Source organism: Nostoc sp., from assembly GCF_036917415.1.
Classification (GTDB): Bacteria; Cyanobacteriota; Cyanobacteriia; order Cyanobacteriales; family Nostocaceae; genus Nostoc.
In genome coordinates, this window is the sequence record NZ_JBALDJ010000105.1 from 1 (window position 1) to 57,671 (window position 57,671).

The following is a 57,671-nucleotide window of genomic DNA, read 5'->3' on the forward strand; positions in this document are numbered from 1 at the left end:
TTTATTTGCTTGACGCAATCCACTTGCTGTATAATCGCTTTCAAACTATAATATTTTCAAGGTTCGGTGTCTTTCAAGCGTCGCTTTTTCGCGCTCCGCTTCCAGCACTTATTCAATATAGCGAACCTAATTCATTGTGTCAACTATTTTTCCCAAAATTATTTTGGTTTGTTTTTCTGTCTGCTGAAACTGCCCACAGTGCCGGGTTATAGGCAACAATGGTTTATGCACTGTGTTGACTAAGGATGGAACAAGCGTGAATTTTCAGTCGGTAATAAGTTTATTGCATCATTTCTGGGGCGATCGCGGTTGTCTTATTGCCCAACCCTACGATATTGAAAAGGGAGCTGGTACTAAGAATCCCCAGACTTTTTTAAGAGCATTGGGGCCGGAACCTTGGGCTGTTGCTTACGTTGAGCCTTGTCGTCGTCCTACTGATGGACGCTACGGCGAAAATCCCAACCGCTTCCAACACTATTATCAGTACCAAGTTCTGATTAAGCCATCACCAGATAATATTCAGGAGATTTATCTTGATTCGTTAAGAGCTTTAGGTATTCGTCCTCAAGACCACGATATTCGATTTGTAGAGGATAACTGGGAAGATGCAACTGTGGGAGCTTGGGGTACTGGGTGGGAAGTATGGTTAGATGGGATGGAAGTTACTCAATTTACTTACTTCCAACAGTGTGGAGGAATTGATTGCCGTCCTGTGTCGATTGAGATTACTTATGGATTAGAGCGGCTGACAATGTATCTTCAGCAAGTAGAAGCATTTACTAAGATCCATTGGACAGACAATATTACTTATGGCGATGTTTTCCTGCAAAGTGAGATTGAGCAGTGCACATACAACTTTGAAGCGTCAAATCCTGAGTTGCTACTGACATTATTTAATTTATATGAGCAGGAAGCTACCCAATTGACGGAGCGAGGATTGGTATTGCCTAGCTTAGATTATGTAATGAAGTGTTCGCACACATTCAATCTGCTGGATGCTAGAGGTGTTATTTCGGTGACGGAGAGAACTCGCTATATTGCCAGGATTCGCCATTTGGCTAGGAAGGTAGCTCATTTATATGTTGAGCAAAGGGAGAAGTTGGGTTTTCCGTTACTCAAAAATACTGTGAGTTCAACAGGAAGCCCAATATCCTAAAGGATGCGGCTAGATCCGAACTAAGCACAGCTTTGTGTAAAATAATACTTTTTAAAGCCAGAGGAACGCAAAGTAAAGGCAAAGGTACCAGAGTCGTGGCAAATTTAATTCACTACGATTTTGTGTTCTGTTTATCCTTGTGGCGCTGAGGTTTAAGCTAGGTATATTTTTTTTGATGTGGCTTCTGCTAAAGAACAGAAATACGGTTAAATATTGAATCTAGAACATTAAAGCTACAAGGATAAGGCCCGCCTGTGCGGGCTTTGTTTATATAAACTTGATGGACTATACTCACCACAAGCATAAAAACTTTTCGCTGTTGCTGATTTTAAAAGATAAAAAGCTCACGCAGAAGTGCTTCAAGCACAGATAATAAGAGTTTGGAATATTTTGTTTTTGATTTCATAACTAAATTCAGCAACGCCGATTTTTCTTTATTGCTGCCCTATCTATATTTAAACCATCTGCAAATTTTGATTTCCAGGTGCTTTTACAAAAATCTTATGATTCAAACCAGTGGTGTAATTATTTGTCTTGGCTACATTTTTGGGTTGCTGTTTACAGCAGTTCCTTGGGGTGGTGTGGGGATTTTGGTTCTGGGGATAGTGGGAGCAATTCTTTTTAAAAGACGCACCATACTACAGCAATTTGCTCAGAAACCAGAAAATGCTGGAAGCAAAAAAAAGGCAGTGCCTAATACTTGGCAAACTCCCCATCCTCGAATATGGCTAGCTGCTGGTTTGGTGGGATTATTGGCAACTTTATATTTTCAATGGCGAATACCACAACCGGGTGCAAAAGATATTAGTCAGTTTGTCCCACCTGGAAATAGCAGCAATCAAGAACAACTTGTGATTGTACGTGGCGAAGTGGCGAGTAATCCCCGCTTAACTCGCAGTCAGCGAGGACAATTTTGGCTGCAAACGACTCAGTTAGATGAAGTTAAAAATGATAAAGGTTCAGCAGGTGTCCCACAAGGGGTTACAGGCAAATTGTATGTGACAGTCCCTATACTTCAGGCTACTGGGTTATACCCTAGTCAACAAATTGCTGTGACTGGGATTTTGTACAAACCAAAGGCGGCTTCTAATCCTGGTGGTTTCGATTTTCAGAAGTTTCTCAAGCAGGAAGGAACCTTTGCTGGTTTGATTGGGCGACAAATAAATGTTTTGGATCGGGAACGTAAATGGGGATGGTGGCAAATTCGGGAGCGGATTGTGCGATCGCAAGTTCGTTGGTTAGGTATTCCTGAAGGTCCTCTTGTCAGTGCAATGGTTTTAGGCAGCAAAGCTGTTGATTTACCCTACGATATCCGCGACTTATTTGTACAAGCTGGATTAGCTCATGCTTTAGCTGCTTCCGGGTTCCAAACTTCTTTGATTTTGAGCGTGATTTTACAGTTAACGAAGCGGGCAAGAAAAGGAACCCAATTTACCCTTGGGTTTTTGGCTTTAATCATTTTTCTGAGTTTAACAGGGTTTCAACCTGCGGTTCTCAGAGCCGTAATTATGGGTTTTGCAGCATTAGTTGGTCTGCTATTAAAAAGGAAGGTAAAACAGTTCGGATCGTTACTATTAGCAGCAACTCTGCTATTAGTGTTTAATCCTCTATGGATTTGGGATTTAGGTTTTCAATTGAGTTTTTTAGCAACATTAGGATTAGTTGTAACAGTACCTGCATTAGTCAATCGCCTAGCATGGCTACCACCTGCGATCGCTGCTTTGATTGCTGTTCCCCTAGCTGCAACTATTTGGACTTTACCTGTGCAACTCTTTGTCTTTGGAGTTGTACCATCTTACAGTCTGTTGCTGAATGTAGTTAGTACTCCATTAATTTCGATCATTAGTATAGGTGGAATCATCAGTGCGTTAGTAGGTTTAGTTTGGACTGACGCAGGAAGCTTCCTAGCCGGCGTGTTACATTATCCTACTGATTGGTTAATTAAACTAGTAGATTTTTTTAGCAATTTACCTGGAAATTCTGTTGCGGTGGGCAGCATATCTACTTGGCAGCTTTTGGCTATTTATATACTAATTATATTGGTCTGGCTAGTGCGTTGGTGGCAAAGGCGGTGGTGGTTTGCTAATATGATTGCGATTTGTTTAGTATTTATCCCACTTTGGCATTCTAAAAATACATTGTTTAGGATAACAGTCTTAGAATCTGGGACAGAACCAATTGTAGTCGTTCAAGATCGAGGTACTGTAACTGTCATTAACAGTGGTGATGAAGGTACAGGACGTTTTACAATTATACCGTTTTTACAACAGCAGGGTGTAAATCAAGTAAATTGGGCGATCGCAACTGATTTTCAAGGTAATGAAAGTAATGCTTGGTTTGAATTAATGCAACGTTTACCAATCAATAATTTTTATGAATATTCACCCCAAATAGATAATTCCATTACAACTCAGGCTATTCAACAGGAACTACAAAAACATCAAGGAATTTATCAACCTTTGGCAGTTGGTCAATCTGTGAAAGCTGGTTCGATAGTAGCGCAATTAATCAACGACCAATTACCAATTTTACAATTGCAAATTTTAGATCAAAATTGGTTATTAGTAGGTAATGTTAAATCTAAAGAGGTACAGCAACTAGTTAAAAATGGAAGTTTGCCTCGACCGCAAGTGCTTTGGTGTGCGCCTGAGTCATTAAAAGATTTAGTTATTGCTCTGCAACCACAAGTAGCGATCGCTTCTTCTGCTAACTTTGATCCAAAAACTTTATCTGAACTGAATCAAAGCCAAACTAAACTGTTCTTTACAGGACGAGATGGGGCTATTCAATGGACTCCTAATGGTCAGTTTGAGGCGTTTATTGAATCAACAGAAAATAAGTCATCTGTTTTATAAAAAACTCACAATTTTAGTAAATTCAAAAAAGTTGTATCAAATTCTATGACAATTTATTTTTACAGTACTCGTGAAGAATATGGTTGTTTCTCTAACTTTTCGTGTGGTAAACCAGAGTGATGAAAGATGCATCCTGGTTTTGGGAACACTAGATTTAGCACCAGACTTCCCAGGAAGGAGTTGATGTCTAAAGGCGAATGGAATAACAGATCGAAAAATACAGTTACCCTGGAATTACCCATAACATACCTAAAACCAGTGAAGCGTAATACAATTACCCATGAATTTGACTCTGGTTCACAAGCAGAAATAATACCTCCACAAGAAAGTGATGACCATTTGTCAGAAGCGTCCAAGCTACTAAGGCAAGGAATTCAACAGCAGCAAGGTGGCGAATTAATAACGGCTATGAAGTCTTTACAACAATCCTTGGGGCTGTTTCAAACAGTTGGCGATTTAGAAAAACAGGCACAGGTACTTTCTTTTTTAGGATTGGTAACTTACAGCACTGGAGACTACAAAGGTGCTATATCTTACTCCCAAGAGTGTCTGTCTTTGCTCAATAACACCTCAGATTTAGGATTGCAAATGCAAGCACTTTCCCATTTAGGCAATGCATACCGTCATCTGAATGACCATAAAAAGGCTATTGAGTTTCTAGAAAAATGTTTGAAAATAACGCAGCAACTGCAAGACAAACGAAGTCAAGTTGCGGCACTCAATAATTTGGGATTAGTGTATAAAGCTTTAGGCAACTTTACACAGGCTATTGAGTATCAGCAGCAAAGTCTAGAGATTGTGCGGGAACTCAAAGATAATTGGGGCGAAGAACAGGTACTCAAGAATTTGGGTAATGCTTGGTATGCTTTGAACAATTACCCAAAAGCGATCGCCTATTATGAGCAATGTGTAGTCCTATCACGCTCCTTAAAAAATGTTCGCAGTGCTTCTCAGGTGCTAAAGAATCTGGGCAATGCTTGTTATGCTTTAGGTGATTATACCAAAGCGATTAAGTATTATGAAGATCGGTTGCAATTAGCTAAAGAAATTCAAGACAAGCGTAGTGAAGAACAGTCTTTAAGTAGTTTAGGAGTTGCTTGTGAAGCTTTGGGTGACTATAACAAAGCAATTACATATTATGAAGAACGTTTGCTGTTAGCTAGAAATCTCACAGATCGTCGTAGTGAAGAACAAGCTCTTGCCAGTCTGAAAGTCGCTTGCTACGCCCTGGGTGATTATGCCAAAGCTATGCAATATCAGCAGGGAACATCTTCAAATAGTTAAAAAGTAAGATTGGAAAACAATTCAAAATTACTCGCACAGATCAATTCCCCTGATTGTCTTTTGTAGTTGGAGATATACGAGAGCTTGTAATGTATCTACTTGAGGAAATTCTCCGTAAAAATTACTCACACTCCAGAAGGGTTCGGGTGTTTCCAATACTATTGTGCGATCGCCCCACTGTTCTAACCAAGGTAACAATTTTTGTGGCGCTAATGGAGTACATAACCAAACTGCTGCTGGAGAAAGTGCTCTCATGGCAGTTGCTGCTACCGCTATTGTCATACCTGTAGCAATGCCATCATCAACTAAAATGAGCGTAGCATTCTCTGCATTCACCTGCGGACAAGCAGGAATTAATTGAGCTTCAAGAGACTTAGCTTGCTCGATCGCTTTATTTAAAGCCACTTCTCGCCACCGCAGATCGTGTTTAGAGCGAAATAGCTTTTGATCCGCCCAAAGAACATTTCCAGAAGTAGTCACTGCACCAATGGCTAACTCTGGATTTTCTGGATGGCTAATCTTTTTTGCCACAACAATTGTCAACGGACAATCCAAAAGACGTGCTATTGGTGCTGCTACTGGTATACCTCCTCTTGGCAAAGCATAAACAATTGGTACAGGCTTTACCCCAGAATCAATAGTTTGCTGAGTCAAAATATCATGAATTACTTGCGCCAATAACTCACCTGCATGGGTACGATCGGCGAAAATTGGGGTATGTGACATGGTTTCCCCCAGCATCTTAAGACAGCACTGCTTTTATCATGACTGAATTTTGTCTCAAATTAACTGATACAATAAGATTTGTATAAATAATTAAGTATTCAGCAAAAGTTTATTGTTCCGATCAATATCCAGCCAGAGGGTTATTTAAATCAGATATGATAGCTGGCGCTGATGCCAAAATCCTGACTTTCATGAGCAGCGAAACCCAACTCAGCCTCTTCGACGACTCAAGTTTTAATCAACGAGAACTGATTCCTACAGACGCGAAAATTCCGATCGCTCCCGGAACTTATTCTGCCATAACGGAGTTGACACAGCATTGCGATCGCTGTCACCGTTGTGCGTTGGGAGACACTCGTACTCATGCTGTTGTCGGACGTGGCAATCTCAAAGCACCAATTATGGTTGTGGGAGAAGCGCCAGGTCAAAATGAAGACGAAACTGGCTTACCATTTGTAGGCAGATCGGGACAATTGCTAGAGAAAATTTTGGCATCAGTGAATCTGACTACTGAGCATGATGTATACATAGCCAATATAAATAAATGTCGCCCACCAGATAATAGAGTTCCCACTCCTGTAGAAGTAGCGGCTTGTCTACCCTACCTACTAGAACAAATTCGCTTAGTTGACCCCAAAATAATTCTGTTAACGGGTGCAACTGCTGTCAAAGGGATCACTGGCGATAAGCGGGGGATTACGAAAATTCGTGGGCAGTGGCTGGAGTGGGAAGGGCGTTTATGTATGCCAATTTTTCATCCTTCCTACTTGCTGCGTAACCCTTCTAAGGAAAGAGGTGCGCCGAAATGGTTGATGTGGCAGGATATCCAGGCAGTGCGTGCCAAGTTAGACGAAATCCAAAATAACAGCTAGAGATTTCCCTCCTGAAGAGGCACTTATAGCCGTAGTCATATAGGTTAGGACATAATGACAAGCGTGAATGTCAGGAAGAGTAATGTTTTTACCTCCTGCCTTCTGCTATATATAAAACTTAATTTTCTCCTAACGCATTAGGGACGGTTAGGGAGGGGTAAAACTGAAGCTAGCGCGCCTCTTGACAAGGGGCACGCTAGCACGGGTGAGGTACTTTGGTTATTGGGAATTGAGCAGACTTGATATTACCTTTTACCTTTTAGACGCGAAATTTCAAGTCTCTATTCGTCGTCGAAATCATCTTCGTCGTCTTCCTCTTCTTCCTCGTAATCGTCGTCGTCTACTACTTCGTCAGCAATTAATTCATCTTCTTCATCTAGAATTGACCTTTCTGCACGTCTGCTGCCAAAGCCAGATTCTCCAAGAGTAGGAGAATCTAAATTATAGGTGCGAGCTGTGCGATCGTCTAAGACCATATCTAGGGGATCGTCAACTTCATCCAACACACTACTGGTAATTTCAGTAGCATAGTCATCGATTGCTCCTGGTTCTTCATAGGTATTGTATCCAGTACCCGCCGGAATCAATCGCCCGATAATCACGTTTTCCTTTAATCCGCGCAGCCAGTCAGATTTGCCTTCGATAGCGGCTTCGGTGAGTACCCGTGTTGTCTCTTGGAAGGACGCGGCGGAAATAAAGCTGTCGGTGTTCAAGGATGCTTTAGTGATTCCCAACAATACTGGGGTATACTGTGCCCTCGCACCGCCTGTAATTGCCATAGCTTCGTTCACCTGCTCGACTTGGCGCAGTTCCACCAATTCGCCGGGAAGCATTGTGGTGTCACCACCATCATCAATCCTGACTTTGTTGGTCATCTGGCGAACAATCACTTCAATATGCTTATCGGAAATATCAATCCCTTGAGATTGGTACACCATTTGCACTTCATTCACCAAGAAGGTTTGTACTTTTTGCAAGGCAAGGCTAGCACAAGCATAAATTCCATCTTCAGAACCCAAGCTAAAGAAGATTTCCAAAATTTCGTGGGGATTGGATGGCCCATCGGTCAACGGTTGTCCCGCTAATACTGTTGATCCATCTGGCACAATCAAATTTTGTCCTGGCCCCAGAGGATAATCTGTCACCACGCCATTTGATTCTACGACTTTGATGGCGATCGCTTCATCACCATCACCGTAAACTACCTTAACTTCTCCGCCCCGCCGACATAAGATGCACGCTTCTTTCGGTTTACGAGCTTCAAGTAGTTCTTCAATCCGGGGCAAACCTTGAATGATATCTCCGGTTTTGGCGCGTTCAAATACCAGCAACACCAAGTTATCACCCCGTTGTACCAAATCGCCGTCTTCTATCTGCAATACAGCACCAGGGCTAACTCGATAAGGGCGACCGATACGGGTAGTAATAACGTAGTTTTTAGTACTCAAAGCTGATTCCCCACCAGATGCAGCAGTGACACTTTTAATATCCACTACTTGCCCTGATTCTGGGGTAAAAACTCCAGGAGCAACTTCTGTACCTTCTACTAGCAAGTCACCCACTTTTACCTTTGGTTGAGTACTAGTATTAATGGGAAGCCTGTCAGCGTCGCGCAACACCAAACAGCGACGCACGTTTTCGGTTCCTTTTTGAACACCTCGTACTTCCCCGCCTTCTTTACACAAGATTTGGGTACGTGCGACTACAGAACCTGGGGCGATCGTTAGCCCATCGTGTACTTCAAGTGTCGTCTGGGTACTACCTTGGGTGGCATCGGCGGTAATGTCTCGACGAATTACCAAGGATTCCAAAATTACTAGTTGTAAACGTTGAACTTCTGGGTCTTCGGTATCCTCTACTAATTCAATATCTGCTGCCAGGGGTGAAGCATTATGGTCTTGTTCCCCTTCTTGCTCAATTTCTAGCACTAGCTGGGTTCGCAGCAGTTCTACACCTTCAACAGATTTGACGCGTTCTGAATCTTTATAAGGTAGTCGTTGCACTGCTCTTAATTGAATCGATCGCCCGGTTTGTTGACTTACCGATGTAGTTGATGGCACATCTGGATTATCAGGGACGGCAAACTCAACTACTGGACGGCTTAACAGGGCGGGCCCTTCTGGTGTCTCTACATACTGGATATAACGCAATTCCGTGGCGACATTGCCTTGGAATTCCTCACCTGGTTGGATAAAGGTGTTATCTCGCCCGATAACTGATTCGGGATCGTCCACCATCAGGAGTTCTCCTGGCTTCACGACTACTTCCCGCAGGATGTCGTTTTTCTGGGTTACTTCTACCACACCACTGTTTTGGCAGAAGATATCCTTCACTACTTCGGTGCCAGCTTCGACAAACTGACCGTCTTCCACCAACAGTAAGGAGATGTCTTTATTAACTTCGTGGCTTTCTTCAGGAATCCACAATAAGGTACCGCCCTGCACGACTTCATAACCCAGCTTGGCTTTACCTTTTTTCTGGACTTCGACACCCGCGAATTTCAAGAATCCACCAGTAGTTGTGCGATAGCGGTCATCAATTAACTCAGCTACTACTTGACCATTTTGCACTTTTGTGCCTGGTGTAGCCCGAAGGTTAAATACCTGGTTGTTGCCAGTAGAAACTAAGTAGTTATTGCGACCTTGAGAACTTTGGACTGTCACGGTTGCCTGGTCTAAGACTACAGAAGCAGTGATAATCTCAATTTCCCTGGTACTCTTACCTGGGGTAGCTTCGGGTAAGCGTACTACACCGCCGTGCAAACTGGTTAACTTGGTTTCTGCTAAAACTCCATTAGAAGCGATCGCATCACCATTTTTCACCACCAATTCTGCACCAGGCGGCAAGTTGTAAACTTCTCCAGACAAAATCCAAATCAAACCACCCCGTGCGGCTGTAGTTGTGGTATTACCTTGACGGTCGGTTTTTTGTTCTGGAACTACTTCGGCAAATTGCACTTCCCCTGCCAAGTCAGAGGCAACATCTTTAACTGCTTTTTCTGTATTAGTCCGAGTTGTGCGTCCACCGAGGGCAACCTCTGCCAACAACTGACCTTGTTTTACTTGATTTCCATCAAATACATATAGTGTTGAACCTTGAGTCAGATGAACTTCTTGGTTTTCTGGGGTAACGTCACCTACTTTTTTTGGTTCCAAAAGCATGATGCCATTAGCTTCAACATAGAGCGCATCTTCCCCGTGGCGGGTACGATAAGTTCTGGTCTTCAGTTTGCGGGGAAGCTTAACAGTTCCATCGATTTTAGAACGAACTTGTTGCGCTACTTCCCCGGTAAACACACCCCCCGTGTGGAATGTCCGCATGGTTAACTGGGTACCAGGTTCGCCGATACTTTGGGCAGCAATAATCCCCACAGCTTCGCCCAAGTCCACCATTTTGGCGTGGGCCAAACTCCAGCCATAGCAGTGTTGACAGACAGAACGTGCGGCTTCACAAGTTAGTGGCGATCGCACCACAACTTCTCCTACCCCAGATTTTTCAATTTTCTTCGCTAATTCTTCAGGAATTGGCGAATTGCGTGCTGCAATTACTTCTTTTGTTACCGGATGCACCACATCTTCGCCAATTACCCGTCCCATCAAGCGGGTTCCTAAAGGAATCAAGGTTTTGGCACCTTCTGTCATTGGTCGAATGCTAAGACCTCTGGTAGTACCACAGTCAAATTCCCGAATAATTACATCCTGGGATACGTCCACCAAACGGCGAGTGAGATAACCAGAGTCAGCTGTTCGCAACGCAGTATCCACCAATCCTTTTCTGGCACCGTAAGACGAAATAATGTATTCCGTCACTGTCAGTCCTTCACGGAAGTTGGTTTTGATGGGCAAATCGATAATTTCCCCTTGAGGATCTGCCATCAGTCCCCGCATCCCCACCAATTGCCGAACTTGAGAGATATTACCCCGTGCACCGGAGAATGCCATCATATATACGGAGTTTAGGGGATTAGTCTTCTTGAAGTGAACGACTACTTCATCTTTCAAAGCTTCACTAGTACCGTTCCAGGTATCGATTACCTTTTGAAAGCGTTCTACTTCCGTGATTTCTCCCCGTTGGTAACGGGTTTCAGTGGCGCGAATTTCTTCTTCGGCTGCTTCTAAGAGCAATCGCTTAGTTGGCGGCACCATCAAGTCATCTACACTGATGGAAACTCCTGCTTTGGTAGCGTACCGAAATCCCAAATCTTTCAATTTGTCAGCCATTACTGCGGTTCGCGCCGTACCATAATACGTAAAGGCCCAAGAAATTAAATTTCTTAACTGACCTTTATCAACCACGCGATTGCGAAAAATCATTTTTTCGTTAGTCATTAGTCATTAGTCCTTGGTCATTAGTCATTAGTCATCAGTCATCAGTCATTTGTCATTAGCAAATGACAAAGGACAAATGACTAGCTTGCTAGTGCTTCCTGAATAGCATTATTGTAAATAACGCGACCTGGAGTTGTGTAAATATATTGAGAAATTACATTGCCTTTAGCGTCTTGTCTGACTCGGCGGAACTTATAGAGTAATGTGCGGGTACCATCCTCGTTTTCCGTCACTTTCAGGGGTTCCGTATCCGGTTGGTCTGATTCTATTTCACCGTCAAACCGCACGTAAATATAGGCATGCAAGTCAATTTGCTCTTGCTGAAAAGCCATAATTACATCTTCTAGCGAAGAAAAGTATTTTCCTGCGCCTTTTATCGCACCGGGATTTTCTGCTGTTAAGTAATACGCCCCCAACACCATGTCTTGGCTAGGGGTGATGATGGGTTTACCTGTGGCTGGGGACAAAATATTGTTAGAAGCCAACATCAACAACCGCGCTTCAGCCTGACTTTCTAATGACAGCGGGACGTGTACCGCCATTTGGTCGCCGTCAAAGTCGGCATTAAATGCTGGACACACCAGAGGATGCAGTTGAATCGCTCTACCTTCTACTAAAATCGGTTCAAAAGACTGAATACCCAAGCGGTGCAACGTTGGTGCCCGATTTAGCATTACAGGGTGTCCTTCAATCACTTCTTCCAGCACATCCCAAACACTGGGATCGTTGCGAGATATCAACTTTTTCGCAGCTTTGATGTTATTTACCATACCGCTACGAATCAGGCGGTTAATCACAAATGGTTGAAATAGCTCAATCGCCATTTCTCTGGGCAAACCGCACTGGTGAATTTTCAGCTTTGGTCCGACAACAATTACCGAACGTCCAGAGTAGTCAACCCGTTTACCTAACAAGTTTTGTCGGAAACGTCCTTGCTTACCCTCAATAATGTCAGACAAAGATTTCAGGGGTCGGTTATTTGCCCCTACCACAGTGCGTCCCCGACGACCATTGTCAATCAAAGCATCCACTGCTTCTTGCAGCATCCGCTTTTCATTTCGCACAATAATCTCTGGTGCCAAAATTTCTTGCAAGCGTGCCAAACGATTATTGCGGTTAATTACCCGCCGATATAAATCATTTAAATCGCTGGTGGCAAACCGTCCGCCATCTAACTGCACCATGGGGCGCAAGTCGGGGGGAATCACGGGAATGACTGCCATTACCATCCACTCTGGTTTGGAACCAGTAGCGATGAAGTTATCAATCACGCGCAGTCGCTTAATGAGCTTGGCCCGCTTTTGTCCCTTGGCATTGCCAATTTCTTCCCGTAGGCTTTCCGCTTCTTGTTCTAAATTAATATCGGCAAGCAAACGCAACAGTGCTTCAGCACCAATACCTACCTCTACGCCTTGCAGCTGAGAATCTTCGCTATAAATTTGGTCTTCTATTTCCAACCACTGGTCTTCACTCAGTAGCTGTTTGTAAGTTAAAGTTTCGGCATTACCTGGACTTAGGACAACATAAGAGTTGAAATAAACAATCTGCTCGACATCCCGCAAAGGCATATCCAACAGAATGGAAATATAGCTAGGAATGCCTTTGAGATACCAGACGTGAGCTACTGGTGCGGCGAGTTTGATATAGCCCATACGGTGGCGACGCACCCGTGACTCGGTGACTTCTACCCCACAGCGCTCACAGACAATACCTCTATGACGGACTCTTTTATACTTGCCACAATGGCATTCCCAATCTTTAGCAGGGCCAAAGATCCGCTCGCAAAATAAGCCATCCATCTCTGGCTTGAGAGTTCGGTAGTTAATCGTTTCTGGCTTAGTAACTTCTCCAACTACTTGACCATTGGGCAATGTTCTCTCGCCCCATTGGCGAATGCGTTCAGGGGAAGCCAAGCCGATTTTTACGTAGTCAAACTGATTAGTTTGGGCAGGTCTCATATTTAGTCATTAGTCATTAGTCATTAGTCATTGGTCATTGGTCATTAGCCATTAGTCCTTTGCTAATGACAAAGGACTAATGACTATTGACTATTGATTATTCGTCATCTTCCAGCGATTCGCGAGAAAGAGATTCGTATGTGGGTCGAGGAGGTGTGCGACGGGCTGATTGGTCTGCCATCAAATCGACTTCCACATCTAGGGAACTGCCGTCTGCTTGGGTTTCTACTTTATGTACGGCAATGTCTAATCCCAATGATTGCAACTCGCGCATTAGCACCTTAAAGGATTCTGGAGTTCCAGGTCGAGGAATTGCCTTACCTTTAACGATCGCATTTAACGCTTCATTCCGTCCTTGCATATCGTCAGATTTAACTGTGAGCAATTCCTGTAAGGTATAAGCTGCACCAAAGGCTTCCAATGCCCACACTTCCATTTCTCCAAACCGCTGACCACCTTGTTGTGCTTTACCACCCAAGGGTTGCTGAGTTACCAGTGAGTATGGGCCTGTAGAACGGGCGTGGATCTTATCATCCACCAAATGCACCAGTTTCAGCATATAAGCCACACCGATGGTAATTGCTCGGTCAAAGGGTTCGCCTGTACGACCGTCATACACCATGATTTTGCCTGGATTATCTGGGTTATATACCCAGTCTTTGCCTGTTTCGTCTCGTGCTTCTTGCAATTTGCCATGCACGATTCGGCGAGATGACTCTTCACCGTACATTTCATCAAAGGGAGTAATCTTAAATCGTACTCCCAAGGTCTGACCAGCCCAACCCAAGAGGCACTCAAATACTTGTCCGACGTTCATCCGACTAGGTACGCCCAAGGGGTTGAGTACAATGTCCACAGGTGTTCCATCGGGCAAATAAGGCATATCTTCCGCTGGTAATATCCGAGAAATAATCCCTTTGTTACCGTGGCGTCCTGCCATTTTGTCGCCAACTTGGATTTTGCGTTTTTGCGCAACATAGACCCGGACTACCATATTGGCTCCTGGTGGCAGTTCATCGCCTTGTTCGCGCGTAAACAATCGCACATCAACTACGCGACCTTTTTCACCATTTGGCACTCGCAGCGAATTGTCTCGCACATCCCTTGCTTTTTCACCGAAAATGGCACGCAACAGTTTTTCTTCTGGCGGTTGGTCAGATTCACCTTTGGGTGTGACTTTTCCTACCAAAATATCACCAGCTTCTACCCACGCTCCAATCCGAATAATTCCCTGTTCATCCAACTGACGCAAGGCATCTTCCCCGACGTTGGGAATTTCTCTAGTGATTTCTTCTGGTCCTAGTTTTGTCTGTCTAGCTTCAATTTCATATTTTTCAATGTGAATTGAGGTGTAGACATCATCCTGCACCAGTCTTTCAGAGATTAAAATTGCGTCTTCGTAGTTGTAGCCTTCCCAAGGCATATAGGCAACGACGATATTTTGTCCTAGCGCCAATTCACCGCCTTCGGTGGAGGAGCCATCAGCCAATACCTGACCAGCAACAACCCGTTCCCCAATGCGGACGAGAGGTTTCTGATTTAAACAGGTGTCTTGGTTGGAACGTTGGTACTTGGAAAGGATGTACTTAATTTCTGGGGTATTAGGTTTAGGACGGACGCGAATTTCTGTAGCATCTACATAAGTGACATCGCCATCGGTACGCGATACAATCACCATCCCAGAGTCTCTTGCTCCTTGCGCTTCCAAACCAGTACCCACCAAAGGACGCTCTGGTTTGAGCAGAGGGACTGCTTGCCGTTGCATGTTCGATCCCATCAGCGCTCGGTTAGCGTCATCATGCTCCAAGAAAGGAATCATGCTGGTCGCTACCGATACAATCTGTACGGGAGATACTGCTACGTAGTCCACTTGTTCTGGTGTTGTGGTGGAAAATTCTTGGCGATATCGGACTGGCACTTGCGGCCCAATAATGTGCCCAGTTTCATCTACAGGAATATCTCCCGGAGCAACCCGCAAATCGTCTTCTTCATCGGCTGTCATGTAGGCTGGAGGTAAATCAAATCTAACTCGCCCATTTTCTACAGGTCTAAATGGCGTTTCTAAGAAGCCGTACAGGTTTACCCGTGCATGGGTTGCTAAGGAGCCAATCAATCCAGCGTTGGGGCCTTCTGGTGTCTCAATCGGGCAAATGCGTCCATAGTGACTAGGATGAATATCCCGCACAGCAAATCCAGCGCGTTCGCGGGTTAAACCACCAGGACCAAGGGCACTCAGACGGCGTTTGTGGGTCAGTTCTGCTAGGGGATTGGTTTGATCCATGAACTGACTTAACTGGCTAGAACCAAAGAATTCTTTAATTGCTGCTACCAATGGTTTGGGGTTCACCAAGGAAGCAGGAGTCAGCACTTCGGCATCAGATACTGTCATCCGTTCCCGAATTATTCTTTCTAGTCGGTTTAAGCCCACTCGCACTTGGTTTTGTAGCAATTCCCCGACGCTTCTCACCCGCCGATTGCCTAAATGGTCAATGTCGTCGATATTACCAATGTCATATTCTAGGTTTATCAGGTAATCTACGGCTGCCAAAATATCGCCAGGAGTCAACACGCGCATGGTGTCTGGGACAGAAAGGCGCAATTTTTTGTTCAGCTTGTATCGTCCGACGCGACCAAGGTCGTAACGTTTCGGATCAAAGAAACGGGAGTCTAAAAGTTGTTGTCCACCCAAGACTGTGGGTGGTTCACCAGGACGCAGTTTGCGATATAACTCCATCAGGGCTTCTTCTTCAGAGAATTGCCCTTCTTTTTCAATGGTCTTTTGAAAATATTCGGGGTGGCGTAAGGCGTCAAAGATTTCGTTGTCTGATAACCCTAAAGCCTTTAGGAGTACTTGCGCTGAGAGTTTGCGGGTTTTGTCGATGCGTACCCACACCAAATCGTTACGATCTGTTTCAAATTTCAGCCATGCTCCACGGTTGGGAATGAGACTGGCAGAATAAGTACGTCGCCCGTTTTTGTCGATTTCTGATTTGTAATAAACCCCTGGCGATCGCACTATTTGGTTGACAATTACCCGCTCGGCTCCGTTAATAATGAACGTGCCGCGATCGGTCATCAAAGGCAAATCCCCAATGAATACCTCTTGCTCTTTGATTTCCCCGGTTTCTTTATTAATTAGACGTGTGGGAACATACATTTGGACAGCATAAGTACTATCGCGCCGTTTAGCTTCTTCGACACTGTACTTTGGCTCCTTGAGTTTGTAGTTATGACCCAAAAAGTGCAGTTCTAATTTACCCGTATAATCTGTAATAGGACTAAAGGAGTTAAGTTCTTCTATCAGCCCTTCTTCTAAAAACCAGCGAAAGCTTGACCGCTGGATTTCAATCAAGTCGGGTAATAGAAAGGCGGGTTCCATATATGTTTCTTTAGTCATGCCTCTTCCTTTGTCAACCTGGTTAAATTTTCCCTTGGACACTGCTGTTTGACGCTTCCCACTGCTAGCCAGTGTCCTTAGCTGTTTGGGAACTTTTTCTTACACACTGGTGATTTACATCTGTGGGCAAACGCAGCGATTAAATCTGGCTGGAATGAGCAATTTTCACAAGGAAAATTGCCCTTAATAGGGACTAAGTAATGGGTACTGGGTACTGGGCATTAGGGGAGCATGGGAAAAGTTGCTGAAAGTCTTTCCCCTCTGCATCTCATGCCCAATGGAGCCATTCGCTTTTCCTGTCAAACACGCTACGCATAGTTTGCTTAAGAGTTTTGGCAAAAGTTGGCAAAGCTGCCCAACACGCTGGCTCCCCAATGCCCATTTCAAATAGAATATCCAGTTAAAATATTCCTGAATTTGATTTACTTTTTTCACTTCCCCTCCAAAAAGCGCGTTAATTCGCTGACGCAGCTCCACACAGTGGGTTTTAAATCCACCCCGCTGTTGATACTCTCAGTGATATTTTAGATATCCTAAGACTTAGGGAACGATCTGCACCTTGTCGATTTTGAATCAGAATTACTTCATTTTGCTGGATTGTACTCACAAGGCAATTTTTGTTTAACGATTTTGAATAGGTTTAATACAAAGTAAACCGATGTTGTGCAAAAGTCTAGCTCAATTTAGGTTGGCACAGTTAGTCATCTGGGGAAAGCATCCGCTTGTAGAGATTTTGAGGATGGCTAAGCCATAACAGCATGGAAAATCAGGATGAGAAGTTTTATGTTCCTTCCTTTATCATTATGGCGCAAGCAAAATGTTTTTGAGGGAATAATACTAGCATATTTTTGTCCCCTATAAGTTTATTCTTTTTTACACAACTTAACAAAAGATACTAGGACACACTTGATATTGACAAACCGAATAATTCACAGGCATTTTGGGTGGTTTGATGGGCGATCGCCTCTACCGTTTCATGACGCAGTTTAGCTATTTGTTCGGCTACATAAAGTACGTAGGCAGGCTCGTTGCGCCTCTCGCCCCGTTTCGGAACTGGAGCTAGAAATGGGCAGTCTGTTTCAATCAGTAGGCGATCGCTACTTACCATTGCAGCAGAGGATTGGATTGCTTTAGCATTTTTAAACGTTACCGTACCGCTAAAGCTTATATAAAAGCCTAAATCGAGAAACCATTGAGTTTCTTCAGGTGTTCCTCCCCAGCAATGCATCACACCGCGCACTGTTTCTCCTTTGAGTTGCCGCCATTTTTGCAACACTTCTTTGGTTGCCACAGCAGCATCACGGCAGTGGATAATCACTGGTAAGTTTAGTTCAGATGCGATCGCCAACTGGGACTCGAACACCATATACTGTTGTTCATAGTTATCAGCTTTGTAAAAATCCAGCCCCATTTCTCCAATTGCTACCACATTTGAGTCAGAACTCGCTAAAGTTTTGATTTTCTCGGCTGTCTCGCTATTCCATTTGTCAGCATCTAAAGGATGTAATCCTACAGCAAAACTAATTTCGGGAAACTCTTGGGCTATCGATTGAATACTGGAAAACTCCTTCGGGTGAACACAGGAATGCACTAAACGCACTACGCCTGCTTCTTGCCACCGCGATCGCACTGTTGCTAAATCCGGCTGGAAACTATCAAAGTTAAGATGTACATGAGTGTCTATCAGTTGCATCTTTTGTCCTTTGTTGTTTGTCCTCGATCCTTTGTCGTTTGTTTTGTTACCAATGACTAATGACTAGGGACAAATGGCCAATGACTACTCAGCTGTTTGTGTGAGGGGTTTTAATCTGTGAGCCAATCTTGACTTTTTCCTTGCCCCATTGTTTGGGTGAAGAATACCTCGTTTGATCGCCTTATCAATTTTGCCGTAAGCCTCGGATAACCGAGCTTGCGCTTCTTGTTTTAATTCTGGGGTAGGATTAGCTGTATAAGCAGCTACAGCATTGAGGTATTTCTTCATCAGCGTCTTGACTGCTGATTTGTAAGATTTATTACGCAGTCGGTTACGTTCTGCGATTTGGGCACGCTTGAGAGCAGACTTTGTATTCGCCACAGTCAATTCCAAAAATACGATTATTAATTATGTAAACACACTACTAGACTTACTAATATAGCATCTAAATTGCCAATGTTATAATTTACTAAAAAAATTATAGGATTAGGTATTGGGCATGAATGAAAATCAATAATCTCTACTAGCCAATTCAATATTTCCTCGATTTAGGAAATGCGTTAAAATAAAATACATCTAAATAACTGTCACCCTAACTCATCACAACCTGATTAAGCAATGTGATTGCCAAGAAATATAATTTTTCCGTAAACCAGATGTATTATTTAGAGGCATGAACTGTAAAGAGCTAAATCTCAGGGATTCTCAAGTATAGAAACGATATATCGTGCCTGTACAGACATTAACTAGTAAAAGTTAGGGGAATAAGTAAAAATTATACTCAGACCCTAACCACTGTAAATTCAGGGGATTAGATGTGTAAACATACCATTTGCACCCCACAAGGATTGAGGGAAAGGGTGTAAGAGGAGTGGGAAATGGCACACCTGCTTCCTGCCGCTAGCTAGTCAAAGCATATCGGATTGAGCAATTAAGTCGCCTTCTCAAGCAAACTATACGCTGGTAGCCTTGAGAGTATCAAAAAAATCCAGGTTAAGCTAGAGAAGAGAATTAGAGTCAGCTTGCACACCCCAGTGGGTCAAGAGCAATACTAAATCTCAGGTGGCAATATTAAATTTTGGCATTGTCCTTACTCCATGCTGCGAATTATTACTCAGCAGGCAGACGTTAGAGCAGAACTACAACGGATCTGCGAGCGCACCCATGACGAACAGGTACTTCACAAAGAAGCAACGGTGCGGGAAATTTTGCAAGCAGTGAAGCGCCAAGGCGATAAAGCTGTATTGCATTACACGGACGAATTTGACAAACAAACGCTCAAAGCAGAAGAACTCCGAGTTACAGGCTCGGAATTGGATGCAGCCTATCAGCAGGTATCAAAGGAGTTGTTGGGCGCAGTTCGGCTAGCTTGCCGCCAAATTGAAGCGTTTCATCGTCAGCGAGTACCAAAAAGCTGGGTACACTTTGGTGACGATGAAGTAGTACTGGGCAAACGCTACACCCCTGTAGACCGAGCCGGGTTGTATGTGCCTGGTGGCCGTGCCGCCTATCCCAGTACAGTGCTAATGAATGCAATTCCGGCTCATATTGCTGCTGTACCCCACGTGGTGATGGTAACACCACCAGGACCAGGGGGTGCTATTAACCCAGCAGTCTTGGTAGCTGCCCAAGAAGCAGGGGTGCAAGAAATTTATCGCATTGGGGGCGCACAAGCGATCGCCGCTTTAGCTTATGGTACAGAAACGATTCCGAAAGTGAATGTGATTACTGGGCCTGGTAACATTTATGTCACCCTAGCGAAAAAACTTGTCTATGGCACCGTCGGTATTGATTCTTTGGCAGGTCCTAGCGAAGTGCTGGTGATTGCCGATGAAACCGCAAATCCAGTACATGTAGCTGCTGACTTGCTGGCCCAAGCCGAACACGATCCAATGGCGGCAGCGATTTTGCTGACCACAGATGCTGCTTTGGCGAAAAACGTACAATTAGCTTTGGAAAGACAGCTAGTGGATCATCCACGGCGAATAGACACAGAAAAAGCGATCGCTCACTACGGCTTGATTATCGTTGTGGAATCGCTCCAAGCCGCAGCAGAACTCTCAAATGAATTTGCCCCCGAACACCTGGAATTAGAAGTCAAAGACCCTTGGGCACTCTTACCACAGATTCGCCACGCTGGGGCAATCTTTTTGGGTTACTCAACACCAGAAGCTGTAGGAGATTATTTGGCAGGCCCTAATCATACCTTGCCAACTTCTGGTGCTGCCCGCTATGCTTCGGCATTGGGTGTTGAAACTTTCCTTAAACACTCCAGTATTATTCAATACTCCCAAACTGCACTGCAAAATGTGGCTGGTGCCATAGATGTGCTAGCAACAGCAGAAGGTTTACCTTCCCATGCTGATTCAGTCCGACGCCGAATTCAGCAAGAATAGTGATTTGGAATGCTTAATTTTTTCTGATAACTCAAAGTTTGGATAGCGATACCTACGGTAAGCTATGCTAAAGCACGCCATTTGCTATCCTAACTTCAATCACCCTTAAGCGTCCACAAGTCGGGCATTGCCGACTGTAGTTTCTGGGAGAGGGTTTTCCTTTCCCAGAAAAGTTGCTACAACCCGTTCGCATGAAAGTGGCGTAAGACTAGCTGACCGATGGCGTAGCCTTAAATATATAAATTAAGTTGTCAGATAAAAAATTAGTTTAGTGTCATTGCCGACTAATTTTGCTAGATACTTATGTATGTAAGGGGTCTACTCTTTAGGAGACGAGAGCAGTGCTAAATAGTGTTTTGGTAGCTCTGGACGGTTCGGATATTTCAGAACGAGTAATTGAAGCTTTAGATTATTTGGTGTTTTCAAAAGACGCCAAGGTTATTCTCTGTCATGTGTTTCTCACACCAGAGTCAGAAATGGAACTACCTGCCGATCGCCCTCAACCAGAGTCCCCAACGTTTTCTTATTTTCATATTGAAAAGCAACTGCAATTATATCAGGAAAAGTTATCAGCCAAAAGTGAGTTAGAGTTAGTAACTGGCGATCCCGCTGAAGAGATTATTCGTCTTGCCAATATTTATAAAACTGACTTGATCGTAATTGGCAGTCGGGGCTTGATGGGGATGAAACGAATTGTTCAGGGTTCTGTTAGCAGTCAAGTTGTAGAAGAGGCTAATTGTTCAGTGTTGGTCGTAAAACCAAGGTAAAGATTTGCAAGGGGAAGCAATGGCTATAATCACCCCAAAATTAACCTTTGAAGAATACCTGAAATATGATAATTGCACTGATAGCTGCTATAAATTGGTCAAGGGAAAACTAATTCCCATGAGTCTAGAAAGTGGACAATATGATGCACAAGGGTTTAAAAATTTTAACATATCAATTCTGTGTTCTCTGCGTCTAGAGGATGTCTGAAAAGTTTTTTGTATACACCGAACGCTCAGAGATCCCCCTAAATCCCCCTTAAAAAGGGGGACTTCAAGGCTCTTATTCCCCCTTTTTAAGGGGGTAAGGGGGGAGCAACCAATATTTGATACTTCTCAGACATCCTCTCAAAGTCGTTAGATAAATTACTTTTAAACTGCACTGCCACAGAGAAGGACACTTGCATGAGCGGGTTTCCCTACTTGAGCAAAGTGTCCGTGGTGCAGAGAGAAAAGAGATTTTTCGAGTTACCTTGAAAAGGCTAGCCATAGAGACAAGGAAAATCCCTTTTCTACGTTCAGTCAATTCAACGTTCTGGAGTTGCTAAAAACTGACGCAAGCTCAACAAGCTGAGTGTTTGACCCAAATTCAAGGGCAAAATTGAAATTCCTTCCAAGCGGGACTGTACCCAACCTTCTCCCCAGTACCATTCGTGGAAGCCGTCAATGCCTCCACTGAGTACTAAGCGGAGGCAGTTGGATTTAACAACATTTACTTGATGATGAATCGCGACTGGCCCAGTCCAGGTTGTAAACTGAAATCCGGGAAGCAGTTCTTCTGGCATTCCTGGCGCAAAACGTTGACCTAAAAGCCATTTTTTTAGTTGCACGGGATGCAGCAGACTGTCACGAATTGCATCTGTTGATGCTTCGATTTCAATCCGCAGTTGGCTTTGTTGAAAATTACCCAGCATTTTTCTCGGATTACCTAAAGATAAGACATCGCTATTTCTAATATTGCAAATACAATCACTGATTATGACTAGGTGACTTTTCTCGCAGCAGAGAACTTAGAATAAGAAAAGTGAACTTGTTAAGAAATGTAAGGTTATTCATGGCGGATCAGTTAATTCGTGCAACAGCAGCCGAAGGTGGAATTCGTGCCGTAGGTGCGATCGCCACACGTTTAACAGAGGAGGCACGGCAGCGCCACAAGCTTTCTTATGTGGCAACGGCAGCACTGGGTCGGACTATGACGGCGGGCTTGTTAATGGCTTCTAATATGAAGCGGACTGGATCGAGGGTGAATATCCGCGTTAAGGGCGATGGTCCTTTGGGTGGCATATTAGTAGATGCAGGCTTAGATGGTACGGTACGCGGATATGTTGGGAATCCATCTATAGAATTGCCTCCCAACGCCAAAGGTAAATTAGATGTTGGTGGTGCTGTGGGTGGCGGCTACCTCTACGTTGTGCGAGATATCGGTCACGGTTATCCTTACTCTAGTACGGTAGAACTAGTTTCTGGCGAAATTGGTGATGATGTAGCTCATTATCTGGTGAATTCTGAACAAACACCTTCGGCTTTAGTTTTAGGTGTGTTCGTGGGAGCAACAGGAGTAACTGCTGCTGGAGGGTTACTAGTACAAGTATTGCCCAAAGCCGCCAGAGACGAAGCTTTAGTAGAAACGTTGGAATCACGGGTTGCTGGTCTAGCAGGATTTACGCCATTGTTGCAAGCTGGGAAGACGTTACCTGAAATCTTTAGTGACTTATTGGGAGACATGGGGTTGGAAATCTTTTCCGAACGCCAAATGTTGCGCTTCCACTGTGGTTGCTCTTTCGATCGCGTTTTGGGGGCACTGAAGATTTTGGGAGAAGTTGAACTGCAAGATATGATTATTAAGGATGATGGTGCTGAAGCAACTTGTGACTTTTGCGGCAACGTCTACCAAGCAAGTAGCGAACAGTTAGCTCAACTAATTTCCGATTTGCAAGCCGAATCTGCTGTTTGAAGATAAAGTATAAAATAGCACTGAATTTTGAGATTGATCATGGTACTCTGTAGAGAGAGATAATCAAAAAAGTAGCTTTTTAATGACGAGAAAGTTACTATGTCAACAATGGAATTATCAACCTAAGACAGAGCGCTATTCAATTATTTTGGTGTGAGAGATGACAGAGCGGGATATTCCAGACAGTTGGTCTTCAGCCAGTGGAAGAAAGCCAGATCAAAGCAAAAGATTATCCCGAACAGAACAATTCGGTGAAACTCAGCCATTTGATGTCCCAGCTACTGGTTCTACCTCCAAGTCAGTGAAGCGGCGAAAAAAAAACCATAGGGAAGGATTAACTATAAATAGTCATTCAGAAGAAACTGCCCAACTCAGTAGTACTTCTGGGAAATGGCCACGCTGGATGAAAAGCTGGACGTTGTGGCTAGTACTACTAATGTTGATTCCCGGCAGTGTAGGATTCTTGGCAATGGCAATGCTGTTCAAGTTGCCAGCTGCTCCTAATTGCCCCTCGATTTTCTGGCCGCTAGCTAGTGCTTCTGTGCGGCTACACTGCGCTCAGTTGGCGGCTTCTAAGCAAACAGTGAACGACCTATTGCAAGCGATCGCTCTGGTGAAGCAACTACCACAAAATCACCCGTTGCATGGAGAAATCGATCGTTTCATCGAAGAATGGTCGCGGGATATTTTAAAGCTAGCCGATCAAAGTTTCCAAACAGGGAATTTAGAGGAAGCGATCGCAACTGCTCGTAAGATACCCGAAGATGTAGCAGCTTATAAATTAGTCGATGAACAAGTTGACAAATGGCAGTCGATTTGGTCAAAGGCTGAAGCCACATACAACGGTGCGATCGCCGAAGTAAAAGAACGGCACTGGCAATCGGCATTCATGTTATCTGCCAAAATGCTGCGTGTAGACAATCAATACTGGGCAGGTACTAAATACGACCAATTGAATCGTCTCATTGCCACAGCGCGAGAAGATGGCGATAAGTTAGGAAAAGCCGAAAGTTTAGCAAACAGCAAAGTAGTCGATAACATACTAGAAGCGATCAAGTTAGCCGAGTCAATTGGGCAGGAAAGTTACATTTACCAAAAAGCTCAGGAAGCGATTCCGGCATTTGGACGCAAAATGCTGGAATTGGCACAGGCAAAGCTAGACAAGCAGGATGCGGATGAAGCGCTGAATATTGCTAGGCAAATACCGGAAAGTACGAAACTACAAGGCGAAACTGATGACTTTATTGCCATAGCTGACGCGAAAAGGAGTGCTTGGATCGGTAATGTTTCTGGTTTAGAGGCAGCGATCGCTCAAGCACAACAAATCGATCCTTCCAGACCAGTGTATAACGAAGCACAGCAACTAATTGCTCGTTGGCAGCTGGAAATTGAAGATGTTGCCCATTTGGAAAAAGCAAGAATATTGGCTAGCCAGGGAACAGTCCCTAATTTAACAGCAGCGATCGCCCAAGTACAGCTTATTCCTGCTAGTAACCCTAGAGGCGCAGAAGCTAGACAAGAGATAGGTCGCTGGAATGCCCAAGTGGAGACAATTGAAGACCAACCTTACTTAGACCGAGCCGAACAGATCGCAATATTCGACGATATTAACTCCTTGCAAGCTGCGATCGCCCAGGCCAGCGAAATTCGTAGAGGTCGTGCACTATATCCAGAAGCACGGAAAAAAATTCGTACTTGGGTAGGAAAGATTGAGCGAATTCAAGACCAACCTTATTTAGATCGAGCACAAGAATTGGCTCAAAGTGGAAATCTCACCGCCGCCATTAGCACAGCTCAACAAATTGCTTCATCGGGAAGGGCGCTTTCACAAGAAGCACAAACTGCGATCAATGACTGGGAAGGGCAAATCCGCACTAGAGAAAACTGGAAAAAAGCCCAGGAAGTGGGGGTAGCTGGCACTCCAGAAGCCTTGGTTGAGGCAATACGACTAGCGGATCGAGTTTCAAACAATAGCATCTTACGTATGGATGCGAATCAGGCTATTGACCAATGGAGTCAGCAATTGTTAGAAATAGCACGCACTCAAGGTCAGTCTGACATTGCTAGAGGTATTGACATTGCCAAATCAATTCCACGCGGTAGTGCTGCTTACAGTGCAGCGCAAGAGCAAATTAAGACTTGGCAGGAATTTCTCAATCCTCAACCTGAACCTCAGCCTTCGTCTGTGCCTGAATCTCTACCATTTCCCCGATCGACTACTATTAATGGTCAGTGATCGTCTATTAGAGCAATTTTCAAGTCAATAGAACACAGTGTAGCTACTCACTAAGCATCTCAATATCGCCGATAGTGAGCAGTATAGCAAAGTGCTGAGTGCTGTTAGCGGAAGCGGGGCGTTTAGCCCGTGCTGAGTGCTGAGTAAAAACCCAGTTGCTTTAAAGCTTTGAGCAATCAACACTGTCCTAACCTATGTGGCTACGGCTATATTACTAATCTTTATCCTCAGTAAGAGGTTGTTTGAAAAGTTGTAAAGTATATATACTCAAAATCTCACTCCCAGCCTCTCCTCGAAAGGTCGAGAGGGTTTAAAACTTCATTCCCTACAAGAGAATGGGGGCGAGGAAGGGTTAGGTTTTCGAGACTTAAGATGTTACAAAAATACTTTTCAAACATCTTTTCAGACGTTAAATTTTCTTACTGAAATAAGCACGAAGCTATGACCAAAGACAATCTAAAATTAAGCTTTTTAGCTTAACCAAATCTTCAATTCTTAACTGGGTTTCTGGCAAGCGGATTCCTGCCAAATAGCTTGATGATGGTTTCAGCAAATTCTTTATTATCGTAAAACTCATGCATCAAAGTAATAGGTTGGGAATAAAGTTGATCGCTGGAAAAGATCGACTTCCAATCTAGTTGGGTGTTATTAACAACTCCCACATTTTTCATCTTTTTGAGAAATTCATAAGCAATCAATCCTTGACCAATGGCAGATGGATGAATCCCATCTAAACTAAATAGTCCACCTTGCCGTAGTCGTCCAGTTGTGTCTGCGTGGTAGTATTTTGTATTGACCTGGGGATAGGTAAAGTTGAATTCTTCTGGGAATTCATACTGCACTTGTCCAGCATTTCGCTTGAAGGCAATTTGTTGTAAAGCATTGGCAAGATCGACAATATGATAGTGTGGTTGCGGATACTGACTGTTCTTACTCTTGACCAGTTCTTTGATTACTTTGTTGTATGTGCGAATACAGTCATCTATGTAGAGGGCATCTTGTAGCGTCAGGTATAAGGTTCCGGTTTTTTTAACCGTATCCTCTTCAAAGGGGAAATAAGTGTAGTATTTGTAGTAAACTGAAGGTTTATCCTCTCCTGGCACATCAATTTCAGTAGTTGAACCTACGCCTTTTGCCAATGGCGCAATAGTTACAAGCGGTACTGTCCCAATGAAGACATTCCAATTAGGGTTGGTGTTATTTTGCATGATTCCATCAACCCGATTGAGCAATTCTCGATATTCAGCCTCGAAATCATTGGGATGCCACAGGTTCCATTGTTCTCTTACCTCACGGAATGATTTGGGATCTTGGCTTGGGTTGTTAAGAGTCTGATTTGGGTCATTGGGAGTTTGATTAATTTCTAAACCGATGACAGTTCCAAGGGCATTGTTTGCTCCTAACCAGAGAATTAAATTCTCAACTCCCCCTGGAGCGGTTGCATGATGGTTCAACCAATCAAGTTGGCTATAGTTGTCAAAAAGAGGATTTAAAGACGGGTTGAGAACTTTAAGTGCAGTTCGATAGAAGGCAGCATTGGGCAGAGTCAAGAAACCAGGCTTGCCATCTCCTTTATCGTTACTAAGTTTAATTTGATACTTGCAAATATTGGGTGTTATCATCCAAGAATCAGCAATATCAAAACCCTGAATTGCTACATTATGGAAGAATTCAATTCCTCCTGGATAAGGGTGTTCAGCACTACCTTCTCCACGTTCAAAGAAATCTTCAGTTTCATCAAGTACAGTCTCAAGAGTTGGCAATATGGTCAGCCAATCTAGGGCGTTGATATCTGAGCCATATTTTTTCTCTAAACGTCGTAGAATCTTCTCAATATTGGTTGGTAGTCCCCCCAATAACCATTTAGGATAGAGATATTGAGTATCAACTACTTGCCCCATTGACCTCGCAATCAAAGTTGAAAAACAAAGGTCTGTCCGGGCTGCTGCCAAAGACATAAAGCCTTGAGAAACACTGTCACCAACTGTAAATAGCCTCATTTAATACCTTCTTTATTACTTTTTAAGTGTAAAGACTAAGGTAAAAGTTGTGATTCCCAAAGTATATTCGGAATTTGACTATATTTTAATTTTAAAAAGTTTTAATTTATAATTTTCGAGGAGCGTATAAGTCAATACCCTTAGGTTAAGAAAAATTGCACTTACTGTCTTGAATATTAGCGAAGCCCAACATGACCAAGGTATTTGTTGGGCTTTGCTTGTCAAACGTCACTTGACGTGAGAATAAACTGCTGTCAGAGATGCTACGCGAATAAGTCGACGAAACTAACAACAGTTCCTTCTTTGAAAGCAAGACGCTCTTGCTAGCTTGCTTAGACATCTTGCAAAAGTTACTTTTGCAAAATGTTGGGGTGCATGTTAAAGGTTAAAGGGTAAGGGAAAATTTTATGCCTTTACCCTTTTCCCTACAATGCCAAGAAGTCTCTTCTCCACAGGGGTACAAGTTAAGAAAACCAATGTTAGCGCCTAGCTCCCCACTGGCTTCAGGCGTGAGATGAGCTTAAACTCTTTATTCCCCGATCGCTTCTCCCCATTCCTTAATGACTGAAAATAGTGATGAGTAATCATCATCAGCAAATGACATTTTTACGGCTGTTTGCAAGATTTGCCGCACTCCTTTAATACTGCTAAGATCCAAACTCCGAGATTTCGCTTCTGAGATAAATAATTCCGTATCTTTAAGCAAATGTTTTGTGGGAAAATTGGGATCGGCATAATTGCCATCTAACATCCGTTGTAGCTTTTTGTCAAAGGTAGGGGCGTAAAGTGGACTGTCGCGCAAGATTTGCATAAACACATCGACATCGACACCTTGACGCTGGACAAAAGCTAGACTCAAAGCAAAGCTAGTTGTTAGAGAAGCTATTAGTTGATTTAGTGCCAATTTAAGCGCCGCCGCAGATCCCACTGGCCCGATAAGTAAAGGTTCTGTCCCAAAATTTTGGAGTAACTTCAAGTGGCGTTCGTATTGTTCTGTTTCGGCCCCTACCATAACACTCAACTTGCCAGTTTTTGCTTCTGGAATACTCCCTAATACAGGTGCTTCTAAATACTCACCCCCACCAGCAACAACTGCATCTCTAATTTCCTGGCTTTCTGTCGGCGTAATTGTTCCCATTTGGATAATTGTGCGTCCTTCCAGAGTTTGCCAAGCAGTATCTGAAAGCAATACATTATAAATGGCCGGGGCATTAGTCAGCATGAGAATTATGCACTCAGCAGCACGAATGGCGTGGCGGGGATGTGTAGCAATTTCAGCCCCAGATGCTTGTAGTGGTGCTAATTTTTCTGGGGTACGATTGTAGGCAACTAGCTGTATATCTGCGGCTAATAACCTTTGAGCCATTGGTAGTCCCATCAGTCCAGTTCCCAGAAATGCCACCTTCATTTTTTACGTTCCTTTAATACAGCGTTACCGATCGCGAGTCTTTGAGGATTGCAGCTCATGGGACATCGCGTTTGCATTGTTTGATTCAAATTAGTTGGGAAATTTGAGATTTAAGATTGTATCTTAAATCCCAGTTTTCCTACTCCCTAACTCTAGCAATCAACCACCGGCAGCAAAAGTTAACATAATTATCACTGAAAGTAATATACCAGGGGTAAGTAGTGTTGCTAGCATTAACAGGTCATGAGTGGACATAATTATTACTTTGGTAGTGTGTTTAACTTTAGAGTAATCACTGTTATGCTAGTTCAAATAAGACTGATACTGCATTCTTAAATAGAGTTTTAACTTTTCTTTCTTTACGCTTACTCTGGTAGGGTTAATCCTTTTAATGGTTGAGAGATTTCTGTCTTGTCCAGACCTTTGCTCTGAATTAAGACTCCAAAGCCGCCGAGTCCTGTGGGGTCTAGAAGTTGGTGTAGTGCGTCCCGGTGCTGTAGTAACTGCGAGAGAGGTTGCTTTTGATAAGAAAGGGCTGCAATACGATCGCCTAACCCCAACGCCATCAAAAATAATCCCTGCTGGATAAAACCAACATTTTTTAAGTTACACTTCTCACCCCAATGTTCCAAAGTTGTAAAGTCAACATGGGCAGTGATATCTTGTCGCCCAATATTAACATAGGGGTTGTCATGGAAACGATGATGGTAATAACACTGTAGTGTTCCCTGCGATCGCCTGGGATTATAGTAACGACTGGCGGGGTAGCCATAATCAATTGTTAACACATAGCCGCGCTGTAAGCGGTCTGCTACTATACTCAACCAGTCTAGAGCAGCTAAATTAATTTCACTACGGTAGCCATCTGGATATGCATGGGTAAAGTGGATTCCTACTAAGTCTAAATATTCAGCTAGTTGGGGCGTTGAAGGTTCTCCTGTGACTTCCACAAATGCAAAATTTGACCTCTCCCCCAACCCCTCCCCTATGAGGGGAGGGGAGAAAGACTTACCTTCTAGGGAAGGGGGTTGGAGGGTTAGGTTTTCTGATGTTGTCACATAAATTTCTTGGAGTTCTCCCGTTTCTAGAATGAATTGATGGACGGGGAAAGCATCAACTAACTCGTTAGAAAAAAAGCAGCCTGCGATCGCATTTGGTGGTATTTCCTCTAAATTACACCAACGCACAGGTAAATCTTGCAAGCGTTGCTGCTGTTCTTGTCTTAAAGTTCGGGACTTTTCAACAATGATGTACTCCAGCGCGGTAAAAAAATCTGGGTAGTGTAGCTGATGATATTTAAGGATATGCAATGCCAGCAATCCTTGCCCTGCTCCCATTTCTACCAGAGAAAAGGGTACAGGTTTTCCTAAAATCTCCCACATTTGCAAAAATTGTTCTGCTAGTAACTCGCCAAAGTCTGAGCAGAGGTTGGGAGAGGTGAAAAAATCACCACCTTTAAAGCCAATTTTGAGTGCATCGCTGGAATAGTAGCCGTGTTCAGGGTGGTATAATACCATATCCATAAATTGGGCAAAAGTAATTCTTTGCTGAGGACTGGTGGTAATGCGATTTGCGATCGCAGCACACAATGCTGGATTTGAATCCATAAAATTTGAGGTTTGAGATTGGGGAATAGAGAAAAATAAATGAATTATGAATGATGCAAAACAAAATTCATAATTCATTATTTCTCTAACTGTCTACAAACCCTATGATATCGACCACTGTGGCATAAGCGCTGGCATTTATTGACAGACAAAACTTGGGAAGTTTGCAGTTCGGTGCGATCGCCACAAAATGGTTCTGCTCCTCTTTCCCTAAAATCCTTATTTTGTCAATACTTCCTTCAAAGCAGAAATCGAGGGTGCAAAGAAGTAGCCGCCACCAGTAGGGATTACCCAGTCTTCAGGTGCAGTCAACTCCTTAGTTTGAGGTTGATTTTGGTCATCCTCAAGGTGGATAAAGAACTTGCGTGTGCGATCGCCATTTGGTTTATTATTTTCACTTTGACCAATAATTGGATCGTGACCAAGAGTTAATTTACCTTCAAACTCGTGGCCTTTAGCCGCCTCCTCACTAAAGTTTGGATTGTTAGCCCAGAACTTAGTGACAAACTCAAATTGGTCTACAATCGAAGTCTGATAAGCCAAAAAGTGGAGACCGCGATCGACAAAGTTCGAGTCTTGTAGCGGATTGTTAGGCGTTGAAGGAGACACAGGGCCATAAGGAATGCCGCGACGGAGCAAGCGATGTGTTTGAGTGGTCACTTCACTGCGATCGATATCAATATCGTCAGAATTAGGGACTTTCCCTCCTGGTGTTTTGTCATTGCGTGGATAAGTCTTGCGGGTATGGGCAATAAACGGACAGCGCAGACCCGTTGCATCTTTAGAAGGTGGAACTACATCGTTTTTGAAGAATTTTCCATCTGGTGCATCATCACCGTTGAATTCAAAATCATTGTTGGCATTGTCATCATCACCCAAACTTGGGGCGTCTTCTTCGGGCGTTCGGACAGTGGGAGCACCACTAGGCCAGCGACCAATCAGCTTTGCGCTCACCTTTCGAGCGTCGGTGTCTAGGTCAGCAGCAATATCGTTTAAGAACTTGTGGAACTTATACACATCTTGACGCAATCGCCGGAATACAAGGTAAGAGCCATCATTTGCCCAGTGTAATCCCGCCGACACAACCTGACCTTTGCTATGTTCCAACTTTTTAGCTTCATTGTCCTGACCTTCATAGCCAAAAACGAATTCTCCTGGCCACAGCAGATCCTGTCCTGGTTTGCCCTGGTTTTTATTCTCTGGATTCTGCCGAGGAGTCAGAAGTTCTTTAGGATTATCAGCAACCCGGCCACGAATACCAGGTTGTGATATTCCATCTAGGTTGCCGAAATGCTCATGTCCAGTCAGGGGTGGGGGTAAGTTAGCTCCCTCTTCCAAGAAGGAAATTCTGGCTCCGCTGCTCTTAGCGTTGCCTTTCCCATCTGTAAATGCCACAATGCTTTCTAAAATCCGCGAGATTTCTGCTAATAAGTCCGCGCGTTCGTCGCTGGCAATGATGAAAACCACATCAACTTTGCCATTATCTGGCCCACCTACAACCCAGGCAATAGGTTTGCCATCTTTGTCTACCGGGTCGTTCAGTTCAGCAGCGCGTGCTGCTAGCCCAGCTTTAAAGGCTTCATCCGTAAATGAGTCGGCATCATTGGTTAGTTTCTTCAGCCCCTCAAAAGAGAAAGCTACATTAACCCAGGTTGCCTTAACAGTACCCTCGCGGCCTCGTCGTTGTCTGGCGGATTTAAATAAGCGGTTGAAGGCAATCACTTCTGAGGCGGTGGCAATGAAATTGATCTGTGACTTCAGCCAATTCTTGAAAGCATTTGGATTTTCAATTTCAAGGAATAAGAGGGCTTGGTAGTCTTTATTGAATCCACCTAGAATGTTGCCTTGAATATTGTTGACATTGAGAATAGGCTCATTAGGCGCAAGGACGTAAAATGCATTTGCCTGTTGACCTTCTAACGGTTCAGGAGCAGGTGCTTCACGAATTATTTGTTGTGTCACGATCAAAGTCCTGTAGATGGGAAAGCCTATTGACTATTCCAGAATGGAAATATCAAATCAGGTATCTCTAATGAGAACCTGTGTTAACTTATCGGAGTTAGGTAAGAGATTTATGCAGCAATTCTATCCATATTTCATGGTTAGGAAAATTGCGTCGTATGAAAGGGTGTGGCGTGTAGGGAAAACTAGCACCAATGTCAGCCCAATTAATCGCCTCCAATCGTTAACGTAAAGGCAAGAACCGGACTTGTCCTTCCCATTCTCCTTCTAAGCTACATTCATTTAGCAACAAAATTTCCTCGATCGCTAAACCAATTGAAACACGACGACTGATCTCAAATAACCCAGGCATTGCCAAGCCTGCTTGTAATCGTTCATAAGCAAAAGTTGTCATCGTCGTGACATCATGAGTTAGCACCACACGCCTATTTTGCGCTGCCCATTCTAATACAGTTGGGTCGTCTGCTTCAATCAATCCAACATCCTGAACACGGACAATATCAACATTACTGTTACGACGCAGAACACCACGGATAATCTGATTGTTAAAGTTCTCGTCAGCCAAGAAACCCAGCATCGCAATTTACCCTTGTGGGTTGCGTCTTGCTAAAAGGCGATCGCGCACTCCAATAGGGTTAAAACGCTTTTCAGCTTCCTGTTGAACCTCCGCGGCAAGCCTTTGACGCTCTCGAAGGTAGGCATCAACCTCGGCTTGGTGTCCTAAGTAATAACCAATAACAAAATAGATATCCTTAAGATGAAGCGATGGGTACTGTTCTCCGATCTCTTCTGCTGTAGCCCCTTCAAGGTAAGCTGTAACAACTGTATCTAAAGTGATGCGGGTTTTGCTAATCCTAACAACCCCATTTGCATCAGTTATAAGGGGAATCGGTGTAACAGTAGGAATAAGTAGCATTTTAAATCTGGGCAGTGCTGTTTTCCTATGCCCAGTATAAGCCAAATGTAGAAGCAGTTATCAAGCTCAAGACATCTGCTAAAAGTCAATTTACTACCTAGTACAGGTCGGCGGAAAAAAACCGACCATTGAAAAGCCCTAAACAGCTTATTCCATAATACTTTTGACTTTTGACTTTTAACTTTTGATATCATGTCCGGTTAATTAGTTATAATTCCCGTAATCTATGCAGAAACCGGAAAATCCTCTTTCCCCCTGCTCCCTGCCCCCTGCCCCCTGCGGTCTTAATGATAAATCTTTCACCGGACATGATATGACTTCCGCCTTGCGGTACTAGCCACTCACCAACGACACTAGCACACCATTAGGATCGCGGACACAAGCAATTGTTTGTCCCCCAGGCTGAGATTTAGGGGCATGTAGTGTTTTTGCACCAGCCCCGATCGCTCTCATATAAGCGCTGCCAACATCAGGAGTGATAAATGATATCTGAATTAATGGCGGTGGTTGTGTAGCGTCGTTGGAATGGAAGCCTCCAGGAAATAATTTCTGTGCTTCGCTACTAGAAGAGAAAGCTAGTGTAGTGTTTCCGGTTTCAATTTCGGCCCAGATAGATTGCCCCTTTTCCAAGAGAGTGCGACGAACTAAACCAAAAGCTTTTTCGTAAAACTCAACCGTCTTAACTACATCGTCTACCCAGATGACCGTGTAACCAAATTTCACAGTTCTTTCTCCTTATTAGAAAAATCAGTGCTGGCGAGTATCTCTGCTACTTAACTGTATGCGATTTGAATACACAGTTACTTAACTCTCCAGAATATTACGATCTGTTACTAGAGTTTGTGCCCCTATTTGCATCATTTCTATATCTGATGGCGACCAATAATGAGGCTCTTGACAGTGATGTGCTACCAGCAATCCCCATAATCCTCTAGGTATGACAATTGGTACAACCAAGTTAGCGTGAACCTGCAAATTGCGGAGAAAATCTCGGTGACAAGGTTGGATTGGCTCTAATTCAATATCAGCGATCGCCTTTACCCGTCCTGCTAAGTATAAAGCAGCATAGTCGCTGTTAAAACAATCATCTGGGCCAGTGGAACCCAGTATTGAGTATTCTTGAGAACTCAAAGATTCAAAAGTCACCTGACCTTGCCACTGCCCGTAAAAATAATACAACACCACCCGATCAACCTGAAGCGATTCTCTGAGTTGATTCGTCGTTTGCCGAACTAACTCATCTCGCTGCATACTTCTGACAAGGCGATCGAGCAAATTTTGCAAACCCTGGTCACGGCGATCGCGGCTATGGTGAAATTCGGAGTGAGGATGAATTTGCACGGTTCTAAAATTACGACTAAGTAAATGCTGCCGGATTTATATAGTAATTTATTAGACCTTATTTAAATACATTATTGTATTTATAACTGCAATTCAAGATTAACTGAACATCTTACTAGTCAACATTTTTGCAGGATTTAAAATAAATTATTAAGAAATTGCAATTTTTAATTTACACCAGAGAAAGTTTAAAATTATAAATTTAAAGTTAAAATTTTTGAAATTTACAAAAAATATGCTGAGTTTTTCTATAGTTTGAAACAATAAATATACTTCAAACTGTAATGTAACAAGTCAGTTTGTATACCTAATTACAAACATTTGTAAACCAATATAAGAGGTTGTTTGAAAAGTATTTCACTATAATTTTAGGCACTTTTAGATCCCCCCTAACCCACGCCAGTCGCTCCACTTGGGGAGATCCTCTAATTAAAAACCTTATACGAGTTAAATTTTTATCCATGCTTTTTATACTTTATAAATCCCTTATATTTAATTAAGCTGAGAAATTATACGGAAAAGTTATCAATTTATCTAAATGTTGGTTTGATTTGTACAGCCGTGATTTTGAATTGTCAGGTAGATTTGCTGATTACTTTACCAAAATGCCTAATTGCTTTATAAAAATGCCCGTTTGCTTTCTCAAAATACTGAAATGCTTTCTCAAAATGAGCTTTGACTTACTCAAAAGCAGCTTTTGCTTTCTCATTTTGGTGTTTTCCGCAAGCAAAATAAGCTTTTACTTATTCAAACTCCAGTTTGCTTTCTCATTTTGGTGTTTTCCGCAAGTCAAATCAGCTTTTGCTTTCTCATTTTGGTGTTTTCCGCAAGTCAAATCAGCTTTTGCTTTCTCAAACCCCAGTTTGCTTTCTTATTTCAGTATTTTATGTAAGGCGTAGTAAGGCGTAGGTTGGGTTGAGGAACGAAACCCAACATTATCAAAGCTTTGTTGGGTTTCGCAAAGCCTCAACCCAACCTACTATAGGGCTTCTGAGTTGAGTGCAATACAGACCTAACCCCCAGCCCCTTCCCTACTAGGGAAGGGCAGGGTGGTTTCATACAAGCAAAGAAAAATTAAAACTGGGTTTCAAAGCCTCTCCCCCCGTGGGGGAGAGGAATGGAAGTGAGGGAAAAAGCCATGCCACTTTCACGAGAAATCAAGACTTATGTATTTTTCTTTTTTCGTATGAAACCACCCTGCTTCCCTACTAGGGAAGGGGAGTAAGATTCAAAGCCTCTCTCTTGTTAAAAAAAGGTCACAGTCTATTGCATCATACAAAAAACGCTACATTCGGGGAACGAGGTGATGAGGTGAACGAGCTAAATTAAGGGTTTGAAACCTACGCAGGTAAGTCTTGCTTGTGTAGACGTGGTTTATAACCGTCCTTTTAACTATTTCACTTTTAACCAACTAAATATATCTGCTGGCGTAATTTGCCAATCTGTTAATACATCAAGAACAGTCAATTTATCATTATTATATTTTACTTCTGGCAATTTATTAGGTTGAAATACCATCACCGATTTATCGTTAGAGTCAATAAACCAACCTAATTTTGTACCATGATTAATACAGAAAATAATTTTATCAATCACACGGTTAGGAAATTGGTCAGGTGATAAAATTTCAATTATCCAATCTGGATAAATTTCAAACTTATTGGCAATTTCCCCATCTTCATCAAGAATAAGCCGCGACCACTCAAATACAGCAATATCTGGAACTAAAGAACGTCCTCTAAATGTGCAGCGTAATTCAGTTAATGCTAAAGCTTTTTGCTCAGGTTCGCTTACCCGATTAATCTCGGTTGATAAACGAGTTTGAATTCTACTATGTTTTCCCTGCGGCATTGGTTTTTGATAGATTTTTGCATCAATATATTCACTAGCTGGTTTAGTTTCTGGTAATTGCAGAAACTCTTTTAAAGAAAAATTAGATGATAATATAACCATAAAAATTACTCCTAAAATAATTTAATTATATCTTTAAAGTGTGTTATCGCGTAGCTAATAAATAACAAAGATGCGGGGCATTATTTAAAACGTTTAAAAAGAGATAATTTATGTTATATGAGTAAAAAATTTTTCCAGCCAGAAAACCGTGGTTCATTAGTGAAGGATGCGATCGCCACGTACTAAACTTGATATCTAGCGCTTCTGGGTTGAGTGCAATACAGACCTAACCCCCAGCCCCTTCCCTTGCAGGGAAAGGGAGTAAGATTCAAAACCTCTCTTCTTTTAGAAGCGTGTACACAGAAGTCGTGTTACCCCCCTTATAAAGGAGAGAAATTAGAAATATCTTTCCCTCCCCTTTCCAAGGGGAGGGCTAGGGTGGGGTAAAACCTATGTTTTTCCGCTATTTTCAGACTTGTGTGTACACCGTAGTTTTTTAGGAGAGAGGTTTGGAAGTGAGGTAACAGTATATTGCATACAAACAAGCGATCGCTATAATCGGCGATTAAAAAAAATAGAGCAGTTGCACTGTAATACAACTGCTCTAAAAAATACCTAGATAGATATTTACTCTACCTATCCACAGACCCCATAATTACGTCAACACTGCCGAGAATGACCACAATATCTGCAACCTTCATCCCGCGCAGTAAATGGGGGACAATTTGGAGATTGTTGAAATCTGCTGCACGAATCTTCCAACGTGCAGGGAAGACATTATCCTCGCCTACCAAATAAATTCCCAATTCACCTTTGCCACTTTCTACACGGGCATAGATTTCACCCTTGGGCATCTTAAAAGTGGGAGAAACTTTTTTACCGATGAATTGATAATCAAATCCATCCCACTCGGATTTTTTACCTGCGGCTAAACGCTTGGCTTCCAGATTTTCGTAAGGGCCGCCAGGAAGTCCTTTAATTGCTTGGCGAATAATTTTCACAGATTCGCGCATTTCCCGCATCCGCACCACGTAACGGGCAAAGCAATCACCGGCAGTTTCCCACTGTACGTCCCAGTCGAAGTCGTCGTAACATTCGTAATGGTCAACTTTCCGCAAATCCCATTGGACGCCAGATGCGCGTAACATTGGGCCAGAAAGTCCCCAGTTAATTGCTTCTTCACGGGTGATAGTCCCAAGACCCTCAACACGTCGCCGGAAAATGGGGTTATCGGTTACTAAACGTTCGTACTCATCAACTTTGGGTATTAAGTAGTCGCAGAATTCCAGACACTTATCTACCCAACCGTAAGGTAAATCGGCTGCTACCCCACCAATGCGGAAGTAGTTGTTATTTACCATCCGATAACCTGTAGCGGCTTCCCACAAATCATAAATCATTTCCCTTTCCCGGAACTGGTAGAAGAAGGGAGTTTGAGCGCCTACGTCAGCGAGAAAGGGGCCAAACCACAGCAAGTGGTTAGCGATGCGGTTTAACTCCAGCATGATGACGCGGATGTAGCTAGCACGTTTGGGGACAGCAACACCTGCAAGCTTTTCTGGGGCGTTAACAGTGACGGCTTCGTTGAACATTCCCGCAGCGTAGTCCCACCGACTAACGTAGGGGACGTACATGACATTAGTGCGGTTCTCAGCAATTTTTTCCATTCCCCGGTGCAAATAGCCGATGACTGGTTCACAGTCAACAACATCCTCGCCATCCAAAGTCATGATTAACCGCAGAACCCCGTGCATTGAGGGGTGGTGTGGCCCCATATTTAGCACCATTGGTTCAGTGCGGGTTTCTAGTCTGGTCATAGATTTCGTGTTCTCCCGTTGTATTCGTGTAGCGTGCCGAAGGCAAATTTTGAATTGAACCGCTTAGATGCCAACCAGAATGTTTCAGTTTGTTGCACTTCTTCAACTATTATATGGAAGCTCGATATCCACTTAATTGAGGCATCGGATTTTTTTCACCTGATTGTGCTCAAACAAAGGGACAATGCCCAATGCATAATGCCCAATGATTTCTGAGTTTTTACGTAAGTCATAGAGATATTGTGTCAGCTATATTACAGTTTTATGAGGCTGGTACATATCTATGACTTTCGATCAAGAGCGTTTTGATAAGCTAATTCAGAAGTTAGAAGTTTTTGCTAATAAACAACCGCATCTTTATAAATTGCGTGTTGCTTTTTTGGCTACTTTGGGCTATGCATATATATTTTTGGTTCTAGCTGTAACATTGACTCTGCTGGTAGGTATTATCTTTTTGATGCTTAACGCTCACTCAATTCATGCCTCATCTTTGAAAGGTGTTCTGTTTTTGTTGGCATTTGCATTCGTATTGCTGCGATCGCTTTGGGTTTCTTTTCCTCCACCTACAGGTTTACCACTACAATCTAAGGATGTACCCAATCTCTATTCTTTAATTAACGAAATCTCATCGAAGCTACAAGCTCCACGGTTTCACCACATCCTGCTGACCAACGATTTTAATGCAGGGGTTGTCCAAATACCACGCTTAGGTTTGCTGGGATGGCAGCAAAATTACTTAATTGTCGGTCTACCGCTCATGCTAGCACTGCCACCCGAACAATTTCGTGCCGTCTTAGCCCATGAACTGGGACATTTATCAGGAAATCACAGCCGCTTTAGTGGTTGGATTTATCGCCAACGCGAAACTTGGTATCGCATTCTTAAGGGACTCCAACAAAGTGGACATGATCTATCATTGTTAATTTTTCAACTGTTTTTGATATGGTACATCCCGTTTTTTAATGCCTATTCTTTTGTATTGGCACGAATGGATGAATATGAAGCAGATAGATGTGCTGTTGATTTAACAGGAGAACAAAACACTGCTAAAGCTTTGATAAATTTGGAGGTCAAAGCTAGATTTTTAGAAAGATATTTTTGGTCTAGTATCTATAAACAAGTAGAGACAGAAATTGAACCACCGAAAATGATTTATATAGATATGAGGCAGGCTTTAAGTCAGAGACTTCATGAGGAAATTACAAGTACTTATTTAATTGAAGCTTTAACGGAAAAAACTAACAATGCTGATACTCACCCTTGCTTAAGAGATAGATTAAAAGCCTTGGGATATATCCCCGATACTCAGAAAGAATTAGCTATCTTTGCACCAATTGAAATTAGCGCTGCTCAAGAGTTTTTAGGAGATAAATTAGAAAAATTTATTGAGTATTTTAGTCAAGATTTACGAGAAAAAATAGCAACACCTTGGAGACAAAAATATGCTGAGGTTCAAAAATCCATAGCTACATTAAAAGATTTAAATCACAAATCGCAAAAACAACACCTAACCCTAGAAGAAGCTAGTCAGCAAGCATTTTTGACGTTGGAACTTGAGGGCGAAGAAGCTGTTATACCTCTATTACAAGAAATTATTCATCGTGATGCTTACCATGCATCAGCTAATTATTTACTAGGTCAAATATTATTAAAAAAACAAGATGCGACTGGAATAAAATATATTGAGAGGGCAATAGAGCAAGACTCAAGTATAGTCATAGGAGGTTGTCAGATAATTTGCCATTTTCTTAAAAACCAAGGTAGAAACAATGAGGCTAAGTCTTATCAAGAACGTGCCGAAAATTATCATAAATTAATTTTGAAAGGACAGAAAGAGCGCTCTAAATTGAAAAGAGATGATAAATTTTACCCTCATAATATTTCGGATATAGAGGTAAATAAGCTTCGTCAGCAGTTATCTCATTATCCGCAGATAATAACTGCTTATTTAGTTCAAAAAAATCTGCAATATTTTCCTGAAAAACCACTTTATGTTCTAGCTGTGAAGCGTGGATTTAGTTTTTGGGAAGGTAGTCGTATTTATGAAAACGATAACTCTAAAATTGTTCAGAGCTTATTAAAGGAAAATGAATTGCCCGATAATGTATTCATTTTTATTTTAAATAGCAATTTAAGTATGGAGAAAAAATTAAAACACATACCAAATTCGATTATTTACCATAAAAAAGGTAAAAAATAACACAATAGATGCTTAAAGCTCAACATCCAAAGCTGACGCTGGGTGTGAAATTTATGATATTTTCCTTTTGTGTCTTTGTGGTTTAAAAACTATTTTTTAGCTAGCAACACACAAAGACACAAAGAAAAGAATACATAATTAAAGTTCATCTGTGGTTTTTTGCCCTAAGTCTCATGAATCGTCAGCTAGCTATCGAAGAACCGATATTTTCCCATCTACCAGTGTTACCGCAGGAAGTAATTGCAGGTCTAGCGATATCTCCAGGAGGTCATTATCTTGATACGACGGTAGGCGGTGGAGGTCACAGCCGTTTGATTTTAGCAACTGCGCCAGATGTACAAGTAACGGCGATTGACCAAGATGAGGATGCTTTAGCAGCAGCGAGGAAAGAATTAGCAGAGTTTGGCGATCGCATACAATTTATTCATAGTAATTTTGCTGACTACGAATTTCCCCCCAACACTTTCGATGGTATTTTAGCCGATTTGGGGGTGAGTTCTTACCATTTAGACCGTGCAGAAAGGGGTTTCAGCTTTCGCCAAGCTGCAAATTTGGATATGCGAATGGATCGGGGGCGATCGCTAACTGCTGCTGATGTGATTAATAATTGGGATGAAGCAGAATTAGCAGATATTTTCTTTAAGTACGGTGAAGAGAGATTATCGCGGCGCATTGCTCGTCGTATTGTAGAACGGCGACCGTTGCACACGACTACAGAATTGGCTGATGCGATCGCTTCTTCAGTTCCTCCCAAATACCGTTATGGGAGAATTCACCCCGCTACTCGTGTTTTTCAAGCTCTGCGAATTGTCGTCAACGATGAGTTAAAATCTCTAGAAACATTTTTGGATAAAGCACCAAATGCGCTTGTCCCTGGAGGTAGAATTGCGATTATCAGTTTCCACAGTTTGGAAGACCGCCCAGTGAAGCATGGTTTAAGAAATTCACCTTTATTAAAGGTATTGACAAAAAAGCCGATTATTGCACAAAAAGAGGAAATTAGTAATAATCCGCGATCGCGATCGGCCAAACTGAGGATAGCCCAAAAGCTGCTGTAGCTACAATGCAGCCTTAAACTACTCTATCTTGTGGTTCAAAATTTGTTACCAATTTTTCTCTAAAACTTTTGACTCTAAATAGTATTCTAAAATGACGAATAGCTTTGTTCGCTACAGTTATTGAGGAAATATTCCATGATTATTTGGGTAAACGAGCAAATTGATCCGTCTGGGATGATTCATGCCTGTATTGCCACTTGTAATGAATCTCAAGCTAAAGATTGTCATGATTCTTTTGAGAATAATTTGACCGAGAGGCAAAAGGCAGCAGGTTGGGTAGCGCGATTGCGGACAGTCGATTCTTGGGATGAAGTGCCAGTAAATTCTTTAAAACTCAATTAATTGGGTGTTATAGAAATTAGGCAGCATAGCTGAAGTATCTTCTGGCAGATACTAGTAAGACTTCTTCTCGTATTCGGATTTATGCTCAACCTTTCACATATAGCCGTGATGCCGGGTGTTAAACTTTATCCTCTAGTCCCAATCACCTCAACAGGTTTAGCTGAAGAAGCGAGAAACTTCAACGAAACCTGCATGAAGACTTACAATATTTGAAACTTCAGAATACATACTTCCGACTTTACCTGATTGATGGGTAAATAAATTATGACAACCCACAATTATTAGTAGTTCTTGAGCGCGGGAAAAAGCAACATTTACCCGTTCTGGCTTCTTAGCAAATCCTACATCTCCTTTGCTATTGTTGCGAACCATACTGACAATCACAACAGGTCTTTCCATACCTTGAAATCTGTCTACTGTACCAGTACGAATTTCTAGTGAAGGAAAAAGTTCAGATTGCAGACGTTCATCAATTTTTCTTAATTGAGCGCCATAAAATGTAATTACGGCGATTTGTTTTTTTGGTTCACCATTAGCAACTTTAGAAGCCCAAGTCTTCTCAAACTGATGACACAGACGTTCAATGGCATCAATTTCTGGAGTATTAAAGTAAGAAGTTCCATTTCGTTGCTCTAAAAACTGATTTTCTATAGGCGTTTTTACCCAAATAAGATGCTGAGATTCTTGGATAATTTCGTCTGCTAAATGATGTGCGCGTTTTTTATCTGGCTCCAAAATACCAGATTCTAGTTTACCGTCATAAAATTGATTGATTGCTCCCATAATAAATGGGTGCATTCGATACTGTGTAGTTAGCATTTGTTTGATGCTTTCATCAGCAGATTCAAACTGACTTTTAAATAGTGATTCTTCTAAAAATTGTAGTTCGTCTCTTGTATTGCCTATTGTTTGAGCAACTTCTTCTAAAGTGCTAGTATCAAGCATAGGTGGTAATTGCCGATGATCTCCTACCATGACTAACTTTTTGCCTTTCAAAGCTGGGATTAGTAACTCTGGTGGAGTACACTTACTAACTTCATCAATAATGACGACATCAAAAGATTTGAATTCTTCTGAAAAACCTCTATTTGCAGCCTGAACACAGGTAATACCAACAACATTGGCATTATCTAAATAAATGCGCCTTAAATCGTCGCGATCGCGCTCATTTGGCTGTCTTAATTTACCTATCCAATCTTGTACAAAATTCTGATATTTATTCAGATAACTTTCGTCTTTTTGAATTTGTTGCTGCCAAGATTCCAACTGAGTATTGATTTTGTGTAAAAATTCTGTACTAAACAAGTCAGCTTGAGAATTTTCTGATTTAAATTTATCAGATATAATTTGCCATTCTGTCAACCACCAAATTCGTTCTTCTATTAAGTTTTTTGATGGCTGTGGTTGTGATTTTTGTTCTAGTTCGCATAGATTAATTTGTAGTTTTTGAACTTGCTGTAAAGAAGTTTCAGTTTCTTCTTGGAGCTTTAATAAATACTTATTTAGAGAATGTTTAATTGTATCTAGCACAGCAAAAGGTTCTAATAATGAAATTAATGCTTCAAGCTGAGTGATGCAAGTTTCCCAGTAATTTACTTGATTTGTAAACTCTTGGGGTTGCTCCCAAATATTTGATTGTGTTGCCAGATATTTTTCAACTAGAATACGTAATTGAGTAGGTAGATTTTTTTGATTAAGTTCTTGCAATATATTAATCACCTGTCCAAGTTGAAAGTTAGCATCCTGCTGTGCTTTTTCTGCCTCAGCTTGAGTAATGGATATTTGCTGTTGGCTAACTTCTTTTTTCTGAAGTTCATTTAATTTTTGTTGCAGAAACTGAAGCTGTTGCTCGGTTTCTGTTTTGACTTTTAAAACGCATTGACGCGCATTTGCAAGGATAGTATCTAGCAATTCTTGTGTAATGTGGGTGAGAGTAGAGTCAATGTTATTCCATTCCCATGATGCGGCATAAGTCCGTTGCATTCTAATTAAAAAAACTTGAGTATTTTCAACTAGTAGTTTTCGCTGTTTGGGGTTGAGTAGCTGATAATTGTTAAACTGTTGATAGGTTTCTTGCCATTGAGTGCGATCGCTCTTTGATAGCACCATTGGAATCTGACTAAAATTTTCTTGTAAAAAATAGCTAAAATTATGCTGTTTACCCCGCCTGTCAGTAAAACCCCCGTCTATTTCATAAGCGATCGCCTTTGCTAGTAGCTCCCATTCAGGCAGGTTTATTTTGTATATCTTTGGTACTATTGGTAATTTTAATGTATTAGCAAACATCAACAAACCTAGTGGCAAGTCAACTAAATTTTCTGTAAGTGGTAAACCTGATTGATGACATTCTTTTAAAGTTTGATAGAGATGAGAAGGTGCTGTAGATTTCCATTCCTTAACTGCTGAGATAATGTAATCTATTTCCCGTTTGCGGTTTTGCCATATCTGGATTGTTTGCTGTATATTTTGGAGTTTAGTAAGGTATTGCTGATAATCTGGTTGTAACTGATTTAACGAGGTGAAATTGTGTTTGACAACCTCCACTGATGCTGCAACTTCTAAGATGGCTTTACTTGCCTCTTGAGCATAAGTCAAAGCAGTTTTAAATCCAGAAATTTCTATTACTACAGTTTCACGCAACCAAGCTGCTAAACCAAAAGCACCAAGCCCTGGACGCACAAAGCCAAGTTCATCAGTATATTTGATGGTTTGACTAACATTTGCTAAAAATTTTTCTACTAAACTGTTACCTTCTGTGTAGGGCTTAAGAAGTGGCAAAAAATCTATAACTTCTGAAGCTTCCCAGTTGATATTTGGTGCAGTATTTAATATATTTTCTAACTTTGTAATTAGTGATTCAACTTCGTTATATTTTTCTACAGTTTCGTTGTAATATTTTTCTTGATTTTGAAAGTTTATCTCTAGCTTTAACTTATTTTTATGAAATTTAGTTTGTTGCTGATTAAATTCTTCCTCTGCTTGTAAGTAGACTGTGAATCTTTGTGATGATGCCAGTAATTGAGGGAAAATTTTAATATTTTCCAGCCGTTGAGTTAGATTATTTTCGCAGTCATTAGCTGTATTTTCTAGCCATCTGCCAATCATTTGGTCTTCTAAAAACGGCTGTCCTTCTTCCCCAACTTTTTCGGATCTTCCCTTGCGTACAGCCCGAATCACTGGGTTATGAACTAATCGACTCAGGGCGTTATCTACTGCTAAATTGGCTTGAGATGCAATTAGAGTGCGTCCACCGCGAAGGGCAATTTGATAGCAAATCTCGGCAATTACGGTAGTTTTCCCAGTACCTGGTGGCCCTTGGATGAGAACAAGATCCTTCGCGGCAAGTACCTTTTCTACTGCTGCTTTCTGACCAGGATTAGCAGAAGATAATAATAAATCTTGTGGTTGAAGTTCAACAGTTGTTGTGATTTGTCTAGCCTGAGAAGCATCGAATAAAAAGTTACCCAAATAGGGATTTTGGGTGTAACCGTTATTCAAATCATCTAAAGCCTTTTTCTTGCGCTGAATCTGCTGAATATCACCAACTGCTTCAAAACACAAAAATCCTGTATCTGGCAACTTATAACGCTCTGCTGCCATGAATTCAGCTAAGTCACGGTCTAATCTAAGACTGATAATACAACGGTTAGGGTCAACTTCTTCAACAGTCCCTAATTGACGGCCGCTAATCCAATTTTTGCCGACAGGAGCAGTTTCAAAAAGCTTTAAATCTTCGTTTTTTGTGCGTCTTGCTCGTTCCCAGAAGTTTTCTACATCGAGGGAATTTTGATAAAAGCCGTCAAGGGTGGCTGAGGCTATATCAATTTCAAAACTAATCCGCCTTTTGAAGTTATCGTTATGACCTACATAACGTACACAAAATTGACGCGCTTTAGCGATTTTTTCTTCAATTTGCAAAAACGCTTTCCAAGCTTTCAGTTGATCTTCTGTAGGTACATGGTCGCCACAAACTGGCGCGGCGGCGATGCGTTTCAATGTTGCGGACTCAATGTCGAGATGATGCTGATGATTAGGCAGCAAACGCAAGCGGCAAGGTATAGCATAGCTATCGGCGTGTCCCCGTGAGGGTTGTAATAACTGAGCCGAAAGTATTTTTAAACCGCCGCGTCCATCTTTTGGTACAGCTGCTCTAAATCCTAATGTTTTTCTGAGCTTCTCAAGTCTTGTAGGTAACTGAAAATCATTGCTGTCTGTTGCTATTGTCAAATCCCAAATTTCTTCTCTTGCTTCTTTCCCTGCACCTTTGCGACGCACATAAAATAGAGAAGGCTTTTGACCGACACATTCCAACATCAACTTATTGGCGCGATCGCGCCGCTCCCTAAATTCGGGATATGATTTAAGGGCAGCTTCACCTTCAAGATGGCGGATGAAACTATCGATTGCTGAAGCTATAAACATATAGCCCCAATCTTCAGAGTGTGTTTTAACTTTCGAGGATTTTGCTGTTAGTTTATTTACTGCTACACGAATACGTTCTGCATCGGATGCTGGAATTGCACTGGTATGGCTTTTGACTGCAATTTTTAGCTTCTCACAAATTGCTAATAGCTTCTTGCTATCTAAATTTAATTCTTTTGCTAGTTCATAGACTCTGACTTTGCCGTTGTTCATCCAGTTAACAATTGAGGGTTTTGATTTAAACGCAGAGGGGCGCAAAGGTAAGCGCAGAGGAGCGCAAAGTATTATTTTAATCCGAATCGCTACAAATTAAATTTGGCAACACTCTGCGTACCTTTGCGTTCCTATGCGTTTAAAATAGTTTGTATTGCTGATAAACTTCACTAGCGGCACGATGCAGCAAGGAATGCCGCCAAACGAGGGATTTCATATCATCAGCATAACCGCCGCCAATAACGCAGGCGACGGGATAACCGCTACTCATACAGGTACTCAAAACCTGCATTTCCCGGCGAAAAATGCCAGCATCTGTAAGGGCTAATTTGCCCAAGCGATCGCCTATATGAGGGTCAACACCAGCATCATAAAATACTAAGTCTGGCTTGACTTTAGACAATAAATCTGCTAAATAACTCGCCAAGGTTTGCAAATAGGCGTCATCTTCCATTCCCACCGGCAAAGGAACATCCAAATCGCTGTTTTGTTTAGTACCGGGGAAATTGACTTCGCAGTGCATGGAGAAAGTAAAAACGCTGTTGTCGTCTTGGAAAATAAAAGCAGTACCGTCTCCTTGATGGACATCCAAATCTACAATCAAGATTTTGTGGACGAGTCCGAATTTTTGTAAAACGCGACAGGCGATCGCTAAATCGTTGAAAATACAAAAACCAGATCCATAACTGGGAAAGGCATGATGAGTTCCACCAGCCGTATTACAAGCTAAACCCTGACTTAGTGCCAGTTTAGCAGTGAGTATCGTACCACCTACCGCTACACAGGTACGATTCGCTAATGCTGGACTCCAAGGCAAACCAATACGTCGCTGTGCTTTGGCATCTAGGGTTCCTTCACAGTAAGCTTGAACGTAGTTTGGAGTGTGGACTAACTCTATCAACTCTAGCGGCGGACGTTCGGGGGTGTGAAATTGTTCTTGATTAGCTACACCATCAGCTAACAGCAATTCGTAGAGTTGTCGGAACTTAGACATCGGGAAGCGATGTCCTTCAGGCAGGGGAGCAATGTAATCTGGGTGGTAAATAATTGGCAAGTCCATAGTCCAGAAAATCTCAAGCAGGTAATCCGGCAAATAACAAGGTAAAATTTAGCCATAATTGCAGCAACAGTGCTGTTATCCTAAATCTAAAACTCAAAATTTAAAATTGATATGATGGAATGGATTACGCCGATAGTATTTATTCTAGCTGGCTTACTGGCTGGAGTAATTGGTGAGAAAGTTATCTTCAAAAAACTGGAAACATTCGTTACTAATAAACGAATTGCCGGGAGTAGAATTATATTTCACTCTTTACACCGGATGACTTTTCTTTGGTTTGTCATTGGCGGTTTTTTTTGGGCAGTTCTGAGTGCTCCCCTCAAACCCGATATTGCGATCGTACTGCAAAAAATTCTGACGATCGCATTGCTGTTTTCAGTAACTCTAGTCTTAGCGAGATTGACTGCTGGTTTTGTTAATTTATTTATCCGCAAAGCCGAAGGGGTTCCTACATCACTAATTTCTAACCTTGCTAAGGCTACTGTTTTCGTTTTGGGAACATTAATTGTCTTGCAAACAGTAGGTGTTGAAATTACACCGATAATTACAACTTTAGGTGTTGGTGGTATAGCAGTTGGTTTGGCACTTCAAGACACACTTGCAAATTTATTTTCTGGTTTTTACTTAATTATTTCTAAGCAAGTTAGAACCGGAGACTATGTGAAATTAGATGCTGGGCATGAGGGATATGTTATAGATATTTCTTGGCGAAATACGACAATTAAAGAAATTTCAAATAATGTCGTCATAGTTCCCAATTCTAAATTGTCTAGTGCAATTTTCACAAACTATCATTTACCTGCAAAGGAAATTACTTTAACAATGGATGTAGGTGTCAGTTATGATAGCGATTTGGAACAAGTTGAAAAAGTGACTGTAGAAGTCGCCAAAGAAGTCATGCAAGAAATTGCACCGGAATTAAAAGAAAGTGAACCATATATCAGATTTCATACTTTTAATGATTTTAGTATAGATTTTACGCTTTATATGCGGGTAAGTGAATACTTCGATCAGCGTATGGGTAAACATCTATTTGTCAAAAAATTACACAAACGCTATCAGCAAGTAGGAATTCAAATTCCTTTTCCGATTAGAGAAGTATATATGCAAGATAATTCCGCTATGGAACAAAATTAGTAGTTGCCATGTTGCTTTCATAACATGGCAATCCGCATCTGTTCTCTAACTTAGATTGCTAATGCTCGTTTTTCTAATGGTAGTTCAAAGCGATCGCCTGGTTTCGGCTCAAGTACCTTCGTCGCAAGATTGTTTTTCTCAAGTAACGAGCGAAATTCCTCAGCAGTTCCTTTAGTTTGAATGAATTTCATCAGGAATCCTTCAAACGCCACATCACCACCAGCCGCAGTAGGTATTATTACTTGAGGCTGTAATGATTTTACTACTTCTAAAGCACTATTTTGTCCTTTAATAATCGATCCAAGCAAAGGTAGCGTCATGTCAATAAACGGCGTAATCACTATATCGATAGGTGCAGCTTGCTGAAGTTCTGGGGAATGATACCCATGAGGCTCGTAGTATACAGTTAAACCACTCTCCAATTCTTTGAGGAGATAACTATTTTCTACCAAAGTGGGGCCAATTGGAGAGCCGGGGAAAGCCTTGATTTCAATTTGATTATTTAAAGTGAAAGTTTCACCATGAGCCAATACTGTTACTTGGGTGTAACCTAACTGTTGCACTACCTTAGCTGCATTGGGAGAAGCTACAACCTTGATGCTGCGATCTAACAGCTTGAGCGTTGGTGGGTGAGTATGGTCTTCTAAACCCTGAGACAGCAGGATCAGATCGATATTATCTGGGATTGGGCGATTTTGCGATCGCGAACCTTTAAACAACCAATCCAAATTGCTGAAAATTAACGAACCAACCAGCCAAGGGTCAATTAGTATCCGCTTTTCACCGATTTCCAGTAACCAAGAGTTGCTGTCGAACCAAGTTAAGAACATAAATTTTGTGAAGATAACATTTACCTTCATTATCAATCGTGTCACCTTTCTTAGTAAGCACTGAGGTCAATGCCTACATTCATCCACTCAAGTCTACACACGGAGATATTTTAATGTCTGATCTTGGTTTTACTCACATTGCACTTGCAATCAGTGATATTGATGCAAGTATCTCATTTTACGCAAAGTATGCCCAGATGACAGTCGTGCATCGTCGCACCGATCAAACGACTCAAGTAGATGTTGCTTGGATTAGTGACCTAACCAGACCTTTTGTGATTGTTTTAATTAAAGTAGCTAAAGTAGAAGGCGCACTGTTACCACAATCCCATCTTGGGGTCGCTTATCAGAATCGTGAGAAAGTTACTCGCCTCTGCAATGAGGCACACACTGAGGGAATACTGCTGGCTGGCCCAAATGACTGGGGCCCTCCAGTTGGTTACTGGGCTTATCTTCGAGACCCAGATGGTCATACACTAGAGATTTCCTTTGGTCAGGAAATTAATTTTACAGTTGAGCAAGCTAAAGACGCAACTAATCGCCTCTCTACAACTTAATTAAATCGTATTACTTGTAACCCTTAGCTAAGACTTTTGAACAAAGCGTCTGACTTCATCCACAGATAAACTAAGAGTGCTGGCAATCTGTTCTACACTCAAGCCTAACTCCAATAATCTAGGTATTGCATCCTGTCGCGCTTGTTCTGCTTGTTGTCGCGCTTGTTCTGTTTCTTTGTGACTTAACAGTTTTCTCCCAGTTTGGGGGTTAAAAAACCGCAATTCTCCATCAATCAATCTGAGGTCTAAACCCAATATTTCACTGTGAAAAGACGAGACACCATCGGGTAAAAAGTTGGATGTAATGGGTTGATATTTGCCCTCAAATAAATAGGAACCCTTTAGTCGTGGGTTGAGGTAATCTCCGGTTGGGTCATACTGAAAATACTCTTGCACACCTAAAAGTGAATATTTCGTGGGTTTATCCTCTTCATCGTTTTCTTGGGTGCTTGCAGAAGTGATTTCTAAAATAAAATTAGGGACTTTACCCCCTTCTTCCCAAACCTTGTAACTGACGCGCTTTTTCTTGTCTACCTCAAATACCACAAAGACATCAGGAGCAACCACAGCACTAGGAATCCCCTTTTTGTAGTAAACAAATAGATTCCCCGATACGTAAACATCATTTCGGTCTTGGAAATAAATGTCTAAGGCTTCTACAGCATAAATTAGATAATCCCGTGCTGGGTCGCTCTCTGCCATTGGTTTACCATCAGAGCTGGGGTAGATAATTTCGGTTTTGAGTTGGTTAGCAAAAAGGGTCATGGTTGCTTCTCTAGGAGACGCTGCGCGAACAACGCTCCAATTCAAAATAGGTTATAGGGCAAAGACTTTAACTCAACTGGGATTAGTTTTAAAATAGCATTTTGTTCAAACTTCATTTTAGGTCAGAGAACATTAGTATATTTGAAGAAAGACTTTATGAATCTTAATAATGACTATAACTACACCGCAGCTTACAACCCAAGACACCTTTGAAAAATTCATTTGGACTTGGCAGGGCTACAAAATTCAGTACACTGTCATGGGTACAGGACGCCCTTTGGTACTGGTTCACGGCTTTGGTGCTTCCATTGGACACTGGCGCAAAAATATCCCAGTCTTAGCTAATGCTGGCTACCAGGTATTTGCCATAGACCTTTTAGGTTTTGGCGGTTCTGATAAAGCCCCCATTGATTACAGTGTAGAAGTTTGGGTGGAACTGCTGAAAGATTTCTGTACAGCACACATACTCGAACCTGCTGTATTTATTGGCAACTCCATCGGCGCACTTTTGAGCTTGATTGTACTGGTAGAACATCCAGAAATTGCTGCTGGTGGTATTTTAATTAACTCTGCGGGTGGTTTGAGCCATCGTCCCCACGAATTGAACCCACCGCTACGGATGGTGATGGCAACTTTTAATCGGTTTGTGCGATCGCCAATTACAGGTAAATTTGTCTATAACCGCATCCGCCAAAAAGCCCAAATTCGCCGCACCCTTTATCAAGTTTACCGAAACCGTGAAGCCGTCACCGATGAATTAGTCGATTTACTTTATACTCCCTCTTGCGACCCAGGAGCGCAACAAGTCTTCGCATCTATTCTCACAGCCCCTCCTGGGCCAAGCCCAGAGGAACTTTTGCCCAAAGTAGAACGTCCTTTATTAGTGATTTGGGGTGCTGACGATCCCTGGACACCAATTACCGGGGCCAAGATTTACGAAAAGGCGCGGGAGAATGGCAAAGATATCAAAATTGTTCCCATTCCCAATGCCGGTCATTGTCCTCACGATGAGATTCCAGATGTTGTCAATGCCCAGATTGTAGATTGGCTAGCGCAAAGGTAATAATTTCGCCTTTCTGCCGATATGTATTAGCCCAAGCAAGGTAAAAATAGGGCTAACAATCTGGGTAAGTGGATCTTAATCTTTGAATTGCGCCTTGACAAAATAAAATTCGTATGGTAGGTGAAATGGAGCTTTATGTGCGTAATGGAGATAAAAGGGTAATTACCTTAAATCACCATCCAGATTTTTCAGAACTTGGCTATCAAGTCATCAGCGAACTAGGACGCAACCGAGAAGGGGGACGGATTACTTATCTAGCTAATATCCTCAACTCTAATCAACAGGTGGTAATTAAAGAGTTTTGTTTTGCTCGTGCAGGTGCTGATTTATCAGGTGTGAAAGCATATCAGCGCGAAATTGAAATTTTGCAACAACTCAATCATTCCTGCATTCCTCGCTATATAGGTTCCTTTGAAATGCCAGACGCTTTTTATCTGGTACAGGAATATAAAAATGCCCCATCCTTGGGATTAAAACGCAGCTTTCATCCTGAAGAAATTAAGCAAATTGCTCTGTCAATTTTAGAAATTCTGGTTTATCTGCAAAAGCAAGTTTCCCCAATTATTCATCGGGATATTAAGCCAGAGAATATTTTGGTTGATGAAGAACTAAATGCTTACTTGGTGGATTTTGGGTTGGCTAGAATACAGGGTGCGAAAGTAGCTCTGAGCAGCTTTATAGCCGGAACCCCAGGTTTTATGCCACCAGAAGAACAGTTTGGTCATTCTCTGACAGAGGCATCAGATTTATATAGTTTAGGAGCAACACTAATTTGCTTACTTACTAATACCCGTTCTGTTGAGATTGGCAAATTAATTGATGATAACTATCGCTTTAATTTCCAGCAATTAGTTCCTCAAATCAGTCCCCGTTTCCGATGGTGGTTGATGAAAATGGTGGAACGTAACCGAAAACGTCGCTATGCTAATGCGGCTATTGCTTTAAAAGCACTTGGGACAATTGAGGTTGTTGGTAGTGCGACTGGGTTAGATAATTTCATCAGTACAATCAAACCTAGAAAACGAGCCACTTTGTTGGGACTAGCGACTGTTGTTACACTAGCTGCGGTTGCAGAAACTTTGATAAGTTATCAACCTGGTAATACAGTTAGGCAATTCTCGGAAGCTAGAGAATGTCAAAGTTTTGATTTAAGCTCAGATTGCCAAGAAAAAATCGGAAATTAAGATTAATTAGGTTGCATCTGGCTAAAGATTACAGCGGTTTTCAATTGAATAGACAACACGTGTAGGGGCACAATATATTGTGCCCCTACAATTATGTATATTCCACGTTTGTGAAAATTGCTGGAATTTGCATGAGTATCAAATACTCGTTAACGGAGTTCAGAGGTGGATTAATCCAGCTTTTAGATATAATCCTCATATCATCCATTTTTATGGACATGATGGAAGAAATCAAGGTTTAGCCTTGGAAAAAATACAGGGCAAATGCAGCTAGTAAGTACAGAGTCACTGGCAAGGTTATTTATTACCAGCCATTAATAGCCCTGTAGCTTTGGGTTTGGATGAAGTCGATGAAGTCTTTAAGCATCCCATAATTGCGGCTGATTTTTTTGGATTACAGGCACAAATGAAGCGTTTAGACTCCGCAGTATGGGGTTAGTTAAGTTTCAAGGCAATGAAGTAGTGCCATTGTGTAAATTGTATCGTCAATATTTTGGACATTGCTTGGGGTTGAAAAATTAAAAAAGTACATTAGGAGTGCAATAAGACTTTTATCTGCAATTACCATTTAACAAAAAGGATTAACAATGGTTCAATTTATTCAAGGAAGAGATATAACCTTAGCCCAACTCATCGATCAATTTGGGCTACAACGTGCAGACAATGAACAGTTTTTTTTAGAGTGGCAGCAAGATTTACCTGAGTTGAGTGACTTAGAAAAGCAATCTCTCAACGAAGTCAAGGCAGAATATTTGCATTTATCCCGCTACCAAATTTTAGAACCTGTAGTCAAAATGGTGGTGCTATCTCCACTATTGCGTCTAGCAGGTTTTTATCAACCGCCTTTTTACATTGCGTCGGAACAAGAGGTAGAAATTTGTTCTGAAGACGAAGGCGCAATTGTTAGAGGACGTATTGATATTTTAGTTTTTAAACCACCATTCTGGGTTCTGGTTGTAAAAGCAAAACGAGCAGATTACTCCTTAGTACCAGCAATTCCACAAGCATTGGCTTATATGTTAACGGATATAAGTCTGGAAAAACCTGTTTTTGGGTTTATCTGCAATGGTAATGAATTTAGATTTATCAAACTGATGAAAGCTGAAACCTCACAATACGCCCTATCTGATTTGTTTGCTTTAGATAGTCGGGATGATATACATACTGTCGTTAAAGTCTTAAAACGGCTAGCTCATTTAATTCGTAATTCGTAATTATTGCGTACCCCAATAGAAAATGTCCTTCCTTTATTCCCTACTTTCCGCTCTCGATTTTTAAGATAGCCCATGACTCAGTACCAGTATCAAGTCGGTGGTAGTCTTCCTCAAAATGCACCAATCTATGTTAGACGGCAAGCTGACCATGACCTCTATGAAGGCTTGACTGGGAATTTTTGTTATGTACTCAACTCCCGGCAGATGGGGAAATCTAGCTTGCGGGTGCAGGTAATGCAGCATTTGCAAACTGAGGGATTTGCTTGTGCTGCTGTTGATATTACAGCTATTGGGACGGCAGATATTACGCCAGAACAGTGGTATGCCGGGGTGATTGATACTCTGGTGGGAAGTTTTGATATTTATAGAACTGTGATAAGTGGGTAGGCGTAGCCCGTCGTAGACATCGCTTGAGAACAAAGAGACAAAATTCAAGTTCTGAACTCGGTGTTTCAAGTTCCGAACACCAATGACCGAGCGAAAAGGTCGAAGTTCCGAGTTCCGAACACGAATGACCGAGCGAAAAGGTCGAAGTTCCGAGTTCTGAACACCAATGACCGAGCAAAAAGGTCGAACTTCCGAGTTCTGAACACCAATGACCGAGCAAAAAGGTCGAAGTTCCGAGTTCTGAACACCAATGACCGAGCAAAAAGGTCGAACTTCCGAGTTCCGAACACGAACGGCCGAGCAAAAAGGTCGAACTTCCGAGTTCCGAACACGAACGGCCGAGCAAAAAGGTCGAACTTCCGAGTTCCGAACACGAATGACCGAGCAAAAAGGTCGAACTTCCGAGTTAAACCTCCGGTTCTACTCCCAGCGCTTTTAACTGAGCGGCCAATCTCTCTGCACGCTGACTTTCTTGCTCTGCACGCTGGCGTTCTTGTTCTGCACGCTGTTGAGCAGCGTTTTTCTCTTGCCGTTCTTTTGCTGTTAACTCCAAACCCCACAGTAATAATTCGCCGTTATCATCCCACCAACGTAACCAATAGCCTGTGCGGTTTTCTCGGCTTCCTTGCCATACGCCTAAAAACAAATTCATTTCGGCAATCCAGTGACGATTATTTGTATCTGCTGTTTGCAGTTCATAATGTCCTAAATCATCTCGCCGATAAACTTCTAACACTCCGCCGTCTGGTTCAAAAATGGCATAGTTTGGCACTTGTAAAATCTGCTCATAATAAAACCATTTACCAGGGGGATAGGTCGGTTTACTCGAATACTCTCCACCTTCGGTATCTGAGAGAAATTCCATCACAATTACCGGAATATCACCTTGGAGTCGTGGTGTATAACTGCGCTTCACTTCTTCTCGTGAGACTCGAATAGATGATACATATCCCCAATCTGGTGCTTTGACCACAAATCGATTATTCAAAGTGGCGCAGATACCGTAGTTAGTGATGGTTAAAGCATGGGTGGGTAATCTACCAGTAAGTTCCAAGCTTTCCGTTAAAGCAGCAGCCAAGAGTGGCTGATTAATGTTATCCACTGGCTCGTCGTCTAAAACAAAATCATCAGGTAACTTTTCCCAGGTAACTTCATGGGTGGCTGCATTGGCTAGCATAATCAGAATATCTCAAGTACAACTTTAATTTCTAATAGCCCGATTAAAAAATTGCACACGGCGTTACTCCTGAGCAAGCGATCGCACTTCTTCCACTGATAATCCCAAAGCTTGGGCAATCTGTTCGATACTCAAATTCATTTGTAATAAGCGGGGTATGGCATCTCTTCTGGCTTGTTCTGCAAGTTCTGCCCGTTGGCGTTCTTGTTCAGCCCGTTGCCGTTCTTGCTCGGCGTTGCGAGAAATTTCTGTGTAAGTTAAAAACCGTTCTCCATCAGGGCGATATAACTGCAAACCTTCTGGTAATAGAGCAAACTGAATTTTTAACCGAGGACTCACCCAATGTTCCATTTGGGGGATGACATCTAAACCGTCTTCGCCACGCAACCAACCGCACAAATTATTTCGATCGGGATCGTAAATGTAGTACTCTTCCACCCCATAACGGTCGTAGAACAGTAATTTCTTGTCCATTTCAGTTTGTGTATTACTGAGAGAAAGAATTTCAAACACCACTTGTGGTGCAACTCCCTGCTCTTTCCATTGTTGGTAGCACAGGCGATCGCCTTTTGGTCTACCCAATACCACCATCACATCTGGGGCGTTAACAATTGTGTTGCGTCCCTCTACGGGATACCAAAACAAATCCCCCGCGACAAATACATTTGGATCGTCAGCAAATAGCCACTCTATATTCTGCTTAATTTCTACAATCCAGTTAAATTGTATGGTATTTTTAGCCACTCGTTGTCCGTCACTATCTGGGTAGATGACCTCTGGCTGGGTCGGCGGTTGGATTTGCGATACCATAGCTTCGCCCTCAGAAGGATATTTAATCGGGATGCTTCCAAATTAGCAGACTCTTAAGGATGTCTGCGCCATGAATCTGGAACGATAACTAACTAAACAGTACGATTGTTCTACTATAAACCGATTAAAGATAGTATTATTAAGGACTGTTTCATAGGAAACTCCTTCTTTGCCGCCCAATATGTCAGACCAACAGCTAGCAGCATCCTTGAATGGACATCTTCCTTACCCCAGCCATAACAGCCAGAATACCATTCGGATTCGGGGTGCTAGGCAGCATAATCTGAAAAATATTGACTTGGAATTGCCACGCGATCGGCTGATTGTGTTCACTGGCGTTTCTGGCTCTGGTAAGTCTTCCCTGGCCTTTGATACAATTTTCGCTGAAGGGCAACGTCGCTATGTGGAATCCCTCAGCGCCTACGCACGGCAATTTTTAGGACAACTGGATAAGCCGGATGTGGAAGCGATTGAAGGCTTAAGTCCAGCAATTTCTATTGACCAAAAGTCAACGTCTCATAACCCCCGTTCTACTGTGGGTACAGTGACAGAGATTTACGACTATCTGCGGTTGTTATTTGGTCGGGCTGGCGAACCCCATTGTCCGATATGCGATCGCTGTATTGCACCCCAGACAATCGATGAGATGTGCGATCGGATTATGGAATTACCAGACCGCACTCGTTTCC

General features: G+C 42.3%; 43 protein-coding genes and 1 pseudogene (1 of these 44 running past the window's edge). 21 read left to right on the forward strand and 23 right to left on the reverse strand.

The annotated features are described in order from the left end of the window. Positions 1 to 256 precede the first annotated feature (256 nt). From glyQ to V7K41_RS22635, 3 genes are all read left to right on the forward strand, one after another. The gene (gene glyQ, locus V7K41_RS22625) at positions 257 to 1,156 is read left to right on the forward strand and encodes a glycine--tRNA ligase subunit alpha (protein WP_334851822.1); all 900 of its coding nucleotides are present in this window, start codon (positions 257 to 259) and stop codon (positions 1,154 to 1,156) included. Positions 1,157 to 1,659: 503 nt separating this feature from the next. Then, positions 1,660 to 4,011 carry a ComEC/Rec2 family competence protein gene (locus V7K41_RS22630; RefSeq protein ID WP_334851824.1) on the forward strand — a complete coding sequence of 784 codons (2,352 nt, stop codon included), beginning with the start codon at positions 1,660 to 1,662 and terminating at the stop codon, positions 4,009 to 4,011. Between the two features lie 183 nt (positions 4,012 to 4,194). After that, positions 4,195 to 5,295 (forward strand): tetratricopeptide repeat protein, encoded by a 1,101-nt coding sequence (locus V7K41_RS22635; protein WP_334851826.1) that lies wholly within the window; start codon positions 4,195 to 4,197, stop codon positions 5,293 to 5,295. A 27-nt stretch (positions 5,296 to 5,322) separates the two neighbouring features. Here the strand turns inward: V7K41_RS22635 and V7K41_RS22640 are convergent, their stop codons facing one another. After that, complete coding sequence (locus V7K41_RS22640) at positions 5,323 to 6,021, reverse strand: phosphoribosyltransferase (RefSeq protein ID WP_334851828.1); 699 nt, start codon at positions 6,019 to 6,021, stop codon at positions 5,323 to 5,325. A gap of 191 nt (positions 6,022 to 6,212) precedes the next feature. Between V7K41_RS22640 and V7K41_RS22645 the strand changes: the two genes are divergently transcribed. After that, positions 6,213 to 6,893 (forward strand): uracil-DNA glycosylase, encoded by a 681-nt coding sequence (locus V7K41_RS22645; RefSeq protein ID WP_334851892.1) that lies wholly within the window; start codon positions 6,213 to 6,215, stop codon positions 6,891 to 6,893. A gap of 281 nt (positions 6,894 to 7,174) precedes the next feature. On the opposite strand, the gene V7K41_RS22650 is transcribed toward V7K41_RS22645, so the two are convergent. The 5 genes from V7K41_RS22650 to rpsT all read right to left on the reverse strand — a co-directional run bounded on the left by V7K41_RS22650 (position 7,175) and on the right by rpsT (position 18,650). After that, entirely contained in the window at positions 7,175 to 11,221 is a 4,047-nt protein-coding gene (locus V7K41_RS22650; protein ID WP_334851830.1) for a DNA-directed RNA polymerase subunit beta'', read from the reverse strand. An 80-nt stretch (positions 11,222 to 11,301) separates the two neighbouring features. Next, positions 11,302 to 13,179 carry a DNA-directed RNA polymerase subunit gamma gene (locus V7K41_RS22655; RefSeq protein ID WP_334851832.1) on the reverse strand — a complete coding sequence of 626 codons (1,878 nt, stop codon included), beginning with the start codon at positions 13,177 to 13,179 and terminating at the stop codon, positions 11,302 to 11,304. 97 nt (positions 13,180 to 13,276) lie between these two features. Continuing rightward, complete coding sequence (rpoB, locus tag V7K41_RS22660; RefSeq protein ID WP_334851833.1) at positions 13,277 to 16,576, reverse strand: DNA-directed RNA polymerase subunit beta; 3,300 nt, start codon at positions 16,574 to 16,576, stop codon at positions 13,277 to 13,279. Positions 16,577 to 17,471: 895 nt separating this feature from the next. Beyond that, positions 17,472 to 18,269: a TatD family hydrolase gene (locus V7K41_RS22665; protein ID WP_334851834.1), complete on the reverse strand. Its 798-nt coding sequence runs from the start codon at positions 18,267 to 18,269 to the stop codon at positions 17,472 to 17,474. A gap of 84 nt (positions 18,270 to 18,353) precedes the next feature. Continuing rightward, positions 18,354 to 18,650 (reverse strand): 30S ribosomal protein S20, encoded by a 297-nt coding sequence (gene rpsT, locus V7K41_RS22670; protein WP_334851836.1) that lies wholly within the window; start codon positions 18,648 to 18,650, stop codon positions 18,354 to 18,356. A gap of 716 nt (positions 18,651 to 19,366) precedes the next feature. Here rpsT and hisD point away from each other — a divergent pair. The 3 genes from hisD (at position 19,367) to V7K41_RS22685 (ending at position 21,640) form a co-directional block, all read left to right on the forward strand. Further along, positions 19,367 to 20,665: a histidinol dehydrogenase gene (gene hisD / locus V7K41_RS22675; RefSeq protein WP_334851838.1), complete on the forward strand. Its 1,299-nt coding sequence runs from the start codon at positions 19,367 to 19,369 to the stop codon at positions 20,663 to 20,665. 341 nt (positions 20,666 to 21,006) lie between these two features. Continuing rightward, complete coding sequence (locus V7K41_RS22680) at positions 21,007 to 21,432, forward strand: universal stress protein (RefSeq protein WP_334851840.1); 426 nt, start codon at positions 21,007 to 21,009, stop codon at positions 21,430 to 21,432. Positions 21,433 to 21,451: 19 nt separating this feature from the next. Then, positions 21,452 to 21,640: a hypothetical protein gene (locus V7K41_RS22685; protein ID WP_334851841.1), complete on the forward strand. Its 189-nt coding sequence runs from the start codon at positions 21,452 to 21,454 to the stop codon at positions 21,638 to 21,640. A gap of 316 nt (positions 21,641 to 21,956) precedes the next feature. Here V7K41_RS22685 and V7K41_RS22690 read toward each other — a convergent pair whose 3' ends face one another. Beyond that, entirely contained in the window at positions 21,957 to 22,343 is a 387-nt protein-coding gene (locus V7K41_RS22690) for a hypothetical protein (RefSeq protein ID WP_104909462.1), read from the reverse strand. A 140-nt stretch (positions 22,344 to 22,483) separates the two neighbouring features. On the opposite strand from V7K41_RS22690, the gene hslO reads away from it, so the two are divergent. Both hslO and V7K41_RS22700 read left to right on the forward strand, forming a co-directional pair. Continuing rightward, positions 22,484 to 23,383 carry an Hsp33 family molecular chaperone HslO gene (hslO, locus tag V7K41_RS22695; protein WP_334851844.1) on the forward strand — a complete coding sequence of 300 codons (900 nt, stop codon included), beginning with the start codon at positions 22,484 to 22,486 and terminating at the stop codon, positions 23,381 to 23,383. 160 nt (positions 23,384 to 23,543) lie between these two features. Further along, positions 23,544 to 25,619 (forward strand): chromosome segregation ATPase, encoded by a 2,076-nt coding sequence (locus V7K41_RS22700; protein WP_334851846.1) that lies wholly within the window; start codon positions 23,544 to 23,546, stop codon positions 25,617 to 25,619. 488 nt (positions 25,620 to 26,107) lie between these two features. Here V7K41_RS22700 and V7K41_RS22705 read toward each other — a convergent pair whose 3' ends face one another. From V7K41_RS22705 to V7K41_RS22750, 10 genes are all read right to left on the reverse strand, one after another. After that, positions 26,108 to 27,619, reverse strand: a complete 1,512-nt coding sequence (locus V7K41_RS22705; RefSeq protein ID WP_334851848.1) for a hypothetical protein — start codon at positions 27,617 to 27,619, stop codon at positions 26,108 to 26,110. Positions 27,620 to 28,148: 529 nt separating this feature from the next. Next, entirely contained in the window at positions 28,149 to 29,027 is an 879-nt protein-coding gene (locus tag V7K41_RS22710) for an NAD(P)-dependent oxidoreductase (RefSeq protein WP_334851850.1), read from the reverse strand. A 365-nt stretch (positions 29,028 to 29,392) separates the two neighbouring features. Next, entirely contained in the window at positions 29,393 to 30,634 is a 1,242-nt protein-coding gene (locus tag V7K41_RS22715; protein ID WP_334851851.1) for a class I SAM-dependent methyltransferase, read from the reverse strand. Between the two features lie 219 nt (positions 30,635 to 30,853). Continuing rightward, positions 30,854 to 32,596 (reverse strand): Dyp-type peroxidase, encoded by a 1,743-nt coding sequence (locus V7K41_RS22720; RefSeq protein ID WP_334851853.1) that lies wholly within the window; start codon positions 32,594 to 32,596, stop codon positions 30,854 to 30,856. A gap of 223 nt (positions 32,597 to 32,819) precedes the next feature. Beyond that, complete coding sequence (locus V7K41_RS22725; protein WP_334851855.1) at positions 32,820 to 33,173, reverse strand: DUF5615 family PIN-like protein; 354 nt, start codon at positions 33,171 to 33,173, stop codon at positions 32,820 to 32,822. A gap of 6 nt (positions 33,174 to 33,179) precedes the next feature. After that, on the reverse strand, positions 33,180 to 33,512 hold the full coding sequence (locus V7K41_RS22730) for a DUF433 domain-containing protein (protein ID WP_334851856.1): 333 nt from the start codon (positions 33,510 to 33,512) through the stop codon (positions 33,180 to 33,182). Between the two features lie 333 nt (positions 33,513 to 33,845). Continuing rightward, on the reverse strand, positions 33,846 to 34,235 hold the full coding sequence (locus V7K41_RS22735) for a VOC family protein (protein WP_334851858.1): 390 nt from the start codon (positions 34,233 to 34,235) through the stop codon (positions 33,846 to 33,848). Positions 34,236 to 34,316: 81 nt separating this feature from the next. After that, positions 34,317 to 34,853 (reverse strand): GAF domain-containing protein, encoded by a 537-nt coding sequence (locus V7K41_RS22740; protein ID WP_334851860.1) that lies wholly within the window; start codon positions 34,851 to 34,853, stop codon positions 34,317 to 34,319. Positions 34,854 to 36,245: 1,392 nt separating this feature from the next. Continuing rightward, a complete protein-coding gene (locus V7K41_RS22745) occupies positions 36,246 to 36,806 on the reverse strand; it encodes a Uma2 family endonuclease (protein WP_334851862.1) in 561 nt (186 codons plus the stop codon). A 572-nt stretch (positions 36,807 to 37,378) separates the two neighbouring features. Continuing rightward, on the reverse strand, positions 37,379 to 38,563 hold the full coding sequence (locus V7K41_RS22750; RefSeq protein WP_334851863.1) for an NAD(P)H-quinone oxidoreductase subunit H: 1,185 nt from the start codon (positions 38,561 to 38,563) through the stop codon (positions 37,379 to 37,381). 283 nt (positions 38,564 to 38,846) lie between these two features. Here V7K41_RS22750 and V7K41_RS22755 point away from each other — a divergent pair, with 283 nt between their 5' ends. The 3 genes from V7K41_RS22755 to V7K41_RS22765 all read left to right on the forward strand — a co-directional run bounded on the left by V7K41_RS22755 (position 38,847) and on the right by V7K41_RS22765 (position 42,163). Further along, complete coding sequence (locus V7K41_RS22755) at positions 38,847 to 40,763, forward strand: M48 family metallopeptidase (protein ID WP_334851865.1); 1,917 nt, start codon at positions 38,847 to 38,849, stop codon at positions 40,761 to 40,763. A gap of 173 nt (positions 40,764 to 40,936) precedes the next feature. After that, the gene (rsmH, locus tag V7K41_RS22760) at positions 40,937 to 41,821 is read left to right on the forward strand and encodes a 16S rRNA (cytosine(1402)-N(4))-methyltransferase RsmH (RefSeq protein ID WP_334851866.1); all 885 of its coding nucleotides are present in this window, start codon (positions 40,937 to 40,939) and stop codon (positions 41,819 to 41,821) included. Between the two features lie 135 nt (positions 41,822 to 41,956). Further along, positions 41,957 to 42,163 (forward strand): glycogen debranching protein, encoded by a 207-nt coding sequence (locus V7K41_RS22765; protein ID WP_334851868.1) that lies wholly within the window; start codon positions 41,957 to 41,959, stop codon positions 42,161 to 42,163. A gap of 156 nt (positions 42,164 to 42,319) precedes the next feature. Here the strand turns inward: V7K41_RS22765 and V7K41_RS22770 are convergent, their stop codons facing one another. Together V7K41_RS22770 and V7K41_RS22775 are read right to left on the reverse strand one after the other, a co-directional pair. Further along, entirely contained in the window at positions 42,320 to 46,798 is a 4,479-nt protein-coding gene (locus V7K41_RS22770; RefSeq protein WP_334851870.1) for a translation initiation factor IF-2 N-terminal domain-containing protein, read from the reverse strand. Positions 46,799 to 46,937: 139 nt separating this feature from the next. Then, positions 46,938 to 47,858 carry a histone deacetylase family protein gene (locus V7K41_RS22775; RefSeq protein WP_334851872.1) on the reverse strand — a complete coding sequence of 307 codons (921 nt, stop codon included), beginning with the start codon at positions 47,856 to 47,858 and terminating at the stop codon, positions 46,938 to 46,940. Positions 47,859 to 47,969: 111 nt separating this feature from the next. Here V7K41_RS22775 and V7K41_RS22780 point away from each other — a divergent pair, with 111 nt between their 5' ends. Beyond that, the gene (locus V7K41_RS22780; RefSeq protein ID WP_334851874.1) at positions 47,970 to 48,995 is read left to right on the forward strand and encodes a mechanosensitive ion channel family protein; all 1,026 of its coding nucleotides are present in this window, start codon (positions 47,970 to 47,972) and stop codon (positions 48,993 to 48,995) included. Positions 48,996 to 49,045: 50 nt separating this feature from the next. On the opposite strand, the gene V7K41_RS22785 is transcribed toward V7K41_RS22780, so the two are convergent. Beyond that, the gene (locus tag V7K41_RS22785; RefSeq protein WP_334851876.1) at positions 49,046 to 49,825 is read right to left on the reverse strand and encodes an MBL fold metallo-hydrolase; all 780 of its coding nucleotides are present in this window, start codon (positions 49,823 to 49,825) and stop codon (positions 49,046 to 49,048) included. A gap of 113 nt (positions 49,826 to 49,938) precedes the next feature. Between V7K41_RS22785 and V7K41_RS22790 the strand changes: the two genes are divergently transcribed. Further along, a complete protein-coding gene (locus tag V7K41_RS22790; RefSeq protein WP_334851877.1) occupies positions 49,939 to 50,382 on the forward strand; it encodes a VOC family protein in 444 nt (147 codons plus the stop codon). Between the two features lie 27 nt (positions 50,383 to 50,409). Here the strand turns inward: V7K41_RS22790 and V7K41_RS22795 are convergent, their stop codons facing one another. After that, positions 50,410 to 51,147, reverse strand: a complete 738-nt coding sequence (locus V7K41_RS22795) for a Uma2 family endonuclease (RefSeq protein ID WP_334851879.1) — start codon at positions 51,145 to 51,147, stop codon at positions 50,410 to 50,412. 169 nt (positions 51,148 to 51,316) lie between these two features. Here V7K41_RS22795 and V7K41_RS22800 point away from each other — a divergent pair, with 169 nt between their 5' ends. The 6 genes and pseudogenes from V7K41_RS22800 to V7K41_RS22825 form a co-directional block, all read left to right on the forward strand. Next, positions 51,317 to 52,210 carry an alpha/beta fold hydrolase gene (locus V7K41_RS22800; RefSeq protein WP_334851881.1) on the forward strand — a complete coding sequence of 298 codons (894 nt, stop codon included), beginning with the start codon at positions 51,317 to 51,319 and terminating at the stop codon, positions 52,208 to 52,210. Between the two features lie 125 nt (positions 52,211 to 52,335). Continuing rightward, positions 52,336 to 53,394, forward strand: a complete 1,059-nt coding sequence (locus tag V7K41_RS22805) for a serine/threonine protein kinase (protein ID WP_334851894.1) — start codon at positions 52,336 to 52,338, stop codon at positions 53,392 to 53,394. Positions 53,395 to 53,731: 337 nt separating this feature from the next. Then, complete coding sequence (locus tag V7K41_RS22810) at positions 53,732 to 53,833, forward strand: hypothetical protein (protein WP_334851899.1); 102 nt, start codon at positions 53,732 to 53,734, stop codon at positions 53,831 to 53,833. Continuing rightward, entirely contained in the window at positions 53,824 to 53,916 is a 93-nt protein-coding gene (locus tag V7K41_RS22815; RefSeq protein WP_334851883.1) for a hypothetical protein, read from the forward strand. Before V7K41_RS22810 ends, V7K41_RS22815 begins: the two co-directional genes overlap by 10 nt. A 65-nt stretch (positions 53,917 to 53,981) precedes the next feature. Beyond that, positions 53,982 to 54,608: a restriction endonuclease subunit R gene (locus tag V7K41_RS22820; RefSeq protein WP_334851885.1), complete on the forward strand. Its 627-nt coding sequence runs from the start codon at positions 53,982 to 53,984 to the stop codon at positions 54,606 to 54,608. 72 nt (positions 54,609 to 54,680) lie between these two features. After that, positions 54,681 to 54,974 (forward strand): annotated as a pseudogene (locus V7K41_RS22825) (AAA-like domain-containing protein); the annotation flags it as partial. Positions 54,975 to 55,401: 427 nt separating this feature from the next. Here V7K41_RS22825 and V7K41_RS22830 read toward each other — a convergent pair. Both V7K41_RS22830 and V7K41_RS22835 read right to left on the reverse strand, forming a co-directional pair. Further along, complete coding sequence (locus V7K41_RS22830; RefSeq protein ID WP_334851887.1) at positions 55,402 to 56,172, reverse strand: Uma2 family endonuclease; 771 nt, start codon at positions 56,170 to 56,172, stop codon at positions 55,402 to 55,404. A gap of 63 nt (positions 56,173 to 56,235) precedes the next feature. After that, the gene (locus V7K41_RS22835; RefSeq protein WP_334851889.1) at positions 56,236 to 56,982 is read right to left on the reverse strand and encodes a Uma2 family endonuclease; all 747 of its coding nucleotides are present in this window, start codon (positions 56,980 to 56,982) and stop codon (positions 56,236 to 56,238) included. Positions 56,983 to 57,163: 181 nt separating this feature from the next. Here V7K41_RS22835 and uvrA point away from each other — a divergent pair, with 181 nt between their 5' ends. Further along, positions 57,164 to 57,671: the start of an excinuclease ABC subunit UvrA gene (uvrA, locus tag V7K41_RS22840; protein WP_334851890.1), read on the forward strand. Its footprint extends 2,381 nt past the window's final position; 508 of the gene's 2,889 nt are visible here — the first part of the coding sequence; its start codon is at positions 57,164 to 57,166; its stop codon lies beyond the right edge, outside the window.

Excerpts from the sequence above, each read along its gene's own strand:
- V7K41_RS22800 (WP_334851881.1), top strand. The coding sequence starts at position 51,317 with ATGACTATAACTACACCGCAGCTTACAACCCAAGACACCTTTGAAAAA.
- V7K41_RS22750 (WP_334851863.1), bottom strand. The coding sequence starts at position 38,563 with ATGACCAGACTAGAAACCCGCACTGAACCAATGGTGCTAAATATGGGG.
- V7K41_RS22690 (WP_104909462.1), bottom strand. The coding sequence starts at position 22,343 with ATGCTGGGTAATTTTCAACAAAGCCAACTGCGGATTGAAATCGAAGCA.
- V7K41_RS22685 (WP_334851841.1), top strand. The coding sequence starts at position 21,452 with ATGGCTATAATCACCCCAAAATTAACCTTTGAAGAATACCTGAAATAT.
- V7K41_RS22780 (WP_334851874.1), top strand. The coding sequence starts at position 47,970 with ATGATGGAATGGATTACGCCGATAGTATTTATTCTAGCTGGCTTACTG.
- V7K41_RS22835 (WP_334851889.1), bottom strand. The coding sequence starts at position 56,982 with ATGGTATCGCAAATCCAACCGCCGACCCAGCCAGAGGTCATCTACCCA.
- V7K41_RS22775 (WP_334851872.1), bottom strand. The coding sequence starts at position 47,858 with ATGGACTTGCCAATTATTTACCACCCAGATTACATTGCTCCCCTGCCT.
- V7K41_RS22630 (WP_334851824.1), top strand. The coding sequence starts at position 1,660 with ATGATTCAAACCAGTGGTGTAATTATTTGTCTTGGCTACATTTTTGGG.
- V7K41_RS22705 (WP_334851848.1), bottom strand. The coding sequence starts at position 27,619 with ATGAGGCTATTTACAGTTGGTGACAGTGTTTCTCAAGGCTTTATGTCT.
- V7K41_RS22725 (WP_334851855.1), bottom strand. The coding sequence starts at position 33,173 with ATGCTGGGTTTCTTGGCTGACGAGAACTTTAACAATCAGATTATCCGT.
- hslO (WP_334851844.1), top strand. The coding sequence starts at position 22,484 with ATGGCGGATCAGTTAATTCGTGCAACAGCAGCCGAAGGTGGAATTCGT.
- V7K41_RS22820 (WP_334851885.1), top strand. The coding sequence starts at position 53,982 with ATGGTTCAATTTATTCAAGGAAGAGATATAACCTTAGCCCAACTCATC.
- V7K41_RS22730 (WP_334851856.1), bottom strand. The coding sequence starts at position 33,512 with ATGCTACTTATTCCTACTGTTACACCGATTCCCCTTATAACTGATGCA.
- V7K41_RS22830 (WP_334851887.1), bottom strand. The coding sequence starts at position 56,172 with ATGCTAGCCAATGCAGCCACCCATGAAGTTACCTGGGAAAAGTTACCT.
- V7K41_RS22715 (WP_334851851.1), bottom strand. The coding sequence starts at position 30,634 with ATGGATTCAAATCCAGCATTGTGTGCTGCGATCGCAAATCGCATTACC.
- V7K41_RS22665 (WP_334851834.1), bottom strand. The coding sequence starts at position 18,269 with ATGCAACTGATAGACACTCATGTACATCTTAACTTTGATAGTTTCCAG.
- V7K41_RS22640 (WP_334851828.1), bottom strand. The coding sequence starts at position 6,021 with ATGTCACATACCCCAATTTTCGCCGATCGTACCCATGCAGGTGAGTTA.
- rpoB (WP_334851833.1), bottom strand. The coding sequence starts at position 16,576 with ATGACTAAAGAAACATATATGGAACCCGCCTTTCTATTACCCGACTTG.
- V7K41_RS22805 (WP_334851894.1), top strand. The coding sequence starts at position 52,336 with ATGGAGCTTTATGTGCGTAATGGAGATAAAAGGGTAATTACCTTAAAT.
- V7K41_RS22755 (WP_334851865.1), top strand. The coding sequence starts at position 38,847 with ATGACTTTCGATCAAGAGCGTTTTGATAAGCTAATTCAGAAGTTAGAA.
- V7K41_RS22785 (WP_334851876.1), bottom strand. The coding sequence starts at position 49,825 with ATGTTCTTAACTTGGTTCGACAGCAACTCTTGGTTACTGGAAATCGGT.
- V7K41_RS22710 (WP_334851850.1), bottom strand. The coding sequence starts at position 29,027 with ATGAAGGTGGCATTTCTGGGAACTGGACTGATGGGACTACCAATGGCT.
- hisD (WP_334851838.1), top strand. The coding sequence starts at position 19,367 with ATGCTGCGAATTATTACTCAGCAGGCAGACGTTAGAGCAGAACTACAA.
- V7K41_RS22655 (WP_334851832.1), bottom strand. The coding sequence starts at position 13,179 with ATGAGACCTGCCCAAACTAATCAGTTTGACTACGTAAAAATCGGCTTG.
- V7K41_RS22745 (WP_334851862.1), bottom strand. The coding sequence starts at position 36,806 with ATGGTTATATTATCATCTAATTTTTCTTTAAAAGAGTTTCTGCAATTA.
- V7K41_RS22650 (WP_334851830.1), bottom strand. The coding sequence starts at position 11,221 with ATGACTAACGAAAAAATGATTTTTCGCAATCGCGTGGTTGATAAAGGT.
- rsmH (WP_334851866.1), top strand. The coding sequence starts at position 40,937 with ATGAATCGTCAGCTAGCTATCGAAGAACCGATATTTTCCCATCTACCA.
- V7K41_RS22795 (WP_334851879.1), bottom strand. The coding sequence starts at position 51,147 with ATGACCCTTTTTGCTAACCAACTCAAAACCGAAATTATCTACCCCAGC.
- V7K41_RS22815 (WP_334851883.1), top strand. The coding sequence starts at position 53,824 with ATGGGGTTAGTTAAGTTTCAAGGCAATGAAGTAGTGCCATTGTGTAAA.
- V7K41_RS22770 (WP_334851870.1), bottom strand. The coding sequence starts at position 46,798 with ATGAACAACGGCAAAGTCAGAGTCTATGAACTAGCAAAAGAATTAAAT.
- V7K41_RS22645 (WP_334851892.1), top strand. The coding sequence starts at position 6,213 with ATGAGCAGCGAAACCCAACTCAGCCTCTTCGACGACTCAAGTTTTAAT.
- V7K41_RS22790 (WP_334851877.1), top strand. The coding sequence starts at position 49,939 with ATGTCTGATCTTGGTTTTACTCACATTGCACTTGCAATCAGTGATATT.
- V7K41_RS22700 (WP_334851846.1), top strand. The coding sequence starts at position 23,544 with ATGACAGAGCGGGATATTCCAGACAGTTGGTCTTCAGCCAGTGGAAGA.
- V7K41_RS22635 (WP_334851826.1), top strand. The coding sequence starts at position 4,195 with ATGTCTAAAGGCGAATGGAATAACAGATCGAAAAATACAGTTACCCTG.
- V7K41_RS22765 (WP_334851868.1), top strand. The coding sequence starts at position 41,957 with ATGATTATTTGGGTAAACGAGCAAATTGATCCGTCTGGGATGATTCAT.